Raw genomic sequence first — 56372 nt, 5'->3', positions numbered from 1 at the left:
GCACCGTGTCGTCCAGCAGCACCGCGAACTGCGGGGCGTAGTCGGGCAGCAGGACGGCGAACTGGGCGATCGCGACGACCAGCAGCGACCCGAGGCCGAGCAGCACGCCCCACACGAGCAGCAGCAGGACGCCGGCCGCCGCCCAGCGCGGCACGTGGTGGCGCAGCAGCCAGCGCTGCACCGGCATGAGCGCCACGACGACGACCAGCGCCAGGAGCACCGGCGCGACCAGCCAGGCGATCTCGCGCACCCCGGCGACGGCGATCGTCGCGGCCGCGGCGCCGACCAGCAGCACCAGCCAGCGGGGCAGCCCGCCCGGGCCGGTGAGCGGAGCGGCCGGTCCCGGCGCCGGGCCGCCGTCGAGGGGTGCGAGCGGGACGTCGGCGGCCAGGGGCAGCCCGTCGGCGAGGTCCCCCGGCAGCTCGGTGGGCTCCGGGGGGACCACCCGGGAGGCGCCGGAGCGCGCCCGCTCCGCACCCGGCTCGGGCAGGTGCGAGTGCGCGACCATGGACGTCCTCCCCCCGTGACGGCGCCGTGACGCCCCAGGGTGTCACGGCGGTGCGGCTCCCGCGGGGAGCCTCAGCCGGTGCGGCCCTCGAGCAGCGCGGCCATCTCCGGCAGGTCGAAGAACGCCGCGGTCTCGCGCGCGCTCGGCCCGCCGGCGTCGGGGTCGGCGCCGGCGGCCAGCAGCGCCCGTACGCCGGCCTCCGAGCGGCGGAACACCGCCGCGGCCAGCGCCGTCTGGCCCCGGTCGTTGGCCCGGCCCGGGTCGGCGCCGCGCTCGAGCAGCGCGGCCACCGTCCCCGGGTGGTCGTGGTAGGCGGCGAGGATCAGCAGCGTGTCGCCCTTGTCGTTGGTGAGGTCCACCGGGACGCCGGCGTCGACGTAGGCGACCAGCTCCTCGGTGTGGCCGAAGCGGGCGAGGTCGAAGACCCGCGCGGCCAGCTCGATGACCCCGGGGTCGATCGGCTCGCTCACGACCGCACCCCCGCCCCGAGGCCGTCGACGAGGGCCAGGATCCGCCGCCAGGCGTCCTGGCAGGCCTCCTCCCACTCGGGCGCGGCGCGGTCGAAGAAGGAGTGCGGGGCGCCGTCGTAGACCGCGGTCTCGACGTCGGCGCCCGCGGCGCGCATCGTCTCCGCGAGGGCGAGCTGGTCCTCGACGGGGGTGGCGGCGTCTGCACCGGCGATCACCATCAGCGTCGGGCGCGAGGCCCGCGCGGCGGCGTCGCCGACCATGGCCGGCCGGCCGTAGAAGCCCACGCAGGCGGCGACGTCGAGGTCGCCGCCGGACTGCCGCCAGGAGTGGCTGCCGCCGAAGCAGAAGCCGACGGTGACCACCGGCAGGTCGGGCCGGGTGCGCCGGCGCAGCTCGGCGACGGCCGCGGTGAGGTCGGCGTCGACGCCCTCGGGGGTGGTCTGCGGGACGTGCGTCTGCCAGTCGAAGCCCGCGTCGCGCGTGCCGCTCCCGGCCGTGCCGGCGGTGCGGCCGAAGTAGTCGAGGGCGACGGCGGGCACGCCGGCCTCGGCGAAGCGCTCGGTCAGCGCGACGTAGTACGGGTGCAGCCCGCGGATGTCCGGGAGGACCACCACGCCGGCGGGCGCGGCCGCGACGTCGGCGGGCAGCGCCCAGGCGGCGGAGACCTCCGTGCCGTCGGCCGCGGTGAGCACGGTGAGGCCGCGGTCGCCGACCTCCCCCGTGCGCGGCGGGGCGGGCGGGCGGCTGGCGGGGTCGTGGCACATGACCCTGTGCTACCAGGCGGCGCGGAGCACCGCGCGAGGGACCCGGGTCAGACGCCGCCGGTGCGCTCGGCGGCCCCCGCGCGGCCGCCGAAGACGGCGGCGGCCACCTCGCGGCGGGCGTCGGTGAGCCACGAGTACTGCCGGTGCGCCTGGTCGATGAGCCGGTCGAGCTCGGCCCGGTCCAGGCGGTCGTCGGCCTCGGCGACGATCCGCAGCGTCTCGAAGCCGCTGCGCTTGGCGCGCACCCCGGAGGCGAGGAACTCGAACTCGACGAGGTCCGACAGCGGCGAGCGGGACAGCAGCCGGCCGTTGAGCTTGGCGCGGGTGATCTTCTCCGCCAGCCAGACGCCGAGCTGCTTGTACTGCCGCACCGGGATGCCGAGCGCCCGGGCCGTGGCCAGCAGCGAGGACTTCTCCTCGCGCAGTTCGCCGAGCAGCTGGGTCAGCGGCGCCTCCCAGCGCGAGCCGCGGTGCACGCCCAGCATCCGGCAGACCAGCTCGATGCCGCCGGTGGCCGAGGCGAGGTGGTCGTTGACGTAGACGCCGAGGAGCTCGGCGTTGCGCAGCGGCTGCACGGGTTCGGACACGGGACCTCCTGCGGGGTGGGACGACCCCATCCTCCGCGACCGGTGATCACCGCGCGCGGCGGCGTCCCTCAACCGGGCGGCCGGCCGGCGGCGCGGGCGAGCAGCCGCGCGGCGGCCGGCCGCAGCTCCAGCTCCAGCTCCCAGGAGCCGGCGGTCAGGCGCTGCGCGACCGCCTGCCGGGAGACGCCCAGCTCGGCGGCCGCGGCGGCCCGCGTGGCGCCGGCCGCGACCAGGTCGACGGCGGCCCAGGCCGCGGCGCTGCGGCGGGCGAGGAGGACGGCGAGCGCGGTGAGCACCGCCTGGGCGTCGGCGGCGGCCTCGGCGTCGGACCCGCGCACGGCCAGCCGCGCCGGGCGGCGCCCGGCGGCCTCCAGGGCGCGGCGCGCGGCGAGCAGCACCGGGCCGTCACCGGGACCGGCCGGCGCGGCGCCGATGCCGATCCGCCGGCCGCCCTCCCGCACCAGCGCGACGACGGTGTCGACCGCGACCGGGGCGTCGTCGAGGACGGCCGCCCAGCCCTCCCCCACCGCCCGCGCGCCGGCCCCGAGGACCGCCGGGGGCGCGCCGGCGGCGGGGCCCGCGGTCAGCGGGGCGCAGGCGACGGCCAGGGGCACGCGCGCAGCGTCGCCGCCGGCCGGGCCGGGTGCAAGCTCCTGGGCTTGCCCGGCGCGCCGGTCAGTCCTGCGCGAGCTCGGGCGGGAAGCCGCCGGTGGCCACCGGGCCCCAGCGCTCGATCGTGACGCGCAGCAGCGACTTCCCCTGCCGGGCCATCGCGGCGCGGTACTCGTCCCAGTCGGGGTGCTCGCCGCTGATCGACCGGAAGTACTCGACCAGCGGCTCCAGCGCCTCCGGCAGGTCCAGCACCTCGGCCCGGCCGTCCACCTGCACCCACGCGCCGTCCCAGTCGTCGGACAGCACGCAGAGGGAGACGGCGGGGTCGCGGCGGGCGTTGCGCACCTTGGCGCGCTGCGGGTAGGTGCTGACGACGACCCGCCCCTCGGCGTCGACGCCGTAGGTCACCGGGGACAGCTGCACCCCGCCCTCGCGGCGCCGGGTGAGCAGCACCGCGCGGTGCCGCGGGCGGAGGAAGTCGAGCAGCTCGGCGCGCTCGACCCGGTCGGCTCTGGCGGTCCTGGGCACGTCCCCGACGCTAGCCGCGGCCTGCGCCCCTCCCGCCGTCGGGCGGTGGGCCGCGGTGATCCGTGGTGCGATGTGACCATGAGGTTCCGCCTGTCCGGACGCGCCGCCGGTGCTCCCCCGGCCCGGGACCGCGCGGCAGGCGCTGCGCCCGGCGACGTGCCCGGCGGCCGGCCGGTCGGCGACGAGCGCGCCACCCCCACGCTCACCGGCGAGGGCGGCCCGGGCGACCCGCGCGCCGACGACCACGACGCCACGGCGGCCCCCGCCCCGGCCTGGCAGCGCGGCGAGCGGGCGGTGTCGGCCACCCGCACGCTCGCCGTCGCCTCCGCGCAACTGCTGCTCATCAGCGCGGCACTGGTGGTGATCGGCTGGGTCCTCGGCAAGCTGTGGGTCATCCTGCTGCCGGTCATCCTCGGCCTGCTGTTCGCCACCGTGCTGTGGCCGCCCACCCGGTTCCTGCGCCGGCACGGCTGGCCCCCCGCCCTGGCCGCGGCGGTCGTGCTGCTGCTGTTCCTGGGCCTCATCGGAGGGCTCATCGCGGTCATCGCGCCACAGGTCGCCGACCAGGTCACCGAGCTCGCCGACCAGGCCGCCAGCGGCCTGGAGCAGGTCCAGCAGTGGCTGCAGGGGCCGCCGCTGAACATCGACGAGGAGCAGATCGGCCAGTACGTCGACCAGGCCATCGACTCGGTGCAGTCGAACGCCTCCAACATCGCGGGCTACGCCGCCACCGGCGCCTCCGCCGTCGGCAACGGCCTGCTCAACCTGCTGCTGGCGCTGGTGCTGGCGTTCTTCTTCATCAAGGACGGGCCGCGCTGGGTGCCGTGGCTGGCCGCGCAGACCGGGCCGAAGGCCGCCCCGCACGTGGCCGCGCTGTCGCAGAAGACCTGGTCGACCCTGTCGGAGTTCATCAAGCAGCAGGCCCTCGTCGGCTTCGTCGACGCCTTCTTCATCGGCATCGGGTTGTGGATCCTCGACGTGCCGCTGGTCGTGCCGCTGGCCGTGCTGACCTTCTTCGGCGCGTTCGTCCCGATCATCGGCGCGTTCGTCGCCGGCGCCTTCGCGGTGCTGATCGCCCTGGTCGACGAGGGCTTCACGGTGGCGCTGATCGTCTTCGGGATCGTGCTGCTGGTGCAGCAGATCGAGGGCAACGTGCTGCAGCCGATCATCCAGGGCCGCGGGTTCAACCTGCACGCCGCGGTGGTCATCCTCGCCGTCACCGCCGGCGGCAGCCTGGCCGGGATCGTCGGCGCCTTCCTCGGGGTGCCGGTGGCCGCGCTGATCGCCGTCGTCTACCGGTACACCCGCGACGCGCTCGACGGCCGCCATCCCGAGGTCGCCGACGACGGCACCCGCCACGAGGTGTCCGGCGACGACGACGGCGCCGTCCTGACCCGCTCCCCCGCGCCGCCGGCCTGACCGGACGGGAATGCCGGCCGGGCCGCCGTCGCTGTCGCCTGACGACGTCCGATCAGCAGGCGTCCGACCAGCAGGAGGTGCCCCCGTGGCGCAGCGACCGGAGGAGCTCGTCGAGCTCACTCCCGAGGCCGATCCGTTCGTCGCCGCCGAGGAGGCGGTCACCGGGGCCGCGCAGCGGCGGGGCCTGGTGCTCGTGCACGCCCTCGCGGGCGACTTCGACGCCGCCTCGTCCGCCCAGCTCGCCGCCTCGCACCTGCTGGCCTCGCTGCCGCACCGCACCGTCGCGCGCTTCGACGCGGACCTGCTGGTCGACTACCGCGCCCGCCGGCCGCGGATGACGTTCAACGGCGACCACTACGAGGACTTCGCCGCGCCGGAGATCGTGCTCTCGGCGCTGGAGGACGACGCCGGCGAGCCGTTCCTGCTGCTGCACGGCCCCGAGCCGGACTACCGGTGGGAGGGCTTCGCCGCCGCCGTCGTCGGGACGGTCGAGCGGCTCGGGGTGACCTCGGTGGTGGCGCTGCAGGCCATCCCGATGCCGGTGCCGCACACCCGGCCGGTGACGGTCACCGCGCACGCCACGCGCCGGCAGCTCATCGAGACCTACCCCGTCTACTGGGGCGAGCTACGCGTCCCGGGCAGCGCCTCGGCGCTGCTGGAGCTGCGCCTGGGCGAGGCCGGCGTGGACGCCCTCGGGGTGGCCGCGCACGTGCCGCACTACCTGGCGCAGGCCAGCTACCCGGCCGCCACGCTCACCCTGCTCGAGGAGCTGGGCCGGCTCACCGGGCTGCTGCTCCCCACCGAGACCCTGCGCGAGGCGGCGCAGCAGCACCGCACCGAGGTCGACGAGCAGATCGCCCGCTCGGCCGACAACACCGCCGTCGTGGCGGCGCTGGAGCAGCAGTACGACCAGTTCGCCGCCGCCCGCGAGGGCGAGGACCTGCTCGGCGGGGCCGGTGAGGTGCCCAGCGGCGACGAGATCGGCGCGGAGTTCGAGCGCTTCCTCGCCGAGCAGGACCGCCGCGGTCGAAGCGACTAGCGCGCGGGGCGCCGTGTCCGGGTGACGCTCAGGGCCAGCGCGCCCAGCGCGCCGACGACGGCGAACACGTAGAAGCCCCACGGGAAGGCGATGCCCGCCGTCACCAGCGCGCCGGTGACCACCGGCCCGACGATCGCGCCGATCCGGCCGGCGCCGGCCGACCAGCCCAGCGCGGTGGCGCGCACGGCCGGCGGGTGGTTGGCGCTGGTGAACGCGTAGACGAGCACCTGCGCCGAGAAGACGAAGCAGCCGGTGAGGAAGCACATCAGGTAGAGGCCCGCGGTGGGCAGCTCGACCGACAGCAGCGCCAGGAACAGCGCGCCGGAGGCGAACCAGATCATCCCGGCGGTGCGGGCGCCGATTCGGTCGGCGACCGTGCCGGCCACCAGCAGGCCGACGATGGCGCCGATGTTGAGCACCAGCAGGAACGCCAGCGAGTCGCCGAGGTCGTAGCCGGCCTCGCGCATGATCGTCGGCAGCCAGTTGTTCAGGCCGTAGACCAGCAGCAGCCCCATGAACGAGGTCACGCCGAGCGCCACGGTGTTGCGGGCGAACCCGCCGGTGAACAGCGAGCGGACGGTCGAGGCGGCGCCTGCGGTGGCGCCGGCCGGTGCCGGGCCGGGCGTGCTCTCCAGCTCCAGCCCGTGGCGGCGGGCCACCTCCTCGGCCTCCGCCCGCCGGCCGGCGGCCTGCAGGAAGGACGCCGACTCCGGCAGCCGGGCGAGCATGAGCGGGACGAGCACCAGGGCCGGGGCCGCGCCGATGACGAACATCCACCGCCAGCCCAGCGACGGGATGACCGGGATGGCCAGGGCCGCGGTGGCCACGGCGCCGACGTGGTAGCCGGTCATGATCGTCGTGGTGGCCCGGCCGCTGCGCCCGGCGCGGGTGAACTCGTTGACCATGGCGATGGCCGTCGGCAGGCAGCCGCCCAGGCCCAGGCCCGCGAGGAAGCGCAGCAGCCCGAACACGACCTCGTTGGGCGCGAACGCGCACAGCAGGGTGAACAGCGAGAAGGACGCCACGGCGCCGATGAGCGCCTTGCGGCGGCCGACCAGGTCGGTGAGCGTGCCGATGGTCAGCGCGCCGATCATCATGCCGACCAGGCCGACGGTGATCACCGCGGTGGCGCCGGTGCCGGTGAGGCCGAACTCCTCCGGCTCCTGCAGCGTGGGGACGACGGTCCCGACGACGACCAGGTCGAAGCCGTCGAGCAGCACCGCGATCCAGCACAGCGGCGCCACCCACCCGGCGGCGCGGGCGGCGGCGCCGGGCGTCGTCGAGCGGACGGGGGTCGAGCTCATCGGTGTCCTCCACGGCGACGGCGTCGGGGGTCGACCGACGGTAGGAGTGCCCCGCGCCGCGGCCCAATCGGCTCCCGCCCAGCGGAAGCCGGCCCGCCTGGAACGACAGCGGGCCGCGCCCGGGGATCCCGGACGCGGCCCGCTGCGGTGTGCCCTGCGGTGATCAGGCCTCGACGGTGACGTGCTCGTTGGGCACGCAGTGCGTCATCTGGTGGCCGGTGACGTCGCGCGGACCGTTCTTGCCGAGGTTGGCGGCGCGCTGCAGCTCCTCCTCGGTGAGGGTCTGCGTCTGCAGCGGCTCCAGGCCGCGGACGTCGTCGGCGGTGATGCCCAGGCCGTCGCCGACCCGCTGGCCCCACTCGTCGTCGCACATGAAGAAGTGCCAGACCATCCGCTCCTGGATCTCGCGGCGGCACTGCGAGAGGGCGTCGACCAGGTTCTTCACCAGGTCGTCCTTCTCCCACTGCTCCGAGAGCTGGTAGCGCTCGCCGGCCTGCGCGTAGTCGTTCGTGCGCGGGATCCGCTTGCGGGTGAGCCGGCCGGTGATGACCGGGCCCTGCTCGTCGTGCGTCGGGTACTGCGCCTCCCGCAGGCCGCCGAGGATCGACGGCTCGTAGTTCACGTGCGGGTTGGTGCCCTCGGCCCGGTCCACGCCGTAGGCCATCTGGCCGTCGCGCTGGTTGGTGGCCACCCGGGCCTTCGGCGCGTTCACCGGCAGCTGCAGGTAGTTCGGGCCGACCCGGTAGCGCTGGGTGTCGGAGTAGGAGAACGTCCGGCCGACGAGCATCTTGTCGTCGGAGAAGTCCAGGCCGTCGACCAGCACACCGGTGCCGAACGCGATCTGCTCGTTCTCGGTGAAGTTGTCCACCGGCATCCGGTTGAGCGTCATCGTCCCGACCTTGCGGACCGGGAACAGCTCCTCGGGCCAGACCTTGGTGTCGTCGAGCGGGTCGAAGTCCAGCTCCGGGTGCTCGTCGTCGCTCATGATCTGGACGTAGAGGTCCCACGACGGGTGGTCGCCGGCGGCGATGGCGTCGTGCAGGTCCTTGGTGTGCGTGCCCAGGCTCTTGGCCTGCGCGGCCGAGGCGTCCGCGGCGGTCCAGGACTTCACGCCCTGCTTCGGGTACCAGTGGTACTTGACCAGGACGGTCTCACCCTGGGCGTTGACCCACTTGTAGGTGTTCACGCCGAAGCCCTGCATGTGCCGGTAGCTGGCCGGCGTGCCCCGCGGGCTGAAGACCAGCGAGATCATGTGCATGGCCTCGGGGGTCTGGCTGAAGAAGTCGAACGCCCGCTCGGCGACGCTCGCCTCGAAGGTGACCGGGTCCGGCTTCTGGGAGTGGATGAAGTCGGGGAACTTGATGGCGTCGCGGATGAAGAAGACGCCGAGGTTGTTGCCGACGAGGTCCCAGTTGCCCTCCTCGGTGTAGAACTTCACGGCGAACCCGCGCGGGTCACGCGCGGACTCCGAGGAGTCGCGGCCACCGGCCACGGTGGAGAACCGCAGCGCGACGTCGGTGCGCTTGCCCTTCTCCTGGAACAGCTTGGCGCGCGTGTACCGGCTGATCGGCTCGTCGCCGACGGTGCCGTCGGCCTCGAAGTAGCCGAACGCGGTGATGCCGCGCGCGTGCACGACGCGCTCGGGGATCCGCTCCCGGTCGAAGTGGCTGATCTTCTCGAGGAACTGGTAGTTCTCCAGCGTCGCCGGGCCGCGCGCGCCCACCGTCCGCTGGTTCTGGTTGTCGTAGACCGGGTGGCCCTGACGGTTGGTCAGGACCGGGCGGTCCGCCTCGCTCGGGGCCGGGCCCTGCGATGCGACGTCGGTCATGCTCCTGCCTCTCCTCGGGTGTGGTGCTGTCCGGCCGTGGAACGGACGCGGACGGACGGGCCGGGGACGCCGGCCGGGTGGCCGGCGCCCCGGCAGTCGGGGCACAGGCCCCAGAACACGACCTCGGCCTCGTCGACGACGAAGCCGGCCGTGTCCGACGGGACCAGGCACGGTGCCGCGCCCACGGTGCAGTCGACGTCGGCGACCGCACCGCACGAGCGGCAGACCAGGTGGTGGTGGTTGTCCCCCACGCGGACCTCGTACAGCGCCGGCGCGCCCGCGGGCTCGACCCGGCGGGCCAGCCCGACGGCGACCAGCGCCTTGAGGACGCCGTACACCGCCTGCGGCGAGAGCGTGGGGTGCGCCCGGCGGGCCACCGTGACCAGCGTGTCCGCATCGGCGTGCGGATGGGCGGCGAGGGCGTCGAGGACCGCGAGCCGGGGCCGGGTGACCCGCAGCCCGGCGTCGCGCAGCCGCGGCGCCCACGTCGTCTCCATCGGGTCCCACCCAACCCGCTTTTCTTTAGTCAGTCAAATCAAGGGCACGTGTCGGGTGGGGCTCCCCGCCGGTCCACCGGTACCCGGGTGGGGAGGAACACACGCCTCAGGCGAAGACGATGGTGCGGTCGCCCAGGACGACGACGCGCTCCTCCACGTGCCAGGTCACCGCCTGGGCGAGCACCTGGCGCTCCACGTACCGGCCGATGCGGCGCATGTCCTCGACGGTGGCGCGGTGGTCGACCCGGGCCACCTCCTGCTCGATGATCGGGCCGGCGTCGAGCTCCGGGGTGACGTAGTGCGCCGTCGCGCCGATCAGCTTCACGCCGCGGTCGTGCGCCGCCTGGTACGGGTTCGCCCCGACGAAGGCCGGCAGGAAGCTGTGGTGGATGTTGATCAGCCGCTCGGGGAAGCGGCTGCAGAAGTCCGCCGAGACGATCTGCATGTAGCGGGCGAGCACCACCAGGTCGACGTCGCCGACCAGCTCCAGCGCCCGCGCCTCGGCCTCGGCCTTGGTCGCCGGCGTGACCGGCACGTGGTGGAAGGGCACCCCGGCTGCCGCGGCCACCGGCTCGAGGTCGGGGTGGTTGGAGACGACGGCGGTGATGTCGGCGCGCAGGTCCCCGGCGCGGACCCGGTAGAGCAGCTCCTGCAGCACGTGGTCGGTCCTCGACACGAACACCGCCAGCCGCGGCCGGCGCGCGGCCTCGGACAGCCGCCAGGTCAGCTGCCACTGCGCGGCGAGCAGCTCCAGCGCGCCCTCCAGCTGCCGGCGGCGGGTGGCCAGCCCGGGCAGCACGAACTCCAGCCGCAGGGTGAACACCCCGCCGGTCGGGTCCGAGGAGTGCTGCTGCGACTCGGTGATGTTCGCGCCGACGTCGGCCAACAGCCGGGACAGCACCGCGACGATCCCCGGCCGGTCCGGGCAGCGGACGACCAGCCGCCCGACGTCGGCGGTGGCGGGGTCGTGCGCGATCGGGGCAGCGGACACGGTCGGCATGGTGGCAGGGACGCCCGCCTCCGCCGCCCGGCGGGGGTCAGACGGCGGGCAGGCGGGCGCGGGTGCGGGCGGCGACGTCGAACAGGTCGCCGTACTCCTCCACCCGGGCGAGCACCTCCTCGGTGCGGAAGCGCAGCTCGGCGGGGTCGGCGCCGTCGCGGACGGCGTCCACCTCGTCCCACCCGATCGGCGTGGACACCGGGGCGTCGGGGCGGGCGCGCATCGAGTACGGGGCGACCGTCGTCTTGGCGGGGTTGTTCTGGCTCCAGTCGACGAGCACCTTGCCCGGCCGCAGCACCTTCTCCATCCGCCAGACGACGCGGTCGGGCGTCTCGGCCGACAGCTCCTGGGCCAGCGCCTTGGCGTAGCGGGACGGGTGCTCGCGGTCGGTCACCCGGATCGGCGCGTAGACCTGCACCCCCTTCGACCCCGACGTCTTGACCACCGGGTCCAGCCCGTCGTCGACCAGCCGCACCCGCAGCCGCTCGGCGACGTCGCAGCACTCGCGGATCCCGGCGTCCGGGCCGGGGTCGAGGTCCAGGACGAGCAGGTCCGGCAGCGTCGGCTGCAGCTTGCTGCCCACCTGCCACTGCGGCACGTGCAGCTCCAGCGCGGCCAGGTTCGCCGCCCAGGCGAGGTCGGCGACGGTCTCCAGGACCACCATCTCCAGCACCTCGCGGTCCCGCGAGCTGCCGGGGCTCGGCACGGTCACCTTCCGCACCCAGTCCGGCGCGTGCCGGGCGCTGTTCTTCTCGTAGAACGCCTGCCCCTCGACGCCGTCGGGCCAGCGGGTGAACGTGACCGGCCGGCCGGACAGGTGCGGCAACAGCACCGGCGCGATCCGCACGTAGTAGTCGATCACCGCGGCCTTGGTGAACGAGACCTCGGGGAAGAGCACCTTGTCGAGGTTGGACACCGACAGCTGCCGGCCCTCCACCCGCACCCGCTGGCGGTCCATCAGGCTCCCCTCAGGGGGACCACTCCACGACGACGTCGTCGACGTCGAGGTCCTCGCGCAGCCCCCGCCACGCAGGGTGGCGCATCCGGCCGTCCGCGGTCCACGCGGCGAAGGCCACCTCGCCGACCAGCTCGGGCTCCGCCCACCGCGCGTCGCGGGCCACGTCGCGCGGGACGGCGCCGGCGAAGGGCGGGGTGCGGCGCGGGGTGAGCAGCCCGCCGAGCTCGCGCAGCACCGCGTCGGTGAACCCGGTGCCGACGTGCCCGGCGTAGACCAGCCGGCCGTCGTCGTCGTGGACGCCGACCAGCAGCGACCCCACTCCCCCGGCCCGCCGCCCCCTGCCCGGCCGCCACCCGCCGACGACGACGCTCTGCGTGCGGACGTGCTTGACCTTGCGCCACTCCGGCGAGCGCGCGCCCGGCCGGTACGGCGAGTCCAGCCGCTTGGCGACCACGCCCTCCAGCCCGTTGTCCCGGCTGGCCGCGTGCACGTCGGCGCCGCCGCCGCGGAACCACGGGGTCGCCGCCCAGCGGTGCCCCTGCGGGGCGAGCGCGTCCAGGCGCTCCCGCCGCCGCGCGTAGGGCAGCCCGAGCAGGCTGCGGCCGCGCTCGGCCAGCAGGTCGAAGACCAGGTAGGTGACCGGTGCCGCGGCCGCGAGCCGGGCGACCTCCGGGCCGCCGGTGCGGTGCATGCGGTTCTGCAGCAGCCCGAAGTCCGGGCGGCCCAGCCGGTCGAGGGCCACCACCTCGCCGTCCAGGACGGCGTCGACACCGGCGAGGGTGTCCGGCAGTCGGCCGAGTTCGGGATAACGGTCGGCCAGCTGGGTGCCGCTGCGCGCCCACAGGTCCACCCGGCCGTCGCGGACCGCCGCGAGCGCCCGGACGCCGTCCCACTTGAACTCGTAGCCCCACGCGGCGTCGTCGGCCGGCAGCTCGCCGGCGACGGCGAGCATCGGCGCCGGCACCGGCGGCTCGGGCAGGGCGGGACGGACCATCCGCGCGGCTCAGGCGCTGCGGCGGGACGTGCGCTTGGCCGGCTCCTTCTTGGCGGCCGTGACCTTGCGCGCGCGGGTCGTGCGGGCCGGCGCCTCCTCGGCCGCCTCCTCCGCCGGTGCCTTCCTCGCCGACACCTTCTTCGCCGCCACCTTCTTCGCCGCGGCCTTCCTGGCGGGCTCGCGGGCCGGTGCCGCCTCCGCGGGCGCCGCGTCGTCGGCGGCGCCGCCGCGGGCGCGTTCGACGCTGCGCCGCAGCGCGCTCATCAGGTCGACGACGGCCGCGCCGGGGTCGGCGGTCTCGGGCACCGGCTGCACGTCGCCGCCGGTCTGCTTGGCCTCGAGCAGGGCGGTCATCGCCTCGCGGTAGTCGTCGGTGAACTCGGCGGGGTCGAAGTCGCCGGTCATCGAGGTGATCAGCGCCTCGGCCATCTGCAGCTCCTGCGGCCGCACCGGGACGTCCTCGTCGAGGAAGCCGAAGTCGGGACGGCGGATCTCGTCGGGCCAGCGCATGGTGTGCAGCACCAGGACGCCGTCGCGGACCCGCATGGCGGCCAGCGACTCCCGCTGCCGCAGCGCGATCTTGGTGATCGCGACCCGGCCGGTGTTCTCCAGCGCGTCGCGCAGCAGCACGTAGGGGCGGGTGGCCGGGCCGTCGGGCTCGAGGTAGTAGGTCTTCTCGAACTGGATCGGGTCGATCTCCGCCTGCTCGACGAACTGCAGGACCTCGATCTCCCGCCGGGTGGCCAGCGGCAGCTCGGCGAGGTCGTCGTCGGTCAGGACCACCAGCTGGCCGTCGGGCAGCTCGTAGCCCTTGGCGATGTCGCCGTACTCGACCTCCTCGCCGTCGATCGAGCAGATCCGCTTGTACTTGACCCGCCCGCCGTCGACGGCGTGCACCTGGTGGAAGCGGACGTCCCTGTCCTCGGTCGCGGTGTAGAGCTTCACCCCGATGCTGACCAGGCCGAACGAGACCGCGCCGCGCCAGATCGAGCGCATGTCACTCCCCTTCCCCGGGCTCCGCGACCGCGGGGCGGCGCGGCCCGCAGGATAGGTGCGGGCCGGCGCCCCCAGCAGCGCGATCGCTGGTGATCTCCTCCGCCCGGGGGAAGCGGGCGTCCTCCTCGGCTCTACTCGGCGTGCCGGCCCGTGGGGTCGGCGTCGGTGTCAGCATCCACGCCCGCCGCCTCCCGTGGCGACGGCTCGAGCGCGCCGTTCTGGATGGCGTCGTAGACGAACTGCAGGACGTCGCTGCCCGCCACCAGCGTCATGGTGAACGCGGCCAGCCGGGTCGCCCGCGGCGCTGCCGCGTAGCCGAACACCAGCCCCGTGGCCACCCACTGGGCCAGGCAGAACGGGCAGGTCAGCAGCTCGCCGACGGCGTGCTTGACCCCACCGTGCTCACGGACCTCCTCCGCCACCTCCGCGTGCCCGGACGGTCCCTGGAACGCCGTGAAGGGTGCGCGCAGCGGGGCGGTGACGGGGTCCTTGGCGATCCGGCGGGCCAGCCGGAAGGTCGCCACCGCGAGGAGCACGGCGTCCCCCGGCGGGATTCGGTCGGGCAGTTCCCTCCCGGACGCCCGCACCGCCGCCGCGCCGGCCGAGACCAGCCCCAGGTACACCCCCATCGCCCCGAGGTCGCCGGCGAGCGGGCGGGGCTCGCCCTGCGTGTACTCGCGCCCCTGGGTCCGCGCCCAGCGGCGGATCGGCGCTCCGATCCGCTGCACCTCGTCTGCGATCGCCATGCCGCCCCGCTACCCGTGCGGCCGGTGCGCCATGCCGCGGTGCGCCTCCCGTCACGGTCCGCGCCCGCCCGCATGGCTTCCGGGGAGGCGGGTAGGCGGCAGGGCAGTCCGCCGCCGGGAGCACCGTCCGGCGGCCCGAGAGAGAGGAACCCTCCATGACCGAGCCGGACGACCGCGGGGCGGTCCACTCCGCGCAGAACGACGCCGAGTTCCCCGACGACGAGCGGGGTCTGACCGGTGTGCGCGAGGGCGGCGCGCCGGGCTCCCAGGGGCAGACCGCCCGCGACGTCTTCCCCGAGGACAACGGCGTGCCGGACGTCTCGCAGGACGACTTCCCCACCGTGCAGCTCTCCGAGGACCCGCAGTTCGCCCCCGAGCCGGGCGACCGGGAGGACGAGCCGGTCGGTTTCGGGACGACGGCGCGCGAGCAGCAGGAGGGCGAGTCGCTGACCGCCCGCCTGGAGGAGGAGATCCCCGACGACGACCCCGGCGTGCGCCCCGCCGAGGACCCGGGCCGTGGCATCGGGCAGCTCGAGCAGGACTACGACACCACCCCGGACAGCGACTCCGGGACCAACCGCACCGCCGACGACGTCGAGGCCGCGCTCGATCCGGTGGTCGGCGGCGAGGGGCCCGAGGAGGCGGCGGTCCACGTCGTCGAGAACACCTGACGCCACTCTCCAGCACCGTTGCGTCACCGGCCCGGGTGAGCGCCACCACGCGCTCGCCCGGGCTGGTTGGCGGACGGCCACCGGGTTGTCTACGTTGTAAATGCGGTTGAGCAGGCAGCCGCGCGCGCCGGCGGCGGACCGCCTCCGGCGTGTCCACTGCAACGCCGGCCTGCCCGGGGGTGACGACACCCCTGAGGCGCCCGGCGGTAGATTGACCGGTGGCCGCACCGCTCGGCGTGGCCACTGAGAGGAGCTGCGTCCGTGACCGCATCCGACCTGCCCGCCGGGGGGCAGCACGACGTGTCGACCGAGGGCACGGAGGCACCCTTCGACGACGTGATCACGCTCTCGACCTCCACCAGCGAGGACGGCGCGGTCACGGTGACGGTCGTCGGCGAGGTCGACACCTTCACCGCCCCGGTGCTGCGCTCCTCGCTGGACACCCAGCTCGAGCAGCAGCCCCGCGAACTGGTCATCGACCTGTCGGGGGTCCAGTTCCTGGGCTCCGCCGGCCTGGCCGTGCTCGTCGAGACCCAGAAGTCGGCGAAGTCCCGGGACGTCGAGCTGCGCCTGGTCGCCACCACCCGGGCGGTCACCCGCCCGCTGGAGGTCACCGGCCTGATCGACCTGTTCACCATCGTGGACAGCAGCGCCCGCTGACCCCTCCGCACGACCTGCGACGAGGCCCCGCTCCGGCGGGGCCTCGTCGGCTTTCCCGGGCCGACTACGCCGACAGCAGGCGGCACACCGCCTGCTCGAGCACCTTCTGCGCCTCGCGGTCGTCGTCGGCGCCGGCCAGGTCGGCCAGCGCGTCGGCCACCGTCTCCCCGTTCTCGTACCGGTCCACCACCCGCGGGTCCACGTAGCTGGCCTTGCACACCGCCGGGGTGTTGCCGAGGTGCTCGGAGACCCGCACGTAGGCCTCGCGGATCGTCCGGTTCCGCGCCGTCCTGTTCTTCGGCGGCGGCTGCTCGGCCAGCGCGGCGGCCATCATCACCGTGGCGTTCCACGTCCGGAAGTCCTTGGCGGTGATCTCCGCGCCGCTGACCTCCTTGAGGTAGGCGTTGATGTCGGCGCTGGTCACGTCGTGCCAGGTGCCGTCGTCGAGCCGGTAGGCCAGCAGCTCCTCGCCGGCGTCGTCGGGCCGCTCGAGCAGCGACCGGACGACGGTCGCCGTCGGCCGGTCGGTGATCTCCACCTCCCGCTCGATGCCCCCCTTCGCGGTGTACCGGAAGAACGTCCGCTCCCCGCGCACGGTCACGTGCTCGCGGCGCAGCGTGGCCAGGCCGTAGGTGCCGTTCTCCTCGGCGTACTCCTCGCTGCCGATGCGGAAGGTCCCGAGGTCCAGCAGCCGCAGCGCGCAGGCGAGCACCCGCTCCCGGTTGGGCCCGCGGGTGCGCAGCGCGTCGGCCACCCGGTCACGGACCTCGGGCAGCTCCGAGGCGATGGCCAGCACCCGCTCGTGCTTCTCCGCGTCCCGCCGCGCCCGCCAGGCGTCGTGGTAGCGGTACTGGCGGCGGCCGGCCGCGTCGAGCCCGGTGGCCTGGATGTGCCCGTTGGGCCACGGGCAGATCCACACGTCCTTCCAGGCCGGCGGGATCGCGATCGACCGGATCCGGTCCAGCCGCTCCGCGTCCTTGATCAGCTGCCCGTTCTCGTCGCGGTAGGAGAAGCCGCGACCGGCCCGGCGGCGGGTCCAGCCGCGCCCGTGCACGTCGCTGCGCCGGAGTCTCACGCGCAGTGGATGCGCACCAGGCCGGTCCCGTAAACGGACCGTGCCCCGGCCGGGGTCAGCGCAGCTCGACCAGCCGCTGCAGTCCGCTCACCTCGAGGATGTGCCGGGTGACGCCGCCGTCGGGCGCGTGCACCACCAGCCGCCACCCCTCGGCCTCGGCGATCGCCGCGACGGCGAGCACCACCCGCACCGCCGCGCTGCTGAACAGCGTGACCGCGGTGAGGTCCAGCTCCACCCGGACGGTGCCGCCGTGGCTGGCCTCGAGCAGCCGGATGCGCAGCTGCTCGGAGCTGACCAGGTCGACGTCGCCGGCGGCGCGCACGACCGGGTCGGCGCCCTCCCGGTCGACGACGACGGTCGCGCCGCTGCCGCCCACCGGGTGCTCGGGCTCCTGGTCGGGCGTCTGTCGCAGCCGCGTGCGCAGCGTGACCGTCGTGCCGTGCTCGCCGCGCACGACCATCCCGTCGACCAGCTGGCGCATGATCAGCAGCCCGCGGCCGCGGTCGCCGGGGTCGCGGTCCGGCGGGCGCCAGGTGCCCTCGTCGTGCACGGTCACGGTGAGCACGCCGTCGACGTCGACCGCGGCGGTGACCTGCATCGGCCCGGGCTCGGCGTCGCGGTAGGCGTGCTCGGCCGCGTTGGCGCAGGCCTCCCCCACCGCGACCACGACACCCACCCGGTCCTGCTCACCCATGCCGAGCGCGGTCAGCCACGCGCTCAGCCGCCGCCGCACGGCGGGCAGCGCCGCGGGCACCGCCAGCAGGTCCAGCCGCAGCGCCTCGACCGACCGCGCGCGGCGGTGCGCCACGAGCACGGCCACGTCGTCGGGGCGGCCGCCTCCGGTGAGCATCCCGGCGGCGATGGTGGCGGCCAGCCCGGCCGCCGCCTCGCCGCCGAGGGTCTCGGGATCGGCCAGCGCCGCCCGGGCGACCGCGGTGAGCCGGTCCAGCCCCGCGGCGGGCGGCAGGCCGGCGGCGGCGACCGCGCCGTCGGAGTAGAGGACCAGGGTGGCGCCCCGCTCGAGCCGGGCCGCGGCGACCGGCGTCGCCGCGCCGCGCACCGTGCCCAGCGGCGGCCGCGCCTCGACCGGCAGCCGGGTCGCGCGCCCGTCGGCCTCCACCAGCAGCGGCGGCGGGTGCCCGGCGGCGGCGTAGGCCAGCGCGCCGGTGGCCGCGTCGAGGACGGCGTAGAACACCGAGGCGCCCTGGACGTCGTCCATCTGGGCGGCGAAGTCGTCGAGGGCGGCGAGCACCGCGGCCGGGGCGGGGTCGCGCAGCGCGCTGGAGCGCATCGCCCCGCGCAGCCGGCTCATCGCGGACGCGGCCGGCACCCCCGAGCCGACGGCGTCGCCGATGACCAGCGCCAGCCGGCCGTGGCCCAGCGACACGGCGTCGTACCAGTCACCGCCGGCGACGCGCCCGGAGCTGGCCGGGTGGTAGCTGCCCGACAGCCGCACGTCGGGCAGCAGCGGCAGGGACGGCGGCAGCAGCGAGTGCTGCACCTCCTCCACGACGTCCCCGGACGCCCCGCCCCGGGGGCCGCCGGGCTCCTCGTCCTCGGCGGTGCTCTCGAGGACCAGGACCGCGGCCGGGTCGGCGCCGGCGGCCAGCGGGCGCACGGCCACGGTGACCTCCGGTCCGTCACCGGCCAGGACACCGGAGAGGGTGACCGGCCGGCCGGTGCGCAGGACGTCGGCGACGACGTCCGCCACCGGGCGGTCCCCCACCACGGGCAGGTCGTGCGGGGTGGGCCCGAGCGTGCGGGCGCGGGCGTTGGCCCAGAGGGTCCGCGGGCCGGGGCCGGCGACGAACCACAGCGCCGAGGGCGCGTCCTCCAGCGCGGCCACCAGCGCGGCCGGGCCCACGTCCTCGGCGGGACGGGGCCCCGGCGGGAGACTGCCCTGGCTGGTGCTCATCCGGGGACCAACAGACCACAGGGCCGGTGCACCGGCAACCGCGCGCGACGCCGTGGGCACACGGTGTTTGCCGACGCGCCGGGGACGGGTACACCGTCCTGCTGGGACACGGCCCGGTCGCCTCCCGCCCCCGCCCCGCGCGCACCGCGGACCCGCGGCGAGGGAGGATGGGACCGGGCGCCGCGGCCCCGGGCACCTGCGGAGCAGACCGGCCGCGGCCGGACGTACTGGATGAGGAGCGGACGACGGATGGTGGACTCGAGGGGTGCCCTCGCCCAGGACAGGCGGCGCGCGGAACGGCTGGAGCTGCGCGTGCCGACCACGCCGAGCCAGCTGCCCGCGGTGCGGGCGATGGCCGGCGACCTGGCCATCCGCATGGACTACGACCTGGACTCGGTCGAGGACCTGCGGCTGGCGGTGGACGAGGCGTGCGCGACGCTCGCGGCGATCGCGCTCGGCGACGCGCCCCTGACGGTCGTCTTCGAGACCACCCGGGCCGGGCTGCACATCGACGCGTGGGTGCCCACCGCCGAGGGGACCGACGTCCCCCGCGACGGCTTCGGCTGGGCGGTGCTGCAGACGCTGGCCGACAACGTCGAGGGCCGGCCCGCCTCCCAGCGGGAGGTGCCGGCCGGCGACGGCGGTGAGGGCCCGGTGGCGGTCATCTCCATGGACAAGTACCTCCCCGGGCAGCGGCCGGCGCAGCTGGTCGGCTCCGCGGGCAGCGACGACTCGGTGGCCCCGTGACGCCGGCGACCGCCGGTCCCCGGGCCCCCGTCGAGGAGGACGCCCTGCACGACGATCCGTCGGTGACCGCCCCGGACCCGGCCGACGGGGCCGAGGACGCCGAGGCCGAGGACACCGGCACCGACACCGACACCGACACCGACACGGAGAACGACGGCGAGGACGCCGACGGCGAGGAGACCGACGGCGAGGACACCGAGGACGAAGCCGGGCCCGTCACCGGCCGGACCGCCGGCGCCCGCGAGGGCGACAGCGCGCCCGTCTCGGACAACCGGCGCCGCGCCGAGCGCACCGCGCCGCTGTTCGCCGAGCTGGCCACCCTGGAGAAGGACGACCCGCGGCGGGAACGGCTGCGCGAGGTCCTGGTCGAGGAGCACCTGCCCCTCGTCCGGCACTTCGCCCGCCGGTTCAGCAACCGCGGCGAGCCGTTCGACGACCTGCTGCAGGTCGGCACGCTGGGCCTCATCGCGGCGATCGACCGGTTCGACCCGACCCGCGGGGTGGAGTTCCTGTCCTTCGCCGTCCCCACCATCACCGGGGAGATCAAGCGGCACTTCCGCGACCAGGGCTGGTCGGTGCGGGTGCCGCGGCGGCTGCAGGAGCTCCACCTGTCGCTGAACTCCGCCGTCGGCGAGCTGGCGCAGAAGAACGGCCGCGCGCCGACGCCGTCGGAGCTGGCCGAGCACCTGGGCATCCCGCGCGAGGAGGTCCTCGAGGGCCTGGCGGTGGCCAACGCCTACCGCAGCAGCTCGCTCGACGAGCGGCTCTCCGGCGAGGACGACTCCCCCACGCTCGCGGCCACCCTCGGCGAGGAGGACGCGGCGCTGGAGGGCGTGGAGTACCGCGAGTCGCTGCAGCCGCTGCTGGCCACCATCCCGGCCCGCGAGCGCCGCATCCTCATCCTGCGGTTCTTCGGGAACATGACCCAGTCGCAGATCGCCGCCGACATCGGCATCTCCCAGATGCACGTGTCCCGGCTGCTGAGCCAGACCCTGGCCAAGCTCCGCGAGGGCCTGCTCAAGGACTAGGGACGGCCTCCCCGCAGGGAGGCCGTCCCCGTCGCCGGGTCAGCCCTGCGGCCGCCCGCCGTCGGGGGTGCCGCCGTGGGCGACGTCCTCCTCGGCCGCCCGCGCGAGCGACGTCGTGGGCGGCAGCTCCGGGGCCGGCAGGGCCGGTCCGGCGTCGGCGATGCTGTGGAGCTCGATCCTCGCCTCGGGCTGCTCGGCGGCCGGCGGCAGCTTCGACTCGAACCAGCCGGTGGTGTCGATGCCGCCCCCGTCGCCGGTGCCGCCGCCGGCGGGAGCTCCGTCGGCGGGCGGCGGGACGTCCAGGAACGACCGGCCGTCGCCGTCGGCGCCGCCGAGCTTCGCCAGGCCCTCCAGCGCGCGGCTGAACTCGCTGGGGACGATCCACATCTTGTTCGCGTCGCCCTGCGCGATCCGCGGCAGCGTCTGCAGGTACTGGTAGGCCAGCACCCCCTGGTCGGGCCGGCCCTCGTGGATCGCCCGGAACACCGTCTCGATCGACTTGGCCTGCCCCTGCGCCTGCAGGTACAGCGCCGCCCGGTCGCCCTCGGCCCGCAGGATGCGGCTCTGCCGCTCCGCCTCCGCCTCGAGGATCGCGGCCTGCTTCTTCCCCTCGGCCGACAGGATCGCGGCGGCCTTCTGCCCCTCGGCGGTGGTGATCGCCGACTGCCGGGCGCCCTCGGCCTGCAGGATGATCGCCCGCTTGTCGCGGTCGGCGCGCAGCTGCTTCTCCATGGAGTCGCGGATCGACGGCGGCGGGTCGATCGCCTTGATCTCCACCCGCGCCACCCGCAGCCCCCACGGGCCGGTGGTGCCGTCGAGCACCTCGCGCAGCTGGCTGTTGATGCCGTCGCGGCCGGTCAGGGACTGCTCGAGGTTCAGCCCGCCGACGACGTTGCGCAGCGTCGTCGTGGTGAGCTGCTCCATGCCGGTGATGTAGTTGGCGATGCCGTACACCGCCAGCCGCGGGTCGGTGACCTGGAAGTAGACGACGGTGTCGATGCCGACCTGCAGGTTGTCGGCGGTGATCACCGGCTGCGGCGGGAACGAGACGACCTGCTCGCGCAGGTCGACCGTCGCGCGCACCCGGTCGACGAAGGGCACGAGCAGCGACAGGCCCGGGGAGAGCGTGCGGCTGTAACGACCGAGCCGCTCGACCACCTTGGCCTGGGCCTGCGGGACGATCGTCACGCTCCTCGCGACGACGAACACCACCAGCAGGGCGACGACGAGCAGTGCGATCAGGGCAGGGGTCACGGCGGCGCTCCTCGGGTCGGGTCCCGCTGTGATCATCCTCCCGGGTGGCACCCGGGGTCACTGCCCCGGCGCGCGGGCTCAGAGCTCGAGCGCCTCGCCGACCACGGCGGTCGCGCCGTCGACCTGGAGGATCCGCACGGTGGCGCCGACGGGGAAGCTCTCCTCGCCGTAGTCGGTGCGGGCGGTCCACTCGTCGGCGCCCACCCGGATGCGGCCACTGGAACGACCGACCTCCCGGGTCACCGTGGCGGTGCGGCCGACGAGGGCCTGCACGCCGTCGACGTGCCTCGGCGTCCGGTTCTCCAGGTGCGCCTTCGCCGCGGGCCGCACGCTCGCCAGCAGGAACACCGAGACGGCGATGAACGCCACGATCTGGAAGGCGAGCGACCCGCCCGCCAGCGCCACCACGGCCCCGCCCAGCGCGCCGCCGGCGAACATCAGCAGGACCAGGTCGAGGCTGGCCACCTCGCCCGCGACGAACAGGCCCGAGGCGACCAGCCAGAGCACCCACGCAGCCACGTCCCCAGTCTCCCAGACCACCCGCCGTCCCCGGGCCCCCGGGACGCGGCCGACGTAGCCTCGCTGGGTGCTCCACGACCTCCCCGCCGGGCGGTTCGCCGTCTGGGCGACCGCGTGGCTGTCCGGCCGAGCCTCCTACGACGACGCGCTGGACGCGCTGACCGACGACCGCGCGCACCGCGTCACCGGCCTGCCCGGCACCGCCGGCGCCGTCCCCCTCGGCTGGGCGCTGACCGCGCTGCGCGGCCTGGGCGAGCGGGGGCTGCGGCTGGTGCTGCCGGTGCCCGGCGACGTCCGCGGCGTGCCGTCCGCACCGGGCCTGGCCGCGCTGGCGCTGGAGGCGGGGCAGGTGGCGGTCGGCGACGCCGTCGCGCTGGTGCCGGAGGACCTCGGCCCGGAGGTCACCGCGTGGACGGCGGTCGACCTGACCGGCGTCCCGCCCGCGCCGCCGCCGGTCGAGGACTCGCTGCGCGCGGTCTCGGGGGCGCTGGACCTCGCCGTCGGCGACGCCGCCCGCACCCTCGCCGCACTCGACCTCGCCCGCTGGAACCCCGAGGTGCCGGCGCTCCTGGCCGGCCTGGGCAGCGCCCGCGCCCCGGAGCTGCCGCCGGACACCGACCCGCTGGCCTCCTCGGTGCTCGCCCGGGCGCAGCGGCTGGCGCGGGTGCTGGACCTCGCGCTCACCGACGCCCCCGGCGGCGCGGTCACCCACGGCCAGGCCGCCGCCCGCGACGAGGCGCTGCGCCCGCTGGCCACCGCCGTCCGCGAGGCGACCGTCGCCGCGTACAACGCGGTCCCGCGCCCGTAGCCGTGCTCCCGGCGGGCCGCCGCCACGGCCGGGGGGCGGGCCCCGTCCGGCGCTAGGGCCGGCGGGCCGTCACCAACCAGGCGGCAGAGCCGAGCTCGACGCCGCCGGGACCGGCGTGGGCCTCGAGCCGGCGCCGCAGGTCGGCCACCGCGCGGTCCCGGGTGGCCGGGCCGAGCCCGTCGAGCATCCAGCCGGCGAGGCCGAGCACGAAGGTCAGCGCCTCGTCGGCGTCGGCACCCCACCACTCCGGCTCGGCCAGACCCTCGACCTCCACCTGACGGTGACCCGCGGCGGTGAGCACCTCGTGGATCCGCGCGGGGTCGGCGAGGGAGAACGGGCCCGGCGCACCCGGGGGCGGTGCCGGCAGCGGGCGGCCGGCGGCCAGGGCCCCGGTGATCTCGGTGATCCACTCGTTGGCCTCGGCCGCCTGCCACACGAGCAGGACCAGCCGGCCGCCGGGGACGAGCGCGCGGCCGACGTTGGCCAGCGCGGCCACCGGGTCGGCGAAGAACATCGCGCCGGTGCGACTGATCGCCACGTCGAAGGCGGCCGGCGGGAAGGCGGCCACCTGGGCGTCGGCCTGCTCGAACCGGGCGCCGGTCAGCCCCTCGTCGGCGGCGCGGCGCCGGGCGACCTCGAGCATCGCCGAGGACAGGTCGACGCCGAGCGCGGACCCGGTGCGGCGTGCGGCCTCCCGCGTCGTCCGGCCGGTGCCGCAGCCGACGTCGAGGACCCGGTCCCCCGGCCGCAGGTCGGCCGCGGCGAGGAACGCGGCGTCGTAGCGGGCGACCGACCGGTCGAAGCGGTCGGCCTGCGCGGCCCAGTACGCGCCCTGCGCGCCGTCCCACGCGTGCAGCTGCGCGGCGTTGGCGGGAGCGACCTCGACCACGGCACACCGTCCTCGTCCGGCCCCCGGTGGACCGACGGTCTACTCGCGGACGGGCGCCCCGTCAACGGCCGGGCGGTGCACCGGTCGCGGGGGCCGGAGGCTCCCCGACCGGGGCTCGACTCACGCCGGGGACGGCTCCTGGTCGCGGGGCCGCCCGGCAGGGCGACGGACGAAGCAGCACGCCGCGGGGCAGTTCGTGCCCAGCCGCGGCTCGCCGCCCGCGCGCCGCTCCTGCAGCAGCTCGCGGACCATCGCGACGAACGCCGGGTGGGTGCCCGCCGTCGCGGCCCGGACGAACGCCAGTCCGAGCTCCCCGGCGGTCTCCTCGGCCTCGTTGTCGAGGTCCCAGATCACCTCGAGGTGGTCGCTGACGAACCCGATCGGGAACAGCACGACCGCCGTCTCGCCGTTCTCGTGCAGCGCGCGCAGGTGGTCGTTGACGTCGGGCTCCAGCCACGGCACCGACGGCGGGCCGCTGCGGGACTGCCAGACCAGGTCGAGGTCGCGGCCCGGCTCGACGGCGTCGACGACGGCGCGCGCGGCGGCCAGCAGCTCGGCCTCGTAGGCGTGCCCGTCGGGGCCGGCGACGTCGGCCATCGCGTCGGGGATGGAGTGCGCCGTCGCCACCAGGCGGGCGGTGGCGCGGTGCTCCTCGGGCAGCTGCGCGAGCGCGGCGGCGAGGGCGTCGGCGTTGGCGCGCACGAAGCCGGGGGTGTCGAAGTAGTGCGGCAGCTTCTCCGCCGTCGGGCCGCCGCCGGTGGCGATCCGGGCCCGGGCGACGTCCTCGTGGTACTGCCGGCACCCCGAGTAGGAGGCGTAGGCCGACGTCGCCAGCACGTAGACGTGCTCGATCCCGTCGTCGGTCATCTGCTGCCAGACGTCCTCGACGTAGGGGTCCCAGTTGCGGTTGCCCCAGTACACGGGCATGTCGACGCCGTTGGCGGCGAGGTCCTCGCGGATCGCGGCGACCAGCGCCTCGTTCTGCTCGTTGATCGGGCTCACGCCGCCGAAGTGGTGGTAGTGCTCGGCGACGTCGAGCAGCCGCTCGCGCGGGACGCCGCGGCCGCGGGTGACGTTCTCCAGGAACGGCATGACGTCGTCGTGGCCGCGGGGGCCGCCGAAGGACAGGACCAGCAGCGCCTCGCGGCGGCCGGCCGGGGCGGGCGCCGCCGCGGGCGGCGTCCCCCCGTTGTTGCGGACGGCCAGCGAGGGGTCCTCGTCGGGACGCTGGCCGGGGTTGATGTCGACGGTGGCGCGGGGCACGGACGTCCTTCGGTGCTACGGGGCGGATCGGATGCGGTCAGACGCCCACGGCGTGGCTCTGTGACCGTTCACACGCCCACGGCGTGGAACCCGCCGTCGACGTGCACGATCTCGCCGGTGGTGGCGGGGAACCAGTCCGACAGCAGGGCGACGACGGCCTTGCCGGCGGGCTCGGTGTCAGTGACCGACCAGCCCAGCGGGGCGCGGCCCTCCCAGGCCTCCTCGAACTGGGCGCTGCCGGGGATGGACTTCATGGCCATGCTGCGCAGCGGGCCGGCGGCGACGATGTTGGACCGCACGCCCTCGGGCCCGAGCTCGCGGGCGAGATAGCGGCTGACCGACTCCAGCGCCGCCTTGGCCGCGCCCATCCAGCCGTAGACCGGCCAGGCGACGGAGGCGTCGAAGGTGAGCCCGACGACCGAGGACGGGTCGGCCAGCAGCGGCCGGCAGGCCTGGGTCAGCGAGGCGTAGGACCACGACGACACCTGGAACGCCGTCGCGGCATGCTCCCAGGCGACCTCGGGGAAGCCCTCCCCCATGGCCTCCTGCGGCGCGAAGCCGATGGAGTGCACCACGCCGTCGAGGGTGTCGAAGCCGGCCTCGCGCAGCCGGTCGGCGAGCGAGGCCAGGTGCTCGGTGTCCGTCACGTCGAGCTCGACGACCGGAGCCTCCTGCGGCAGCCGCTTGGCGATCCGCTGGCACAGCGACAGCGCGCGCCCGAAGTTGGACAGCACGACCGTGGCGCCCTGCTCCTGCGCGATCCGCGCGGTGGCGAAGGCGATCGACGCCTCGGTCAGCACGCCGGTGACGAGGACCTTCTTGCCCTCGAGAATGCCGCTCATCAGTGCCCCATCCCCAGTCCGCCGTCGACCGGGACGACCGCCCCGGTGACGTATCCGGCCGCGTCGCTCGCCAGGAAGCGGACGACGGCGGCGATCTCGTCTGCCTCGGCGTACCGGCCCAGCGGCACCTGCGCGAGGATCTCCTGCTGCCGCTTCTCCGGCAGCTCCGCGGTCATGTCGGTGCGCACGAACCCGGGCGCGACGACGTTCGCGGTCACGTTGCGGCTGCCGAGCTCGCGGGCGATCGAGCGGGCCAGGCCCACCAGGCCCGCCTTGCTCGCCGCGTAGTTGGTCTGGCCGGCCGAGCCGAGCAGCCCGACGACGGAGCTGACGAACACCATGCGGCCGAACCGGGCGCGCACCATCTTCGCCGAGGCGCGCTTGGCCACCCGGTAGGCGGCGGTGAGGTTGGCGTCGAGGACGTCGGCGAAGTCGTCCTCCTTCATCCGCATGAGCAGCCCGTCGCGGGTGATGCCGGCGTTGCTCACCAGCACCTCGACCGGCCCCTGCTGCTCCTCGACCTCGGTAAACGCCCGGTCGACGGCCGCGGCGTCGGTGACGTCGCACTGCACGCCGAACAGCCCGTCGGGGGCGCCGCTGCCGCGGTGGGTGACCGCCACCGAGTCGCCCTGCTCGGCGAAGGAGCGGGCGATCGCCAGCCCGATCCCCCGGTTGCCGCCGGTCACCAGCACCGACCTGCCCACGCTCGACCCCCTGGCCACCGGCGACGTTGTCAGGTGCCGAACCTAGTCGCTGGGCGCAGGTCACACCGGGTCGCGGTCGGACGCCTCCCGCAGCACCGCGGCCACCCCGGGCGTCGCGGCGTGCACGCCGGCCTGGAAGAACGACTGCTGGAGCACCTCGTGGACGCGCTCGCCGGACATGAGGTCCGCGCCCATGACCTCCTGCTCGGCCGCGCCGGGGGTGAACACGACGGTCCGGATCCCGGCCGCGCGCAGGGCCCGCACCTCCCGGTCCAGCTGCCGCTGGGAGTACCGGCGCATGGCGGCGGTGAAGTCCTGGCGCCAGCCCGGCGAGCCGCTCATCGGCGCCAGCACGACGACGACGTCCACCCCGGCGCGGCGCAGCACGGCGGCGTTGGTCGCGGAGTGCACCCCGCCGTCGACGTAGGCGTGCCGGCCGATCTGCACGGGGGCGAAGTAGCCGGGCACCGCGCAGGACGCGGCGACCGCCAGGTGCACCGGCGCCGGCGGCGCCCCGGGCCGGCCGAAGACGACGCGGCGCCCGTCCCGCCGGCGCACGGCGGTGATCCACAGGTCGCGATCGGGCCACGTCGGGCCCTCGACCTCGCGCAGCGCCCCCAGCTGGGACACGATGTCGTGCCGGCCCGGGGCGAGCAGCGTCATGCCGGCGGTCAGCGGGCGGAACCGCCACGGGCGGGCCAGCGCCCGCGCGACCAGGTGCGGGCCGGGCACGCGCATCGGCCGGCGGAGCACGTCGAGCGGGCGGAACGGCGCGAGCTCGGGGACGGCGGTCTCGGCCATGGTGCGCAGCACGTCGTCGTCGCCGGACAGCGGCGCCCTGACCGTCCACGCGGCGAGGTCCTCCGGCGAGACGCCGGCCCGCAGCAGGGTGCCGGTGATCGACCCGGCGGAGGTGCCGACGACGACGTCGGCGGTGCGGGCGTCGAAGCCGACGTCGTGCTGCAGCACCGCCAGCACGCCCGCGTGGTAGGCCTGCCCCACCACGCCGCCGCCACCCAGCACCAGACCGACCCGGACCATCCGTCCACGGTCCCACGGCCGGGTCGGCGCGGCTCCCCGGCCCCGGGCCCCACCTACGCTGGACGGGTGTTCCTCCTCTTCGGGTTCGGCACGCGGCAGCAGGACCTCGGCCCGGGGGAGGTGCGCACCTGCCCGCGGTGCGGCAACACCACCCGGTGGGCGCGGGTGCGGCAGTTCCGCCAGCTGAGCGTGTTCTTCGTGCCGGTCGCCCGCTGGCGGCGCCGGCGGCTCGAGGTCTGCGGCGTCTGCGGCACCGCCGTCGAGGTCTGAGCCGCGACGGCGGCGCCGCGGGCCGGGGCGGGTCCTCAGCCGACGCGCAGCGGCAGCGAGCGGCGGCCGCGGATCTGGCCGGTGGACCAGCGCACCGCCGCCGGGTCGGCCAGCGAGGACTCGGGCACCCGGTCGAGCCAGACGTCGAGCGCCACCCGCATCTCCGTCCGCGCCAGGTGCGAGCCGACGCAGCGGTGGATGCCCAGGCCGAAGGCGGCGTGCCGGTTGGCCTGCCGGTCGACGACCACCTCGTCGGCCCGCTCGAACCGCGCGGGGTCGCGGTCGGCCGCCGGGAAGGACGGCAGCACCCGGTCCTCGGCCCGCATCTCCACGCCGCGCCAGGTCACGTCCTCCTCGACCAGGCGCGCCACGGTGACCGGGGCGTAGGCGCGGAGGAACTCCTCGACGGCGGTGGGCCGCAGCCCGGCTCGGCGACCAGCCGGCGCCGGTCGTCGGGGTGGCCGGCGAGGTGCCACAGCGAGGCGCCGATCGCGCTCCAGGTGGTGTCGATGCCGGCGATGAGCAGCAGCGCCATCGTCCCGGCGACGTGCGCGGGCTCGAGCCGGCGGCCGTACAGCTCGGCCTCGAGCAGGTGGGCGGTGAGGTCCTCGCGCGGGTGCTCGAGGTGGTCCTGGATCTGCGCGAGCAGGTACTCGAACAGGGAGCTGCTGCGCGTGAGGCGCTCCTCGGGCGGCAGGTCGATGCCCTCGAGCGCGTTCTCGACGAACTGCCGGAACCGCGGGCCGTCCTCCGGCGGGAAGCCGAGCAGGTCGGCGATGACCCGCACCGGGATGTGCTGCGCGTGGTCGGCGGCGGCGTCGACGACGTCCCGGCCCTCCAGGGCGTCGACCAGCGAGTGGCAGAACGCCCCCGTGCTCTCCTCCTGCCGGCCGACCGCGCTCTCGGTGAGTAGCCCTCGTCGTCGGCGCCGAACAGGTCCGGCGCGAGGTCGTAGCAGCGGCCGTGCCCCTGGCACAGCGACGGGTCGATCGAGATCCTCACGGGCGGCTCTCCGTTGCTCGGGCGGGCGGTTCCTGCGGTGCGCGTCCGGCGGCGAGGCGGGCGGGGACGTCGGCGGCCGCGCGCGGCAGCGCCTCGCGCGGCCGCCGCGGTGGCGCCCGGACTGCGGTCCACGTTCCGGATCGGACAGCGGTCCGTCCCGCGCCGTCGAGGTCCGCGGGTCGCGCGAGAGGGGGCGCGTCGCCCGCCCGGCCCCGCCGACCGGCGCGCGGTGTGACCTTGACAACACCCCGGGCCTGCCCGAGGGTCCTCCTCGCGTTCCGGCACGGAGCACTCCCGGGGCGTCCCGCCGCGGCCCGCGGCGGGCACCGACCGGCCTGAGGCGCGCCGGCGACGTCGCGCCGGAGGAGGCGCCGTGCCCCGCTCCCCCATTCGCCGGCCCGACACGTCCCCCACCGGGCGGAGCCCCGCGACGCCGTCCCCGGCCGGCCCGGTCCGCCCGCCCGGGACCGCGCCCGTGACCGGTCCCGGGCGCTGAGGGTCGGCGTCGTGCCGTCCTGGTGGGAGCGGGCGTGGGCGCGCTGGCTGGTGCACCGGCTGGAGGTGGCGAACCGGCGGTCCGCGTGCCCGCACGACGGGCTCTCCCTGCTCTGCCCGACCTGCCTGGCCGTCGCCGCGGCGGGCTTCCTGCTGCCGGCCGCTCCTCCCGTGCCGCGCGACCGCGGCTGACCGGTCAGTCCCCGTCGTCGGCGAGGACCCGCTCGGCCACGTGCTCGCCGATCGCCAGCGAGGAGGTGGCCGCCGGCGAGGGCGCGTTGCGGACGGTGACGACCGGGCCGAGCCGGTGGACGCGGAAGTCGTCGACCAGGCTGCCGTCCCGGTCGACGGCCTGGGCGCGGACGCCGGCGGGGGCGCGCACCACGTCGTCGTCGGTCAGCGCGGGCACGAACTCCCGGGCCGCGGCGAGGAACACCCGGCGGGACAGCGACCCGCGGAACTCGGCCACGCCCGTGCGCCAGTGCTGCCGGGCCAGCGGGCGCATGCCGGGCCAGGTGAGCGTCCGCAGCAGCTCGGCCGGCCGGACGTCGCGGCGCCGGTAGCCCTCGCGGGCGAACGCGAGGACGGCGTTGGGCCCGACGTCGACCCCGCCGCCGACCCGGCGGGTGAAGTGCACGCCGAGGAAGGGGTACCGGGGGTCGGGCACCGGGTAGATCAGCCCGCGGACCAGGTGCTCGCGCTCGGGCACCAGCCGGAAGTACTCGCCGCGGAACGGCACGATCGCCGGGCCCGCGTCGTCCCCGGCCAGCCGGGACACCGTGTCGCTCTGCAGCCCGGCGCAGACCACCAGCCGGTCGACCGCGAAGGCCTCGCGGCCGGAGGACACCACCACTCCCCCGCCGACCTGCGGCAGCACCGCGGTGACCTCGAAGCCGAGCCGGACGTCGTGGCCCTTGTCCCGCAGGTCGCCGGCCATGGCCCGGGCGACGGCGCGGAAGTCGACGATCGCGGTGTGCGGCGAGTGCAGCGCCGCGACGCCGGCCGCCTCCGGCTCGACCTCGCGCAGCCCCTCGGCGGACAGCCGGCGCAGGCCGGGCACCCCGTTCGCGGTGGCCCGCCGCTCGATCTCGTCCAGGGCGGGCAGCTCGTCGTCGCGGCGGGCGACGACGAGCTTGCCGCACTCGTCGTAGGCCAGGCCGTGCTCGGCGCAGAAGTCGCGCAGCAGGCCGCGGCCGCGGGTGCACAGCCGCGCCTTGAGCGAGCCGGGCGCGTAGTACAGCCCGGCGTGCACCACGCCGCTGTTGTGGCCGGTCTGGTGGACGGCGACGTCGTCCTCCTTGTCCACGACCGTGACGTGCAGGTCGGGCCGGAGCTCGGCCAGCCGGCGGGCGACCGCCAGGCCCACGATCCCGGCGCCGACGACGCCGATCCGGTCGACGGTCCCTGCGGTCACCGGCCACCTCCGTCCTCCGGGCAGGACCGCGAGCCCCGCCGTGGGCAGGGATGGTGCCCGCCCGGGGCGGGGACGGCCAGGCCCCTCGGCGCGCGCCCGGTCAGGCGGTGCCGCGGCGGGACCGGACGGCGGCGGCCAGCTCGGCCAGCAGGGCCTCCGTCGTCGCCGGGTCGACGCAGGCGTCGGTGACGCTCACGCCGTACTCGAGCCGCTCGGGGTGCTCGCGGTCGAGGTCCTGCCGGCCCTCGGCGAGGTTGGACTCGATCATCACGCCGCGGATCCCCCGCTCCCCGCCGGCGACCTGCCCGGCCAGGTCGCCCACGACCGCGGGCTGGCGGCGGTGGTCCTTCTGGCTGTTGCCGTGGGAGGCGTCGACGACGACCACCTCCGGCAGCCCGCGCGCGGCGAGCTTCCGCTTCACCTCGGCGACGTGCGCCGCCGAGTAGTTGGGGCCGTCCTTGGTGCCGCGCAGGATGACGTGGCCGGTGTCGTTGCCGGTGGTCGACAGCTGCGCCGAGACCCCGTGGTGGTCGACGCCGAGGAACTCGTGCGGGGCGCGCGCGGTGACGACGGCCTGGATGGCGGAGTCGACGCTCCCCTCGGGCGAGTTCTTGAAGCCCACCACGGACGAGAAGCCCGACACCCGCTCGCGGGCGGTCTGGTCGGTGACGTTGCGCGCGCCGACGCCGTTGTAGGTGACCAGCCCGTTGACGTACTGCGGCGTGAGCGCGTTGAGCGGCTCGGCGGCGACGGGGACGCCCATGCCGGTGATGCGGCACATGAGCATCCGGGTGGCGACCAGGCCGACGCTGATCCGGTTGGACCCGTCGAGGAACGGGTCGTAGGCGAAGCCCTTCCAGTCCACCTCGGTCCGCGGCTTCTCCGTGTAGGTCCGCATGAGGATCTCGAGGTCGTCGCCGTGCCGCGCCCGCATGCGGCCGAGGAAGGCGGCGTACTCCAGCGCGGCGGCGGGGTCGTGCACCGAGCAGGGGCCGGCGATGACGACGAGGCGGTCGTCGGCGCCGGTGAGGACGTCGGTGACCGCGGCCCGCGCGGCGCGGGTCGTCGCGGCCGACTCCGGCGACAGCGGGACGACGGTGGCCACCGCCGCGGGGGTGACGACGACGCTCAGGCCGGTGATCCGCGCGTTCACCAGGCCGGACAGGTCGGCGCCGTCCGCCGCCGAGACGCCCACCTGCCGCTGGACGCCGGGCAGCAGGTCGGCGAGCGTGGCGTCGATCTGCGCGTTCACCGTCGTCTGGACGTCGAGCAGCAGGTCGGCGATCCGCGTCGCCGCCTCCAGGATCCGGTCAGCGGGGATGGGGGCCTCCTCGGTCGTTCCCGACCGTCGAGCCAACCACAGCGGCGCAACCGCCCGGCGCCCGGTGGCGCACACCCCGCACGCGGACTCCGGCGTGACGGGTGTGGCGGCCGGGGCGGGTGGGGCGCGGCGCCGCCGCCCGCGGAGACGGCGCGCGCACCATGGGCGCGTGCCCGCCCGACCGGACGCCGTCGCCGTGCTGCCGGCCGCTCCTGGCGTGTACCGCTTCCGGGACGGCGTCGGGCGCGTCCTCTACGTCGGCCGGGCCACGCACCTGCGCTCCCGCGTCGGCTCCTACTGGGGCGACCTGCGCGACCGCCGCCACCTGCGGCGGATGGTGGGCCGGGTCGCCCGGGTCGAGGCGCTCGTCTGCGACTCCGTGCACGAGGCCGCGTGGGCCGAGCGCAACCTGCTCGAGCGCTCGCTGCCCCCGTGGAACCGGATCCCCGGGGGCCTGGAGGTCCCCGTGCGGATCCGGCTGGACCCCTCGGCGGACGCGCCGCGCCTCGACGTCGTCTCCGACGCCCGGCCCGGGCCGGGAGTGCGCCACTTCGGCCCCTACCTCGGCCGCCGCAGGGTGCGGTCGGCCGTCTCCGGGCTGTCCCGCGTGTACCCGCTCGCCCACGCCGGCCCCGGCCGGAGCGCCGGCGAGCGGGAGCTGGCGCGGCTGCGGGGCGCGCAGGACGCCTCCCTCCCGGAGCTCGCCGCCGCGCTGACGGCCGTGCTCGACCGCGAGCCGGGAGCGGTCGCCGCCGCGCTGGCGGCGCTGGGCGCCCGGCGGGACGCCGCGGCCGCGGCGCAGGCCTACGAGGCCGCGGCCCGGCTGCAGGAGGAGATCGAGGCCGTGCAGTGGGTGGTCGCGCCGCAGCGGGTCACCGCGCCCGGGGAGCAGGCCGACGGCGACGTCACCGGCTGGACGGGCGAGGTGCTCGTGCGGCTGCGCATCCGGGGTGGTCGGGTGCGCGGCTGGGACCAGGAGCCCTGCGCCCACGCCTCGTCGGGGACCCGCGCGCCGGCCGGATGGACGCCGTTCCTCCGCCGCAACGCCGAGCTGGCCGCCCGTCTGGTCGCGCTGCCCGTCACCTGAACCCGCGCACCGGTCGACCCGCCGGGCGCCGGCTCCGGCGCCGCGGGGGTTGCGCTCGTGCGGGCGGGCCCACGACCCTGTGGCGGCCGGAGGACCTGACCCCGGGGCCCGTGGCAGCGGGCGACGCCGCGGCCCCGTCGACCACCGAGTTCACCGAACCGCCCCACTGCGGCCGCTCGCCGACCACCGACTCCGGCTGGGATGAGGTCGCACCCGGGCGATCCACCTGCGGACCCGCCACCCCCGCGAGACCGACGGAGGCACGACATGGGCACGATCACGACCGACGACGGCACCGAGATCTTCTACAAGGACTGGGGCTCCGGTCAGCCGGTCGTCTTCAGCCACGGCTGGCCGCTGTCGGCCGACGACTGGGACGCGCAGATGATGTTCTTCCTGGCCCAGGGCTACCGGGTGATCGCGCACGACCGGCGCGGGCACGGCCGCTCGACCCAGACCGGCGACGGCCACGACATGGACCACTACGCCGACGACCTGGCCGCGCTGACGGCGCACCTCGACCTGCACGACGCGGTGCACGTCGGCCACTCGACCGGCGGCGGCGAGGTCGCGCGCTACCTCGGCCGGCACGGCGAGGAGCGCGTCGCCAAGGCCGTGCTGATCAGCGCGGTGCCGCCGCTCATGGTGCGGACCGACGCCAACCCCGGCGGCCTGCCGAAGAGCGTGTTCGACGACATCCAGACCCAGGTCGCCACCAACCGGTCCCGGTTCTACCGCGACCTGCCGTCGGGGCCGTTCTACGGGTTCAACCGGCCGGGCGCCGAACCGTCGGAGGCGATCATCGCCAACTGGTGGCGCCAGGGGATGATGGGCGGCGCGAAGGCCCACCACGACGGCGTCGTCGCCTTCTCCCAGACCGACTTCACCGACGACCTGCGGAAGATCACGGTGCCGGTCCTCGTGATGCACGGCGACGACGACCAGGTCGTCCCGTACGAGAACTCGGGGCCGCGGTCCGCGGAGCTCCTCCAGAACGGGACGCTGAAGACCTACGCCGGCTTCCCGCACGGCATGCCGACGACGCAGGCCGAGACGATCAACGCCGACCTGCTCGAGTTCATCTGCTCCTGACCCCGTCGCCGTTCCGGGCTGGTCTCCCCACCGGCTCCCGGCCACGGGAGCCGGTGGGAAGACCAGCCCCGGTCGCGGTGTTCAGCCTCTCGCCCGACACAGAGGGAGGCACACGTGACCACCGAGACCGCGATCCTCGCCGGCGGCTGCTTCTGGGGCGCGCAGGACCTGCTGCGCAAGCGCCCGGGGGTGCTATCGAGCCGCGTCGGGTACTCCGGCGGCGACACCCCGAACGCCACGTACCGCGACCACGGCGACCACGCCGAGGCGGTCGAGATCGTCTTCGACCCCGACGTGATCTCGTTCCGGGAGCTCCTGGAGTTCTTCTTCCAGATCCACGACCCGACGACGGTGGACCGGCAGGGCAACGACGTGGGCCGGAGCTACCGCTCGGCGATCTTCTACACGAGCGAGGAGCAGCGCCAGGTCGCCCTCGACACGATCGCCGACGTCGACGCCTCGGGCCTGTGGCCCGGGAAGGTCGTGACGGAGGTGTCGCCGGCCGGCCCGTTCTGGGAGGCCGAGGAGGAGCACCAGGACTACCTGCAGAAGTACCCGTGGGGCTACACCTGCCACTACGTGCGGCCCGACTGGGTGCTCCCGCGCCGGGAGGCGCAGACCGCTCGATGACATGAGGTCCCGGCCGGCCCGCCTGGCGCGGGCCGGCCGCCCACCAAGGTCGTCGACTCGACCGGCGAGCGGGGTGGACGTCCCATCGGGGCGTCCACCCCTCCCGGACCGGGCTGACGATCCCGCGGCCCCAGGCCGGCGGCTCGCCGGCAGCACCGCCGGCCGTCGGCGCGCTCCGGCCGGGCCACTCCGCCATGCGGACGACACGGCGCGATGGCTGCTCAGGCTCCCTGATGGGCGGTGATGACGGCCAGGTTCTCCCGTGCGGAGAACGTCACCGGGTGATCGGGACCCACTGCGTACGACAGGCCCTCGAGCACCTGCTCGAGCAACTCCCGGGCAGCACCCCACTCCCCCGTCCCGGCCCGGACCGCCGCGAGGTCGCCCTGGGCGGTCAGGGTGTCGGGGTGGGTCGGTCCCAGGGTCCGCTCGAGCCCGTCCACCACCCGCTCGAGCAACCCGCGGGCCGGGCACCACTCCCCCGACTGCGCCAGGACCAGCGCCAGGTTGGCCTCCGCCGTCCTGGTGTCCGGGTGCTCGCTGCCCAGCACCCGCTCCCTGACGGACACCACCTGCTCGAGGAGCCGGCGGGCCTCGGCCAGTTCCCCCAGGACGGTGAGGGTCCCGGCGAGACTGCCCTGCGCGGTCAGCGTCGCCGGGTGTTCCGGACCCGACACCCGCAGCCGGGCCGCCACCAGCCGCTCCAGGACGCGCCGGGCCTCGACGAGCTCGCCCGCTGCCATCAGGACGAACGCCAGGTTCCCGGAGGTCGTCAGCGTGCTCGGGTGCTCCGGTCCCAGTGTCTGCTCCAGCACCTGCTCCACGCGGACCAGCACCCGCCGCGCCTCTCCGAGTCCCCTCAGATCGGCCAGCGTCAGCGCTGTGACCGCCCCCGTCGTGAGGACCAGGGGTTCATCGGACCCCGACGCACGCAACCAGGCCGGCAGCACCCGTTCCAGGGGCAGCCTCGCCTCGGCCAGGTCGGCCAGGTCGGCCAGGTCGGCCAGGTCGGCCAGGCCGGCCAGGCCGGCCAGGTCGGCAAGGCCGGCCTGGTCGGCCCCGCCACCACCCGGCTCGGTCGGCCCGGCCGGTCCCGGCTCGGGCAGCACCTGCGCCAGTCCGCCGATCACCCGCTGCAGCACCTCCCGCGCCTCGATCCACCTGCCCAGGTACCACAGGGTGAGGGAGAGGTTGGCCTGGGCGGTGAGGGTGGCCGGGTGGGTGGGGCCCAGCACCTGTGACCGGGTCCTGGCGACCTGGTCCAGCACCCGGCGCGCCCCTTCGAGGTCCCCCAGGGCGAAGAGGGTCCGCGCCAGGTCGACCTGCGCCGCCAGGGTGTCGGGGTGCTCCGGCCCCAGCGCGCCTGCCAGGCCCGGGACCACCCGGTCCAGCACCCGTCGGGCGCTGCGGAAGTCCCCGCGGACGTGGAGGAACCGCGCGGCCCCTCGCAAGTCGTCGTCGGTGTCGGGCAGCGTCGCCAGCAGGTGCGGCAGCAGCGCCGAGAAGGCCGGCCAGCCCGCCGGGTCCTCCGGGTCGAGGGGTACGGCACGGTGGAGGAGGAAGCGCGCGGCGCGTTCCCACGCCGTCCGCTGCTCGTCCGACAGCTGGTCCCTGACCACGGCCTGGACCAGGCGGTGCACCGACACGGTCCGCCCGTCCCGCGGCACCTCGGCGTCCGCCCCCTGCACCCTCCGGGAGCCGGCGCCCGTCCGCACCAGGGAGTAGCGGTACAGCTCGGCCAGTGCGTTGTCCAGGGTCAGCTCGTCCCCGGCCAGCGCGCCGAGGACGTCGGCGGGCTCCGGCGCCAGTCCCGCTGCGACGGGGCCGCCGGACAGCAGCAGGGTGAGGGGGACGTCGTCGGGGCCGCAGCAGGCCAGCAGCCGCAGCAGCCCCACCGCCGTCGGGCTGAGCGCCTCGAGCGCGACGCTCCACGTCCGTGCGATCGGGTACTCGTAGTCGGTCGGGTCTCCACGCCCGAGCAGATCCGGCCGGTGCCGACCGTACGACCGCAGGTAGGAGACGAGCGTGGCGCCCGGTGAGGCCGCGATGTAGGCACCGGCCTGTTCCAGGCCCAGCGGCAGGTAGCCCAGTTCCTCGGCCAGCTGTCCGGCGCTGACCTCGTCGGGGTCCCCTGTCCGGCCGATGAGGAAGGCCACCGCCGCCGGCGGGTCCAGGTCCGGCACCTCCAGGCCCGGGTGTGGGTACCAGCTGGGGTTGCGGCTGGTCACCAGCACGTGCCCGGACCCGGCCGGCGGGAGGAACTCACGGACGGCGTCCGGGCTCTCCGCGTTGTCGAGGACGAGCAGCCACGGGTCCGTGCGTGCGGCCAGCACCGCATGGGTCGCCGCGACCGGGTCCCGGCCCTCGACGTCGACGTCGAGCTGGGCGGCCAGCAGCGTCCCCAACTGCGTGGCGACCGTGGCCGGTTCGGCCGTCGCCACCCACCACACCAGTCCGTAGTCCCCCGCGATCCAGCGCCGGTGGGCGTACTCGAGAGCCAGGCTGGACTTGCCCACCCCACCCAGGCCGTGCAGCGTCAGCACGACCGGGCCGGCGTCCTCGCCCGCGGTCAGGCGCAGCAGCTCCCGCCGCACCTGGTCCAGGAGCTGCTCGCGGCCCGTCACCCGGTGGCGGGGCGGCAGGAAGACCGCGCGCCGGGCCACCGTCTCCCTGCTGACCTGGAAGACGTTGGTCTGCCGGTTGAAGTTGCCGGCCTGCAGGCCCTGCGCCCGCTCGGCGTCCACCCGTGGCGCGCCGGCGGGGACCTCCGGCGTCACGTCCTCGGTCACCCGGCGCCGAAGGTGTTGATCTGCTGGTTGCGATCACCGACCTGCACGCCCTGCGCGTGGGCGGCGTCCACCCGGTACTTGCCGGCGGCGCTCCCCGCGGAGTCGGCGAGAGCCAGCACCCTCTCCGCGAGCTCCAGCACCTCGGCGTCACGGTCGGCGCCCGTCTCGGTCACGTACCTGCGCAGCAGCGGCTCGTACGCCTTCGGGTCCTTCTCGTGCTCGGCCAGCGCCTCCTCGGCCGCCGGCCTGCCGGCGAACCGCCGGCGGAGGACCTCGCGCAGCTTCGCGTATGCGTCCCTCACCGCAGAGCCAGCGACGTCCTGCACTCCCGCCCCGACCCCAGCCGCCAAGGCCGCCAACAGCAGACTCACGGGTTCCATGTCGACCCCTGTCGTCGTCGGAGTGTCACCAGTCTCCCACCGAGGGTGCTGGGATCGATAGGTCGTCAAATGGCCACGGACTGTCGTCAACGGAGTCCGCTACTTTGCGTAGCCGCCATGACACGGAGGGTCCTGGCGCGGGCACGGCTGCGGCGCTGCAGGCTTCACTCCTCGTGGAACGGAATGACCAGTTCGTCGGTACCAGCCACGTTCAGGGGACGACGAACACCGCCCGAGGCGATTCGGCCCCCGACGCAGACCGGCGTTCGGTCTCGTCTGCCGCCGTGACGGGCACTGACGCGCTACGCGAGGTCGGCGCAGGGCAGGTGGGCGCTAGCGGCAGGTGATGTTGTCGCTGGGCAAGCAGCCGGGCCTCCCTGACGGCCATCCCCTGGTCCGGCCATAGCCTCGTCCGCATGCGTGCCGTGCAGATCACCCGCTTCGGCGGCCCCGAGGTCCTCGACGTCGTCGACCTCCCCGACCCCGTCCCCGGCGACGGCCAGCAGCTCTACGAGGTGAGCGCGGCCGGCGTGAACTACGCCGACACCCACCAGACCGAGGACAGCTACCTCGCCCCGCAGACGCTGCCGCTGATCCCGGGCGCGGAGTTCGTCGGCCGGCCGGTGGGCGGCGGCGAGCGCGTCGTCGGCCTGCTCGACGGCGGCGGCTACGCGGAGAAGGTCGTCGCCAACCCGCAGCTGACCTGGCCGGTGCCCGACGCCGTCACCGACGAGCAGGCCCTCGCCCTCGTGCTGCAGGGCACCACCGCCTGGCACCTGCTGCGCACCAGCGCGCACCTGGCCGCGGGCGAGTCGGTCGTCGTCATCGCCGGCGCCGGCGGGGTCGGCTCGCTGGCCGTCCAGCTGGCCAAACGGTGGGGCGCCGGGCGGGTCGTCGCGACCGCCTCCAGCCCGGAGAAGCGCGCGCTGGCCGAGGAGCTCGGCGCCGACGCCACCGTCGACCCGGCGCTGGCCGACGACGACCCGAAGACGTTCACCGCCGCGCTGCGCGAGGCCAACGGCGGCAAGCGGGTCGACGTCGTCCTGGAGATGACCGGCGGCAACGTCTTCGACGGCTCGTTCTCCGCGCTGGCGCCGTTCGGCCGGCTCGTGGCCTACGGCATGGCCGGCCGCCGCCCGCCGAAGCCGGTGCAGGCGCCGTCGCTCATGGGCACCAGCCGCGCGGTCGTCGGCTTCTGGCTGGCGCACTGCTTCAGCCGCCCGGCCATGCTCGACGACGCCATGACCGAGCTGCTCCAGCTCACCGCCGACGGGGCGCTCAAGCCGGTCGGCGGCGGCCGCTACCCGCTGACCGCCGTCCGCGAGGCGCACCAGGACATCCTGTCCCGCCGCACCGCCGGCAAGCTCGTCCTCGACCCGACCGAGTAGGGCCCCGGGCCGGGGAGGGTGCCCTCCCCGGCCCGGTCCGTCAGAAGAGGCGCTGCAGGCGCCAGGCCGCGAGGCCCAGCCCGCAGGCCAGCAGCAGCGTGGCGACGCGGACGAACCAGTACGAGACGTCCCGCGGCTCGGTGGTGTAGCCGATCTGGCTGCCGAGGTCGTCGTAGACCGCCTCGAGCTCGGCGCGGCTGCGCGCCTCGTTGTACTGCCCGCCGGTCTCGTCGGCGATCTGCCGCAGCGCGTCGCGGTCGATCGGCACCGGCGTCACCTCGCCGCCGATCTCGATCGAGCCGTAGTCGGTGCCGAACGCGATCGTCGACACCGGCACCTCGGCCGCCTGCGCCGCCGCGATGGCCTGCGTGTTCTCCCGGCCCACGGTGTTGTAGCCGTCGGACAGCAGCAGGATCCGCGCCGGCGGCAGCTGCTCGGGGTCCTCGACGTCGAGCGTCGACTGGAACGTGGTGATCGTGGTCAGCGAGGTGAAGATCGCCTCGCCGATCGCCGTCGCCTCCGACAGCTCCAGGTTCTGGATCGCGCCGCGCACTTGCTCGCGGTCGGTGGTCGGTGCCACCAGCGTCGAGGCGGTGCCGGAGAACGACACCAGCCCCAGGTTGATCCGCTCCGGGAGGATGTCGACGAAGTCGCTGGCGGCGTCCTTCATTGCCTCGAACCGGCTGGGCTCGATGTCCTCGGCCTGCATCGACAGCGAGACGTCCAGCGCGAGGACGACGGTCGCGGTCTCCCGCGGCACCCGGACCTCGGTGCTCGGCTGCGCCAGCGACAGCACCAGCCCCAGCAGCGCGGTCAGCGTCAGGCCGAACGCGACGTGCCGCACCCAGCCGGCCCGCTTCGGCAGCAGGCTCTGCGCCAGCCCGGTCTGGGAGAACCGCGCCGCGTACACCCGGCGGCGCAGCTGGCGGACGACGTAGAGGACCGCCAGCGCGACGACGGGGACGAGCGCGATCAGCCACAGCGGTGACTGGAAACTCACGGGCGGGCCTCTCTCGTGGTGCGGTGGGAGCTCACCGGGACGCCCCGCCGCTGCCGGCGCGCCGCCGGTCGGCGACGAACCGGACGACGTCCATCACCCAGTCGCGGTCGGTGCGCAGCTGCAGGTGCCCGGCCCCGGCGCGGCGCAGCGAGGCGGCGATCGCCCGCCGCTGCTCGGCCGCGGCCTCGGCGAAGCGGGCGCGGAAGCGCGGGTCGCCGGTGGGCACCTCGAGCGTCTGCCCGGTCTCCGGGTCGACGACGGTCAGCGGGCCGACGTCGGGCAGCTCCAGCTCGCGCGGGTCGACCACCTCGATGGCCAGCAGCTCGTGCCGGGCGCCCAGACCCCGCAGCGGGCGCTCCCAGTCCAGGTCGCCGAGGAAGTCGGAGACGACGACCACCAGCCCGCGGCGGCGCGGCGGGCGGCGCAGCGTCTCCAGCGCCGCAGCCAGGTCGCCGCGGCGGCCGGTCGTGGCCCGCGGGGTGGCGACGACGGCGCGCAGCAGCCGGTCGGCGGCCAGCCGCCCCGCCTGCGCCGGGTACCGGTCGACCCGCTCGCCGGTGGTGACGACGGCGCCGAGCCGGTTGCCGCCGCGCACCGTGAGGTGGCTGACCGCGGCGAGCCCGGCGATCGCGAGGTCCCGCTTGTCGCAGTTGCCGGTGCCGAAGTCGAGGCTGGCCGAGAGGTCGACCACCGCCCAGGTCTCCAGCTCGCGGTCGGCGATCGTCTCGCGGACGTGCGGCACCTGCGTGCGGGCGGTCACCGGCCAGTCCATGCGCCGGACGTCGTCGCCGGGGTGGTAGGTCCGGGAGTCGCCGGCCTCGCTGCCGGAGCCGGGCACCAGACCGAGGTGGTCGCCCTGCAGCAGCCCGTCCAGGCGCCGGCGGACGGTGAGCTCCAGCCGCTGCAGCAGCACGTCGGCCGGGCCCTCGCCGAAGTGCGGCAGGTCGCCGTCGGGGTCGGCCGTCGCGACGGCAGGGGCGCCGGCGTCGGGCTCGTCGGCGGGCGCGGCCGGGTCCTCCCCGGTCCGCGCCCGGCCGCGCCGCAGTCTCACGCCTGCGGGGTCCCCGGGACGTGCCCGTTGCCGCCGGGAGCCTGGGGCGCCTGGCCGTTGCCGGTCCGGGCCTGCGGGGGCTGGCCGTTGGGGACCGGGCCGCCGGGCTGGGGCTGCGGGGCGGGCGGGAAGCCGGGCCCGTAGGGGCCCTGCGGACCGCCCTGCGGCGGGCCGTACTGCGGCGCCCCCGGCGGCGGCACCTGCGGCCCGCCCGGCGCGGCCGGGCCGAAGCCGCCGGCCCGCTGCCGCGGGGTGACCTGGGGCAGCGGCACCGTCTGCAGGATCCGCTTGACCACGTGGTCGGCGGGCACGCCGTCGGCCAGCGCGTCGTAGGACAGCACCAGCCGGTGGCGCAGCACGTCGGTGGTGACGTCGAGGACGTCCTGCGGCAGCACGTAGTCGCGGCCGCGGACCAGCGCCAGCGCCCGGCTGGCGGCGATCAGGCCGAGCGAGGCGCGCGGGCTCGCGCCGTAGGAGACCCACGAGGCGACGTCGTCCATGCCGTGCTCGCGCGGCTGCCGGGTGGCGACGACGAGCCGGACGACGTAGTCGACCAGCGCGTGGTGCACGAACACCTGCGAGGCGGTGCGCTGCATGCGGCGCAGGTCCTCGGGGCCGAGGACGGTCTCGGGCACCGGCGGGTTCGCGCCCATCCGGTAGATGATCTCGCGCTCCTCCTCCGGCGTCGGGTAGTCGACGAGCACCTTCATGAGGAAGCGGTCGCGCTGGGCCTCGGGCAGCGGGTAGACGCCCTCGGACTCGATCGGGTTCTGCGTGGCCAGCACGAGGAACGGGTCGGGCAGCGGGTGGGTGACGCCGCCGATGGAGACCTGCCGCTCGGCCATGACCTCCAGCAGCGCCGACTGCACCTTCGCCGGCGCGCGGTTGATCTCGTCGGTCAGGACGAAGTTGGCGAACACCGGGCCGAGCTCGGTGTCGAAGGCGTCCTGCCCGGCCTTGTAGATGCGGGTGCCGAGGATGTCGGCCGGCACCAGGTCGGGGGTGAACTGCAGGCGGGCGAACTTCCCGCCGACGACGGTGGCCAGCGTCTCGACGGCGAGGGTCTTCGCGACGCCGGGCACGCCCTCGAGCAGCACGTGGCCGCGGGCGAGCAGGGCCACCAGCATCCGCTCGACCAGCCGGTCCTGGCCGACGATGACCCGCTTGATCTCGAACAGCGCGCGCTCCAGCAGCGCGGCGTCCACCGAGGGCGGGACCGGTGCGCCGGCGGGCTTCTCGAGCGGGGTGCTGGCGGCGGTGGTCACAGGGCTCCCTGTCGTGCCGGTCCGCGGCCTCCGGACGCGTCACGGGAGCGACACGGGGGCCGGTGACGGGGCCTCTCGCCCGTCCCACGAGCCAGTGTCCTACACGCGGCCGGGAGTCCGACCGCCGTGCGCGCTGGCACGCCGGGCGCCCGTCCCGGGGTGCTCCGCGCGACGCGCCGGGCGACGCGCCGATCGGAGGACGAAGGCCGCGGCGCGCCGGGTCTTCCCCCTGCCCCGCCGGGGCCCCTGCTGCTAGCGTGGCCCCTGCGTCGGGCAGCTCCCCCCGTGGCTGCCCGACGCCCCGAACTCTCGCCCCGTCCGCTCCCCGTGGCCTCCCCGCAGGGTCCCGCCGCGGGCCTGCGAGCGGCGGGGGGCAGCGAGGTCCTCCCTCAGGCGGTCGGCCGCACGGCTCCGAAGTAGTCGCTGCCGTACCACATCGACGACACCCGGACGACGTCGCCGCTCTGCGGCGCCTGCACCACCTTGCCGTCGCCGATGTAGAGCGCCACGTGGTAGATGTCCAGGTACGAGCTGCCGTTGGCCCAGAAGACCAGGTCACCGGCGCGTAGGTCCGCCCGGGCGACGGTCTTGCCGCGGTTGAGCCACCACTGGTCGCGGCTGGTGCCGCCGATCCGGATGCCGGCCTGGGCGTAGGCGTACTCGGTCAGCCCGGAGCAGTCGAAGCCGTAGACCCGGGTGTCCGGCGGGATGCCGTAGGACGGGCCGTTGGCGCCGCCACCGCCCCAGCTGTAGGGCAGGCCGCGCTGCGACAGCGCCGCGTCGACGGCCGTCTGCACCGCCGAGCCGGAGGGCGCGCCGGCCGTCGTGGTGGCCGGCGGCGTCGGGTTGCTGCTCGACGACCCGCCCGACGACGACCCGCCCGACGACGGGCGGCTCGAGGACGAGCCCGACGACGAGCCCGACGAGGACGACGACGAGGAGGACGAGCTGCCGGCCGGGCCGGGCGACGGCGCGGCCTGGCTCGCCGAGGCGGCCGCCGCCTGGCGGGCGGCCGCGGCGGCCTGGGCGGCCGCGGCCTCGGCGGCGTCCTGCTCCGCCTGCATGCCGGCCACCTGCTGCCCGGCGGCCTCGGCCTGTGCGGCGAGGGCGTCGCGCTGCTCGGCGAGCGCGGCGCTCTGCTCGCGGGAGGCGGTCTCCTGGGCCTGCGCGCCGGCCAGCGCCTGGGCGGCCTGCTCCTGCAGCGTCTCGGCCTGCACGGACGCCGTCTGCGCCTGCTGCTGGGCCTGGGTGGCCTGCTCCTGCAGCACGGTCAGCTCGCCGACGACGTCGACGCGGTGGGTGCCGGCCGCCTCGAGCAGCGCGGCGCGCTCGACCAGCTGGGCGGGGCCGGCGGCGGAGAGCAGCGCGGTGGCGCCGGGCGCGGTGCTGCCCTGCATGTAGACCGTGCGGGCGTGGCGGGCGACCTGCGTGCGGCCCTCGGCGAGGTCGGCGTCGGCCTGCGCGGCGGCGGCCGTGGCGGCGTCGGCGGCCGTGCGGGCGGCCTCGTAGGCGGCCCGCGTCTCCTCGTAGTCCTGCAGCGCGATCTGCGCGGCCTGGTGCGCCTCCGCGGCGGCGGCCTCGGCCTGGGCCAGCTGGGCGCTGAGCACGCCGACCTGCGCGGCGGCCGCGTCGCGGGCGGCCTCGGCGGCGGCGATCTCGGCGTCGCTCGGCGCGGCCGACGCGGTGCCCGGCGCCAGCCCGAGGACGACCAGCCCGGCGACCGCCGTGCCCGCCGCCCGGACCGCCCAGCGGTGATGTCGCGTGCGCGTACCCGTACCCACGTGCCGACCCCTCCCGGTGCGCCGGCGTCGCAGGCCGGGCGCTGGTCTCCGGACGCCCGTGCGGGCGCCACCCGGACCGGTTGTCGACCGGTCCGGGTGACCTCCGGAGGGGCAGGCGGGCGGATCTCCCCCCTAGGGGGGAGCGCGCTAGTTCACCTGGCGGCCGCCGGTCCCCGACCAGAACGGCTCGCGCAGCTTGAACTTCTGGATCTTGCCGGTGGCGGTGCGGGCCAGCTCGTCCCGGAACTCGACCCGCTTGGGGGCCTTGTAGCCGGCCAGCCGGGACCGGCAGTGGGCGATGATCTCCGCCTCGGTCGCCGTCTCGCCCTCGGCGAGCACCACCAACGCGGTCACCAGCTCGCCCCACTTCTCGTCGGGGATGCCGATGACGGCGACCTCGGCGACGGCGGGGTGGCTGAAGACGGCGTCCTCGACCTCGATCGAGGAGACGTTCTCACCGCCGGTGATGATCACGTCCTTCTTGCGGTCGGAGATCGTCAGGTAGCCGCCGTCGTCGAGGCTGCCGCCGTCGCCGGTGTGGAACCAGCCGCCCTCCAGTGCCTCGGCGGAGGCGTCGGGGTTCTCCCAGTAGCCGGCGAGCACGGTGTTGCCCTGCGCCAGCACCTCCCCGGACTCGCTCACCGCGATGCGGGTGCCGATCGCCGGCACGCCGGCGCGCGACAGCCGCCTGGCGCGCTCCTCGGGGTCGAGCTCGTCGTACTCGGCGCGCGGCCGGTTGATCGTGAGCAGCGGCGCGGTCTCGGTGAGGCCGTAGATTTGGTTGAACTCCCAGCCGAGCTCGGCCTCGACCCGGGCGATCGTCCGCGACGGCGGCGGCGCCCCGGCGACGACGATGCGCACCCGGTCGCGGCCGGGGACCTCGCCGTCCCACTCGGCGGCGGCGTCGAGGACGGCGTTCCACACCGCCGGCGCGCCGGACATCATCGTGACGCCGTGCCGCTCGACCCGGCGCAGGATCTCCGCGCCGTCCACCTTGCGCAGCACCACCTGGCGGGCGCCGACGCCGGCCATCGTGTACGGCAGGCCCCAGCCGTTGCAGTGGAACATCGGCAGCGTGTGCATGTAGACGTCGCGGTCGCCGACCTGCATGTGCATGCCGAAGGTGACCGCGTTGACCCAGATGTTCCGGTGGGTCATCTGCACGCCCTTGGGCCGCGCCGTCGTCCCGCTCGTGTAGTTGATCGTGGCGGTGGCGTCCTCGTCGGGCTCGCTCCACGGCCGCGGCTCGGCGTCGAAGGCCAGCAGCTGCTCGTACTCCTCGCCGGTGGTGAACCGGTGCTCGGCCTCGACGCCCTTGAGGCTCGCCTCCAGCTCGGGGTCGACCAGCAGCACGCGCGCGCCGCAGTGCCCGACGATGTAGGAGACCTCCTCGGGGTTGAGCCGGAAGTTGACCGGCACCGCCACGCGCCCCGACGACGGGACGGCGAGCAGCACCTCGAGCAGCCGGGCGGCGTTGTGGCTGACGACAGCGATCCGCTCGCCCTCCCCCACACCGAGCGCGTCGAGGCCGGCCTGCAGCGCGCGGCCGCGGCGGGCCACCTCGCGCCAGGTCACCTCGCCCACCGACGGGGCGGGCTGGTCCGGTTCGTCCACGACGCCGACGCGGTCGCCGTAGACCAGCTCGGCGCGGTCGAGGAAGTCGCGGGTGGTGAGGGGCACGCGCATGCCGGGCTCCCGGTGGCCAGGGCTGCCGGCGCGCCGGTCAGCCGCTCGACGTGGTCGGGGTCACGCTAGCCGCTGACGAGCAGCAGCCACCCGGCCGCGACCGTGCCGAGGGTGGCGGCCACCGCCCGGACGGTGTCCGCCCGCAGCAGCCGGCCGAACGCGCCGGCGTCGAACCCCTCGCCCAGCCGCCGGTGCAGCGGCACGGCGAGCAGCGCGGTGACGCCGAGGACGACGGCCAGGCAGGCGCCGCCCGCGAGCACCGGCAGCAGCGGGACGCCGTCGGGCCGGGCGGCCAGCAGCCACAGCGTGGTGACGCCCTGCCCGGCGAACAGCGGGCCCACGACCCGGGACACGCGCCGCTGGTGCGCCCGCTCGTAGGCCGGGAACGCCGCGGCCGGGACCTGCGCGAACTGCGGGTAGACCAGTGCCCGCACGGTCCACTGGAAGCCGGCGTAGGCCGCCGTCAGCGCCAGGTGGACGACGAGCAGGGTCACCGCGTCCGCAGGACGCGCGCCCGCCGCGGCAGCTCGTCGAGCACCGGTGCCCGATGGCGCGCCTCCGGTCCGGCCCGGGTCACGCCGTCCCCAGCAGCCGCGGCAGCGCCGTCGAGATGGGCTCGCGGACGACGAGGTCGGCCAGCCCGTCGTAGGGCGTGGGCTCGGCGTTGACGATGACCACCCGCGCGCCGTGCGCGGCGGCGATCTCGACCAGCCCGGCCACCGGGTACACGACCAGCGAGGTGCCGACGGCGAGGAAGACGTCGCAGTCCGCGGCGGCGGCGGCCGCGGCGTCGAGGACCCGCTCGTCCAGGGCCTGCCCGAAGCTCACCGTCGCGGACTTGAGGATGCCGCCGCAGACGGTGCAGGCCGGGTCGGGGTCGCCGGCGTCGATGCGGGCCAGCGCCTCGTCCATCGACGTCCGGTCCCCGCACGACAGGCACTCGACCGCGTGCACCGTGCCGTGCAGCTCGAGCACCGCCCGCGGCGAGGACCCGGCGGCCTGGTGCAGCCCGTCGACGTTCTGGGTGAGCAGCGCCCGCAGCCGGCCCTGCCGCTCCAGGTCGGCCAGCGCCCGGTGCCCGGCGTTCGGGGCGATCGTGGCCGCCCGCACGTCCGCGCGCATGCGCCACGCCTTGCGCCGGATCTCCGGGTCGGCGACGTAGTAGGACAGCGTCACGAGCTTCTCGGCGTCCGGGTCACGGGTCCACACGCCGTTGGGGCCGCGGTAGTCGGGGATGCCGCTGTCGGTGGAGATCCCGGCGCCGGTCAGGACGGTCACCCGCCGGGCCTGCGCCAGCCAGGCGGGCAGCGGGTCGGGGACGGCGCCGGTCACGCGCCCCACGGTAGGTCGCCGGTGGGAGCGACGTCACCGGGGAAGGGAAGGGTCGCCTCACCAGTGCGTCTCCGCAGGCGGCTGGGATGATGGGGGGTGGCATTCAAGCCCGATGGACTCTCGAGGGTGAGGCGCAAGCAGTGGCAGCCAGCAAGGACAGCTTCGGAGCCCGGTCGACGCTCAGCGTCGACGGCACCGACTACGACATCTACCGGCTCGACGCGGTCGAGGGCGCAGACCGGCTCCCCTTCAGCCTGAAGGTCCTCCTCGAGAACCTGCTGCGCACCGAGGACGGCGCGGACATCACCGCCGACCACATCCGGGCGCTGGCGAACTGGGACCCCTCGGCCGAGCCCGACCAGGAGATCCAGTTCACCCCGGCCCGCGTGGTCATGCAGGACTTCACCGGCGTCCCCTGCATCGTCGACCTCGCCACCATGCGCGAGGCCATGGCGGAGCTCGGCGGCGACCCGAACAAGATCAACCCGCTCGCCCCGGCCGAGCTGGTCATCGACCACTCGGTCATCGCCGACGTCTTCGGCACCCCGGACTCGTTCGAGCGCAACGTCGAGATCGAGTACCAGCGCAACGGCGAGCGCTACCAGTTCCTGCGCTGGGGCCAGGGCGCCTTCGACGACTTCAAGGTCGTCCCCCCGGGCATGGGCATCGTCCACCAGGTCAACATCGAGCACCTGGCCCGCGTGGTGTTCCCGCGGCAGGAGGGCGACCGCGTCGTCGCCTACCCCGACACCTGCGTGGGCACCGACTCGCACACCACGATGGTCAACGGCCTGGGCGTGCTGGGCTGGGGCGTCGGCGGCATCGAGGCCGAGGCCGCGATGCTCGGCCAGCCGGTCTCGATGCTCATCCCGCGCGTGGTCGGCTTCAAGCTGACCGGCGAGCTGCCCGAGGGCTCCACCGCCACCGACCTGGTCCTCACGATCACCGAGATGCTGCGCCGGCACGGCGTCGTCGGGAAGTTCGTCGAGTTCTACGGCGAGGGCGTCTCCGCGGTGCCGCTGGCCAACCGCGCCACGATCGGCAACATGAGCCCGGAGTTCGGCTCGACCGCGGCGATGTTCCCCATCGACGAGGAGACCATCGCCTACCTGCGGCTCACCGGCCGCTCGGCCGAGCAGGTCGCCCTGGTCGAGGCCTACGCCAAGGAGCAGGGCCTCTGGCACGACCCGTCGCGCGAGCCGGCCTTCTCCGAGTACCTCGAGCTGGACCTGTCCACGGTCGTCCCCTCGATCGCCGGCCCGAAGCGGCCGCAGGACCGCGTCGCGCTGTCGGACGCCAAGGCCTCCTTCCGCGCCGCGCTGCCGGACTACGTCGCCGACGACCAGACCGGCGGCGACGACCGCAAGCCCGGCGTCCCGCAGAACGAGCAGCCCTACGGCGTGGTGTCCGCGGCCGACGAGGCCTCGGCCGAGTCGTTCCCGGCGTCGGACCCGGTGAGCCCCTTCGCCCACGGCAACGGCGAGGACGGCAAGCCGCACCCGTACCTGCCCGGCGAGTCGCTGCCCGACCGGCCGAACAAGCCGACCAGGGTGGTGCTCGAGGACGGCACCGAGACCTTCGTCGACCACGGCCACGTCGTGATCGCCGCGATCACCTCCTGCACCAACACCTCCAACCCGCAGGTGATGCTCGGGGCGGCGCTGCTGGCGAGGAAGGCCGTCGAGGCGGGCCTGCAGACCAAGCCGTGGGTCAAGACGACGCTGGCGCCCGGCTCGAAGGTCGTCACCGACTACTACGAGAAGTCCGGCCTCACCCCGTACCTGGAGAAGCTCGGCTTCTTCCTGGTCGGCTACGGCTGCACCACCTGCATCGGCAACTCCGGCCCGCTGCCGGAGCCGGTGTCGGCCGCGGTCAACGAGGCCGACCTCGCCGTCGTCTCGGTGCTGTCGGGCAACCGGAACTTCGAGGGCCGGATCAACCCCGACGTCAAGATGAACTACCTGGCCAGCCCGCCGCTGGTCATCGCCTACGCGCTGGCCGGCTCGATGGACGTCGACATCACGTCCGAGCCGCTGGGCAAGGGCAAGGACGGCCAGGACGTGTACCTGCGCGACATCTGGCCCTCGCCGGCCGAGGTGCAGCGGGTCATCGACGAGGCGGTCTCGGCCGAGCAGTTCGGCCGCAGCTACGAGGACGTCTTCGCCGGCACCGAGCAGTGGCAGAACCTGCCCACGCCCACCGGTGACACGTTCTCGTGGGACGCCGAGAGCACCTACGTCCGCAAGCCCCCGTACTTCGAGGGCATGCAGGACCGGCCGGCCCCGGTCCAGGACATCACCGGCGCCCGGGCGCTGGCGGTGCTCGGCGACTCGGTGACCACCGACCACATCTCGCCCGCGGGGTCGATCAAGGCCGACAGCCCGGCCGGGAAGTACCTGCGCGAGCACGGCGTGGAGCGGCGCGACTTCAACTCCTACGGCTCCCGCCGCGGGAACCACGAGGTCATGATCCGCGGCACCTTCGCCAACATCCGGCTGCGCAACCAGCTGGTGCCCGGCACCGAGGGCGGCGTCACCAAGAACCACCTGACCGGCGAGACGACGACGATCTACGACGCCTCCGTCGCCTACCAGGAGGCCGGCATCCCGCTGGTCGTGCTGGCCGGCAAGGAGTACGGCTCCGGCTCGTCGCGCGACTGGGCGGCCAAGGGGACGGCGCTGCTCGGCGTCAAGGCGGTCATCGCGGAGAGCTACGAGCGGATCCACCGCTCCAACCTCATCGGCATGGGCGTGCTGCCGCTGCAGTTCCCCGAGGGCGAGAACCGCGAGTCGCTCGGCCTGACCGGCGACGAGGAGTTCACGATCACCGGGATCACCGAGCTGAACGAGGGCCGCACGCCCCGCACGGTGAAGGTGAAGGCGGGCGACGTGGAGTTCGACGCCCGCGTCCGCATCGACACCCCCGGCGAGGCGAACTACTACCGCAACGGCGGGATCATGCAGTACGTCCTCCGCTCGCTGCGCAACGCCTGATCGGAGGCTGATCCCCCGATGGACCTGGGCCTGGGCGGTCGCGGGTACCTGCTCACCGGCGCGAGCCGGGGGCTGGGCCTGGCGACCGCCCGGGCCCTCGTCGCCGACGGGGCCCGGGTCCTCGTCAGCTCCCGCTCCCCCGAGTCGGTCTCCGCGGCCGTGGCGGAGCTGGGCGACGGCGCGTCCGGGGTGGCCGCCGACCTCGCCGACCCCGGCGCCGCCGACCTGCTCGTCGGCCGCGCGCTCGAGGTGCTCGGCCGGGTCGACGGCGTGCTGGTCTCCGTCGGCGGCCCGGCGCCGGGCACGGTGCTGACGACGGCGGAGGACGACTGGCGGGCCGCCGTCGACAGTGTGCTCCTCGGCCCCCTGCGGCTGGTCCGGGCGCTGGAGCCGCACCTGTCCGCCGGGGCGGCGATCGGGTTCGTGCTGTCGACGTCGGTGCGCCAGCCGATCGGGCACCTGGCCATCTCCAACGCGCTGCGCCCGGGCCTGGCCATGACCGCGAAGGCGCTGGCCGACGAGCTCGGCCCGCGCGGGATCCGGGTGGTCGGGCTGATGCCCGGCACGATCGCCACCGACCGGATCACCGACATCGAGGCCGCGTCCGGCGACCCGGCGGCGATGCGGGCGCGCACCGAGGCCGGCATCCCGCTGCGCCGCGTCGGCGAGCCCGACGAGTTCGGCCGGGTGGCGGCCTTCCTGCTCTCCCCCGCCGCCGGCTACGTCACCGGCACGATGGTGGCGGTCGACGGCGGCGTCCTGCGCACCCCGTGAGCGACGCTCCGGTCCTCGTCGCGTGCGCGCACGGCACGCGCAACCCGACCGGGCGCCGGCTGGTCGCCGAGCTGGCCCTGGCCGCGCGCCGGCTGCGCCCGGGGCTGGTGACGACGGCCGCCTTCGTCGACGTGCAGCCGCCCACGGTGGTCGACGTCGTCGCGGGCCTCGCCGCGGAGGGGCGGCCGGCCGTCGTCGTGCCGCTGCTGCTGTCCGGCGGGTACCACGTGCACGTCGACATCGCGGGCGCCGTGGCCGCGCACGAGTCCGCCGTCGCCGCCCGCCCGCTGGGCCCCGACCCGCGGCTGGCCGACGTCCTCTCCGACCGGCTGGTGCAGGCCGGCGCCGACCCGCGCGACCCCCTCACCGCCGTGGTCCTCGCCGCCGCGGGCTCCAGTGACCCGCGGTCGGTGGCCGACGTCGAGGACACCGCCGACCTCCTGCAGCGCTCCTGGGCCGGCCCCGTCACCACCGGCTACGGCTCGGCCGCGCAGCCCCCGGTCGCCGACGCGGTCGCCGCCGCGCGGAAGGCCGGCGCCGAGCGGGTCGTCGTCGCCGCCTACCTGCTCGCGCCCGGCCACTTCCACGGCAGGCTGGCCGAGGCCGGCGCCGACGTCGTCACCGCTCCCCTGCTGCCCGACGAGCGCATCGCCGCCGTCCTGCTCGACCGCTACGACGCCGCGATCGGGAGCCGTCAGGGCTAGGAGGGTGCCTCAGGGGCCGGTGGCGACCGGGCGGGACGGGTCGGCCGACCACTGGGACCAGGAGCCCGGCCACAGCGCCGCCTCGACGCCCGCCTCGACGAGCGCCGCCACCTCGTGCGCGGCGGTCACGCCCGAGCCGCAGTAGACGCCGACCGCCGTCCCCGGCCGGACGCCGAGCGCGGCGAACCGCTCGGCCAGGTCGGTCCGGAACCGGCCGTCCGCCCGCAGGTTCTCCCCCGTCGGCGCGCTCACCGCGCCCGGCACGTGCCCGGCCCGCGGGTCCACCGGCTCGCGCTCGCCGCGGTAGCGCTCGCCGGCCCGCGCGTCGAGCAGCACCCCGCCGCGCGCGGGGAGCGCCGCGGCCTCGTCGGCGGTGAGGGTCGGCATGCGGCCGCCGGTCAGCACGACGTCGCCGGGTTCCGGGACGACGTCGCCGGTCTCCAGCTCCCCGCCGGCCGCGACCCAGGCGTCCAGGCCGCCGTCGAGCAGCCGGACGTCGGTCAGCCCGCCCCAGCGCAGCAGCCACCACGCCCGCGCGGCGGCCTGCCCGCCGGTGGCGTCGTAGGCGACGACGGCGTCGCCGGACCGGATGCCCCACCGCCGGGCCGCGGCCTGCAGGGCCGCAGGCGACGGCAGGGGGTGCCGGCCCCCGGCGGCCGACGGCGGTGCGGCGAGCTCGGTCTCCAGGTCGACGAACACCGCGCCCGGGAGGTGGCCGGCCAGGTACCGCTCCCGGCCGTGCGGGTCACCCAGCGCCCAGCGGACGTCGAGCAGCACCGGCCGCCGCCCCGCCGGGAGGTCCGGCCCCGCCGGGAGGTCCGGGCCCGCCGGGAGGTCCGGCCCCGCCAGGAGGTCCGCGGCCGCCACCAGCACGCTCACCGGGCGGTGGCGAGCAGCCCGCGCAGCTCCTGGGTCAGCGCGTCCCGGGCGTCGCGGCGGCCCAGCCACGCGGCCGGCGTCGCCTGGAACAGCGTGGTCTTCCAGCGTCCGCCGCCCTCGTCGACGGCGACCAGCGTGTGGATGCTGTGCAGCCCCGGGTCCACGTCGTCCTCCCCCGGCGGGATCATCCCGGCGTGCGCGTGCAGTACGGCCACGCCGTCAGTGACCGCGCGCACCGAGCGGACCACGGCCACGTAGGTCGCCGTCGGGTGGCTGCCGAACACCCGCCGCAGGTCCGAGGCGATCGACAGCCGGCCGCTCACCGACGTCCCGTCGTAGCCGATCATGTCGCCGTCGTCGGCGAAGACCGCGGCCACCGCCGCGCCGCTGCGCCGGTTCCAGCCGTCGACGAAGTCGGCGTAGAGGGCGCGGATCTGGGCGTCGTACGGGTGCGCGGACGTCACGGAGCTCCTCCTGGTGCAGCTGGGGCAGGAGGAACGCTAGTTGCTACGCCGCGCCGACCGTCCGACGCTCGCCGTCGGCGAACTGGGTCCGGTAGAGGTCGGCGTAGCGGCCCCCGAGCGCCAGCAACTCCTCGTGAGTGCCCGACTCCGCGATGCGACCGTCGTCGACCACGAGGATCTGGTCGGCGCTGCGGATCGTGGACAGCCGGTGCGCGATCACCAGCGACGTCCGGCCCGTCAGCGCGGTGTCCAGCGCGTGCTGCACCGCCACCTCGGACTCGCTGTCCAGGTGCGCGGTCGCCTCGTCGAGGATGACGATCCCCGGCGCCTTGAGCAGCACCCGCGCGATGGCCAGCCGCTGCTTCTCCCCGCCCGAGAGCCGGTAGCCGCGGTCGCCGACGACGGTGTCCAGGCCGTCGGGCAGCGCCGCCACGAGCGCGGCGATCCGGGCACCGGTCAGCGCCGCCCACAGCTGCTCCTCGGTGGCGTCCGGGCGGGCGTAGAGCAGGTTGGCGCGGATGGTGTCGTGGAACAGGTGCGCGTCCTGGCTGACGACCCCGATCGCGTCGCGCAGCGACGCCAGCGTCGCCTCCCGGACGTCGAGCCCGCCGACCCGCACCGCGCCCCCGGTCACGTCGTACAGCCGCGGCACCAGGTTGACGATCGTCGACTTGCCGGCACCCGAGTGCCCGACCAGCGCCACCATCTGCCCGGGCTCGACCCGGAACGACACGTCGTGCAGCACCGCCGTCGGGCCGCCGTGCTCGGGCAGCGACACGTCCTCCAGCGAGGCCAGCGACACGTCGGTGGCGGCCGGGTAGCTGAAGGAGACGGCGTCGAACTCGATCGACCGGTCGCCGGCCGGCACCGGGACGGCGCCGGGCGCCTCGGCGATCATCGGCGCGAGGTCGAGCACCTCGAAGACCCGGTCGAAGCTGACCATCGCGCTCATGACGTCGACCCGGACGTTCGACAGCGCGGTCAGCGGACCGTACAGCCGGGACAGCAGCAGCGCCAGCGCGACGACGTCGCCCGGCGACAGCGACCCGTCGAAGGCCAGCCAGCCGCCCAGGCCGTAGACCAGCGCGGTGGCCAGCGCCGCCACCAGGGTCAGCGCGGTGAAGAAGGTGCGGCCGTACATGGCCGACAGGACGCCGATGTCGCGCACCCGCGCCGCGCGGCCGCGGAAGCTCTCGGCCTCGGTGTCGGGCCGGCCGAACAGCTTGACCAGCAGCGCCCCGGCGACGTTGAACCGCTCGGTCATCGTCGCGTTCATCGACGCGTTGAGCCCGTAGGACTCCCGGGTGATCTCCTGCAGCCGCCGGCCGATCCGCCGCGCGGGCAGCACGAACAGCGGCACCATCACCAGCGAGAGCAGGGTGATCTGCCAGGACAGCGTGAACATGACACCGGCGGTGAGCACCAGTCCGATCACGTTGGACACGACGCCGGACAGCGTCGAGGTGAACGCCTGCTGCGCGCCGACGACGTCGTTGTTGAGCCGGCTGACCAGCGCACCGGTCTGGGTGCGGGTGAAGAACGCGACCGGCATCCGCTGCACGTGCTCGAACACCCGGCTGCGCAGGTCGTAGATGACGCCCTCGCCGATCCGGGCGGAGTACCAGCGGGTGGCCACCGAGATCGCGGCGTCGACCACCGCCAGGCCGGCGATGAACAGCGCGATGCGGACGATGCCGCCGGCGGTGCCGTCGAGGCGGGCGATCCGGTTGACGATGTCGCCGGCCAGCAGCGGGGTGAGCACGCCGATGACCGAGGAGCCGACCACCAGCAGCAGGAAGAACGTGAGCTCGCGCCGGTAGGGCCGGGCGACGCCGAGGATGCGGCGCACGGTGCCCTTCGGCAGCGGCCGCGAGGTGACCGACGGGTCCCGGCGGAACGAGCGCATCGCCGCCATGGAGGTCATGGGACTGCTCACGACGCGACCTCCTCACGGCCGGACGGGGACCGGCCGCCGGTCCAACAGCGGCCGGTCCCCTCCTGTTCCGGATCCCTCAGCGGCGCGCCAGCCCCGCCAGCTCGGCCAGCCGCCGGGACTGCGCGGCCCGCTCGGCCGCGTCCTGCGCCTCCGGGGGGTTGCGGACGGCCGAGCGCACCAGCGCCGCGGTCTCCCGGACCGCTCCCGCCGGTGGCGCGGTGAGCGCGGCGACCAGCGTCGCCACCGCCCCGTCGAGCTCCGCGGCCGGGACGACGGCGTTCGCGATGCCCCACGCCAGCGCCTCCGCCGCCGGCACCGGCCGGCCGGTCACGCAGACCTCCATCGCCCGCGCGTAGCCCACCAGCTCCGCCAGCGTGCTCGTGCCGGTGAGGTCGGGGACGAGGCCGAGCGTCGCCTCGGGGAGCCGCAGCGACGCGTCGTCGGTCATCACCCGCAGGTCGCAGGCGAGCGCCAGCTGCGCGCCGGCGCCGATCGCGTGCCCCTGCACCGCGGCCACCGAGACGATCCCCGGCGAGCGCAGCCACCGGAAGCCGCCCTGGTACCCGCGGATCCGCTCCTGGGCGAGCTCGGCCGGCATCGTGCCCAGCTCGCCGAGCCCGCCGGGGGTCGACGGGTCGGCGCCGAACAGGCTGCGGTCCAGGCCGGCGGAGAAGGAGCGGCCGCTGCCCCGCACGACGACCACGCGCACGTCGTCGTCGAGCGAGGCGCCCACGGCCGCCAGCGCCGCCCAGGTGGCCGGCGTCTGGGCGTTGAGCTGGTCGGGTCGGTCGAGCGTGACGGTGAGGACGGCGCCGTCCCGGCTGGTGCGGACCCAGCCGTCGGCGTCGGCCGCCGTCACGCGGTCTTCTTGCTGTTCCGGTTCGCCCCGCCACGGCTGCGCAGCGTGGCACCGGACTCCGACAGGAGCCGGTGCACGAACCCGTAGGACCGGTTCGTCGAGGTGGCCAGGGAG

Annotated in this window: 57 protein-coding genes and 1 pseudogene (2 of these 58 cut by a window edge); 16 read left to right on the top strand and 42 right to left on the bottom strand. The window is 75.6% G+C overall.

Translation table 11 applies throughout. The features are described 5' to 3' along the window. The 6 genes from ACI79Z_RS14260 to ACI79Z_RS14235 form a co-directional block, all read right to left on the bottom strand. A protein-coding gene (locus ACI79Z_RS14260) for an AI-2E family transporter (protein ID WP_456902988.1) crosses the window boundary here: on the bottom strand, positions 1-508 show its start. The gene continues 818 nt to the left of window position 1, outside the view; the window shows 508 of its 1326 coding nt (coding positions 1-508); it begins with the start codon at positions 506-508; its stop codon lies beyond the left edge, outside the window. Positions 509-579: 71 nt separating this feature from the next. Further along, the gene (locus ACI79Z_RS14255; RefSeq protein WP_387989832.1) at positions 580-978 is read right to left on the bottom strand and encodes an ankyrin repeat domain-containing protein; all 399 of its coding nucleotides are present in this window, start codon (positions 976-978) and stop codon (positions 580-582) included. Further along, entirely contained in the window at positions 975-1742 is a 768-nt protein-coding gene (locus tag ACI79Z_RS14250; RefSeq protein ID WP_456902987.1) for a dienelactone hydrolase family protein, read from the bottom strand. Before ACI79Z_RS14250 ends, ACI79Z_RS14255 begins: the two co-directional genes overlap by 4 nt. 47 nt (positions 1743-1789) lie before the next feature. Beyond that, positions 1790-2329, bottom strand: coding sequence for a hypothetical protein (locus ACI79Z_RS14245; protein WP_387989826.1), 540 nt, complete (start codon positions 2327-2329; stop codon positions 1790-1792). Between the two features lie 68 nt (positions 2330-2397). Next, complete coding sequence (locus ACI79Z_RS14240) at positions 2398-2943, bottom strand: hypothetical protein (RefSeq protein ID WP_456902986.1); 546 nt, start codon at positions 2941-2943, stop codon at positions 2398-2400. 61 nt (positions 2944-3004) lie between these two features. Next, a complete protein-coding gene (locus tag ACI79Z_RS14235) occupies positions 3005-3469 on the bottom strand; it encodes a PPOX class F420-dependent oxidoreductase (protein ID WP_387989820.1) in 465 nt (154 codons plus the stop codon). Between the two features lie 78 nt (positions 3470-3547). On the opposite strand from ACI79Z_RS14235, the gene ACI79Z_RS14230 reads away from it, so the two are divergent. Both ACI79Z_RS14230 and ACI79Z_RS14225 read left to right on the top strand, forming a co-directional pair. Further along, complete coding sequence (locus ACI79Z_RS14230; RefSeq protein WP_456902985.1) at positions 3548-4888, top strand: AI-2E family transporter; 1341 nt, start codon at positions 3548-3550, stop codon at positions 4886-4888. 85 nt (positions 4889-4973) lie between these two features. Next, the gene (locus ACI79Z_RS14225; protein ID WP_387989814.1) at positions 4974-5927 is read left to right on the top strand and encodes a proteasome assembly chaperone family protein; all 954 of its coding nucleotides are present in this window, start codon (positions 4974-4976) and stop codon (positions 5925-5927) included. Here the strand turns inward: ACI79Z_RS14225 and ACI79Z_RS14220 are convergent. The 8 genes from ACI79Z_RS14220 to ACI79Z_RS14185 all read right to left on the bottom strand — a co-directional run bounded on the left by ACI79Z_RS14220 (position 5924) and on the right by ACI79Z_RS14185 (position 14250). Then, positions 5924-7231: an MFS transporter gene (locus ACI79Z_RS14220; protein WP_387989812.1), complete on the bottom strand. Its 1308-nt coding sequence runs from the start codon at positions 7229-7231 to the stop codon at positions 5924-5926. The genes ACI79Z_RS14225 and ACI79Z_RS14220 overlap by 4 nt on opposite strands. 163 nt (positions 7232-7394) lie before the next feature. Then, entirely contained in the window at positions 7395-9059 is a 1665-nt protein-coding gene (locus tag ACI79Z_RS14215; protein WP_387989809.1) for a catalase, read from the bottom strand. Continuing rightward, positions 9056-9556, bottom strand: a complete 501-nt coding sequence (locus ACI79Z_RS14210) for a Fur family transcriptional regulator (RefSeq protein ID WP_387989806.1) — start codon at positions 9554-9556, stop codon at positions 9056-9058. The genes ACI79Z_RS14215 and ACI79Z_RS14210 overlap by 4 nt, the downstream gene beginning before the upstream one ends. 106 nt (positions 9557-9662) lie before the next feature. Continuing rightward, positions 9663-10547 carry a formyltetrahydrofolate deformylase gene (purU, locus tag ACI79Z_RS14205; protein ID WP_387989803.1) on the bottom strand — a complete coding sequence of 295 codons (885 nt, stop codon included), beginning with the start codon at positions 10545-10547 and terminating at the stop codon, positions 9663-9665. 46 nt (positions 10548-10593) lie between these two features. Then, the gene (gene ligD, locus ACI79Z_RS14200; protein ID WP_387989800.1) at positions 10594-11514 is read right to left on the bottom strand and encodes a non-homologous end-joining DNA ligase; all 921 of its coding nucleotides are present in this window, start codon (positions 11512-11514) and stop codon (positions 10594-10596) included. Between the two features lie 10 nt (positions 11515-11524). Beyond that, entirely contained in the window at positions 11525-12508 is a 984-nt protein-coding gene (gene ligD / locus ACI79Z_RS14195) for a non-homologous end-joining DNA ligase (RefSeq protein WP_387989797.1), read from the bottom strand. A gap of 9 nt (positions 12509-12517) precedes the next feature. Next, positions 12518-13504, bottom strand: coding sequence for a non-homologous end joining protein Ku (gene ku, locus ACI79Z_RS14190; RefSeq protein ID WP_387989794.1), 987 nt, complete (start codon positions 13502-13504; stop codon positions 12518-12520). A 131-nt stretch (positions 13505-13635) separates the two neighbouring features. Continuing rightward, complete coding sequence (locus ACI79Z_RS14185; protein ID WP_387989791.1) at positions 13636-14250, bottom strand: DUF1360 domain-containing protein; 615 nt, start codon at positions 14248-14250, stop codon at positions 13636-13638. 155 nt (positions 14251-14405) lie between these two features. Here ACI79Z_RS14185 and ACI79Z_RS14180 point away from each other — a divergent pair, with 155 nt between their 5' ends. Both ACI79Z_RS14180 and ACI79Z_RS14175 read left to right on the top strand, forming a co-directional pair. Next, positions 14406-14921 (top strand): hypothetical protein, encoded by a 516-nt coding sequence (locus ACI79Z_RS14180; RefSeq protein WP_387989788.1) that lies wholly within the window; start codon positions 14406-14408, stop codon positions 14919-14921. Between the two features lie 261 nt (positions 14922-15182). Beyond that, complete coding sequence (locus tag ACI79Z_RS14175; RefSeq protein WP_387989785.1) at positions 15183-15581, top strand: STAS domain-containing protein; 399 nt, start codon at positions 15183-15185, stop codon at positions 15579-15581. 64 nt (positions 15582-15645) lie between these two features. On the opposite strand, the gene ACI79Z_RS14170 is transcribed toward ACI79Z_RS14175, so the two are convergent. Beyond that, positions 15646-16656: a DNA topoisomerase IB gene (locus tag ACI79Z_RS14170; RefSeq protein ID WP_387989782.1), complete on the bottom strand. Its 1011-nt coding sequence runs from the start codon at positions 16654-16656 to the stop codon at positions 15646-15648. A 55-nt stretch (positions 16657-16711) separates the two neighbouring features. Continuing rightward, the gene (locus tag ACI79Z_RS14165) at positions 16712-18571 is read right to left on the bottom strand and encodes a SpoIIE family protein phosphatase (protein ID WP_456902984.1); all 1860 of its coding nucleotides are present in this window, start codon (positions 18569-18571) and stop codon (positions 16712-16714) included. Between the two features lie 249 nt (positions 18572-18820). On the opposite strand from ACI79Z_RS14165, the gene ACI79Z_RS14160 reads away from it, so the two are divergent. Beyond that, a complete protein-coding gene (locus ACI79Z_RS14160) occupies positions 18821-19318 on the top strand; it encodes an ATP-binding protein (protein WP_456902983.1) in 498 nt (165 codons plus the stop codon). Between the two features lie 62 nt (positions 19319-19380). Next, positions 19381-20346 carry an RNA polymerase sigma factor SigF gene (locus ACI79Z_RS14155; protein ID WP_456902982.1) on the top strand — a complete coding sequence of 322 codons (966 nt, stop codon included), beginning with the start codon at positions 19381-19383 and terminating at the stop codon, positions 20344-20346. Between the two features lie 39 nt (positions 20347-20385). Here the strand turns inward: ACI79Z_RS14155 and ACI79Z_RS14150 are convergent, their stop codons facing one another. Together ACI79Z_RS14150 and ACI79Z_RS14145 are read right to left on the bottom strand one after the other, a co-directional pair. Further along, a complete protein-coding gene (locus ACI79Z_RS14150) occupies positions 20386-21600 on the bottom strand; it encodes an SPFH domain-containing protein (RefSeq protein ID WP_387989770.1) in 1215 nt (404 codons plus the stop codon). Between the two features lie 78 nt (positions 21601-21678). Next, complete coding sequence (locus ACI79Z_RS14145; RefSeq protein WP_387989767.1) at positions 21679-22119, bottom strand: NfeD family protein; 441 nt, start codon at positions 22117-22119, stop codon at positions 21679-21681. Positions 22120-22186: 67 nt separating this feature from the next. On the opposite strand from ACI79Z_RS14145, the gene ACI79Z_RS14140 reads away from it, so the two are divergent. Continuing rightward, positions 22187-22927 (top strand): hypothetical protein, encoded by a 741-nt coding sequence (locus tag ACI79Z_RS14140; RefSeq protein ID WP_456902981.1) that lies wholly within the window; start codon positions 22187-22189, stop codon positions 22925-22927. Positions 22928-22979: 52 nt separating this feature from the next. Here the strand turns inward: ACI79Z_RS14140 and ACI79Z_RS14135 are convergent, their stop codons facing one another. The 5 genes from ACI79Z_RS14135 to ACI79Z_RS14115 all read right to left on the bottom strand — a co-directional run bounded on the left by ACI79Z_RS14135 (position 22980) and on the right by ACI79Z_RS14115 (position 27666). Further along, positions 22980-23816 carry a class I SAM-dependent methyltransferase gene (locus ACI79Z_RS14135; RefSeq protein WP_456902980.1) on the bottom strand — a complete coding sequence of 279 codons (837 nt, stop codon included), beginning with the start codon at positions 23814-23816 and terminating at the stop codon, positions 22980-22982. 120 nt (positions 23817-23936) lie between these two features. Further along, positions 23937-25079 (bottom strand): ferrochelatase, encoded by a 1143-nt coding sequence (locus ACI79Z_RS14130; RefSeq protein WP_387989758.1) that lies wholly within the window; start codon positions 25077-25079, stop codon positions 23937-23939. Positions 25080-25147: 68 nt separating this feature from the next. After that, positions 25148-25921, bottom strand: a complete 774-nt coding sequence (gene fabI / locus ACI79Z_RS14125) for an enoyl-ACP reductase FabI (protein ID WP_387989756.1) — start codon at positions 25919-25921, stop codon at positions 25148-25150. Continuing rightward, on the bottom strand, positions 25921-26625 hold the full coding sequence (gene fabG, locus ACI79Z_RS14120; protein WP_387989753.1) for a 3-oxoacyl-ACP reductase FabG: 705 nt from the start codon (positions 26623-26625) through the stop codon (positions 25921-25923). The genes fabI and fabG overlap by 1 nt, the downstream gene beginning before the upstream one ends. A gap of 60 nt (positions 26626-26685) precedes the next feature. Beyond that, the gene (locus tag ACI79Z_RS14115) at positions 26686-27666 is read right to left on the bottom strand and encodes a patatin-like phospholipase family protein (protein ID WP_387989750.1); all 981 of its coding nucleotides are present in this window, start codon (positions 27664-27666) and stop codon (positions 26686-26688) included. A gap of 66 nt (positions 27667-27732) precedes the next feature. Between ACI79Z_RS14115 and ACI79Z_RS14110 the strand changes: the two genes are divergently transcribed. Then, positions 27733-27936: a zinc-ribbon domain-containing protein gene (locus ACI79Z_RS14110; RefSeq protein WP_387989747.1), complete on the top strand. Its 204-nt coding sequence runs from the start codon at positions 27733-27735 to the stop codon at positions 27934-27936. A 35-nt stretch (positions 27937-27971) separates the two neighbouring features. On the opposite strand, the gene ACI79Z_RS14105 is transcribed toward ACI79Z_RS14110, so the two are convergent. The 3 genes and pseudogenes from ACI79Z_RS14105 to ACI79Z_RS14095 form a co-directional block, all read right to left on the bottom strand. Further along, on the bottom strand, positions 27972-28307 hold the full coding sequence (locus tag ACI79Z_RS14105) for a cytochrome P450 (RefSeq protein WP_456902979.1): 336 nt from the start codon (positions 28305-28307) through the stop codon (positions 27972-27974). Beyond that, on the bottom strand, positions 28280-28723 hold the full coding sequence (locus ACI79Z_RS14100; RefSeq protein WP_456902990.1) for a cytochrome P450: 444 nt from the start codon (positions 28721-28723) through the stop codon (positions 28280-28282). The genes ACI79Z_RS14105 and ACI79Z_RS14100 overlap by 28 nt, the downstream gene beginning before the upstream one ends. A 161-nt stretch (positions 28724-28884) precedes the next feature. Further along, positions 28885-29328, bottom strand: a pseudogene (locus tag ACI79Z_RS14095) (hypothetical protein); the annotation flags it as partial. A gap of 117 nt (positions 29329-29445) precedes the next feature. Between ACI79Z_RS14095 and ACI79Z_RS14090 the strand changes: the two are divergent. Beyond that, positions 29446-29625, top strand: coding sequence for a hypothetical protein (locus ACI79Z_RS14090; RefSeq protein ID WP_387989744.1), 180 nt, complete (start codon positions 29446-29448; stop codon positions 29623-29625). A 4-nt stretch (positions 29626-29629) separates the two neighbouring features. Here the strand turns inward: ACI79Z_RS14090 and lhgO are convergent, their stop codons facing one another. Together lhgO and ACI79Z_RS14080 are read right to left on the bottom strand one after the other, a co-directional pair. Then, positions 29630-30847 (bottom strand): L-2-hydroxyglutarate oxidase, encoded by a 1218-nt coding sequence (lhgO, locus tag ACI79Z_RS14085; protein ID WP_387989741.1) that lies wholly within the window; start codon positions 30845-30847, stop codon positions 29630-29632. Positions 30848-30947: 100 nt separating this feature from the next. Beyond that, positions 30948-32243, bottom strand: a complete 1296-nt coding sequence (locus ACI79Z_RS14080) for a 3-deoxy-7-phosphoheptulonate synthase (protein WP_456902978.1) — start codon at positions 32241-32243, stop codon at positions 30948-30950. Positions 32244-32337: 94 nt separating this feature from the next. Between ACI79Z_RS14080 and ACI79Z_RS14075 the strand changes: the two genes are divergently transcribed. The 3 genes from ACI79Z_RS14075 to msrA all read left to right on the top strand — a co-directional run bounded on the left by ACI79Z_RS14075 (position 32338) and on the right by msrA (position 34977). Beyond that, positions 32338-33255, top strand: coding sequence for a hypothetical protein (locus ACI79Z_RS14075; RefSeq protein WP_456902977.1), 918 nt, complete (start codon positions 32338-32340; stop codon positions 33253-33255). Between the two features lie 267 nt (positions 33256-33522). Further along, positions 33523-34347 (top strand): alpha/beta fold hydrolase, encoded by an 825-nt coding sequence (locus tag ACI79Z_RS14070; protein WP_456902975.1) that lies wholly within the window; start codon positions 33523-33525, stop codon positions 34345-34347. 114 nt (positions 34348-34461) lie between these two features. Then, entirely contained in the window at positions 34462-34977 is a 516-nt protein-coding gene (gene msrA / locus ACI79Z_RS14065; RefSeq protein ID WP_456902974.1) for a peptide-methionine (S)-S-oxide reductase MsrA, read from the top strand. A gap of 221 nt (positions 34978-35198) precedes the next feature. Here msrA and fxsT read toward each other — a convergent pair whose 3' ends face one another. Beyond that, positions 35199-37766, bottom strand: coding sequence for an FxSxx-COOH system tetratricopeptide repeat protein (gene fxsT, locus ACI79Z_RS14060; RefSeq protein WP_456902973.1), 2568 nt, complete (start codon positions 37764-37766; stop codon positions 35199-35201). Beyond that, on the bottom strand, positions 37763-38068 hold the full coding sequence (locus tag ACI79Z_RS14055) for a hypothetical protein (RefSeq protein WP_456902972.1): 306 nt from the start codon (positions 38066-38068) through the stop codon (positions 37763-37765). The genes fxsT and ACI79Z_RS14055 overlap by 4 nt, the downstream gene beginning before the upstream one ends. A 494-nt stretch (positions 38069-38562) precedes the next feature. On the opposite strand from ACI79Z_RS14055, the gene ACI79Z_RS14050 reads away from it, so the two are divergent. Beyond that, a complete protein-coding gene (locus ACI79Z_RS14050; protein ID WP_456902971.1) occupies positions 38563-39534 on the top strand; it encodes a quinone oxidoreductase family protein in 972 nt (323 codons plus the stop codon). Between the two features lie 40 nt (positions 39535-39574). On the opposite strand, the gene ACI79Z_RS14045 is transcribed toward ACI79Z_RS14050, so the two are convergent. The 7 genes from ACI79Z_RS14045 to ACI79Z_RS14015 all read right to left on the bottom strand — a co-directional run bounded on the left by ACI79Z_RS14045 (position 39575) and on the right by ACI79Z_RS14015 (position 47649). After that, entirely contained in the window at positions 39575-40534 is a 960-nt protein-coding gene (locus tag ACI79Z_RS14045; protein ID WP_456902970.1) for a VWA domain-containing protein, read from the bottom strand. A gap of 31 nt (positions 40535-40565) precedes the next feature. Further along, positions 40566-41585 (bottom strand): DUF58 domain-containing protein, encoded by a 1020-nt coding sequence (locus ACI79Z_RS14040; RefSeq protein ID WP_387989718.1) that lies wholly within the window; start codon positions 41583-41585, stop codon positions 40566-40568. Then, positions 41582-42850, bottom strand: a complete 1269-nt coding sequence (locus ACI79Z_RS14035; protein ID WP_456902969.1) for an AAA family ATPase — start codon at positions 42848-42850, stop codon at positions 41582-41584. The genes ACI79Z_RS14040 and ACI79Z_RS14035 overlap by 4 nt, the downstream gene beginning before the upstream one ends. Before the next feature lie 389 nt (positions 42851-43239). Continuing rightward, on the bottom strand, positions 43240-44631 hold the full coding sequence (locus ACI79Z_RS14030) for a C40 family peptidase (protein ID WP_456902968.1): 1392 nt from the start codon (positions 44629-44631) through the stop codon (positions 43240-43242). 147 nt (positions 44632-44778) lie between these two features. Then, positions 44779-46317 (bottom strand): AMP-binding protein, encoded by a 1539-nt coding sequence (locus ACI79Z_RS14025; protein WP_456902967.1) that lies wholly within the window; start codon positions 46315-46317, stop codon positions 44779-44781. 65 nt (positions 46318-46382) lie between these two features. Then, the gene (locus ACI79Z_RS14020; protein ID WP_456902966.1) at positions 46383-46811 is read right to left on the bottom strand and encodes a DUF1772 domain-containing protein; all 429 of its coding nucleotides are present in this window, start codon (positions 46809-46811) and stop codon (positions 46383-46385) included. A gap of 79 nt (positions 46812-46890) precedes the next feature. Further along, a complete protein-coding gene (locus tag ACI79Z_RS14015) occupies positions 46891-47649 on the bottom strand; it encodes an SIR2 family NAD-dependent protein deacylase (protein WP_387992880.1) in 759 nt (252 codons plus the stop codon). A gap of 140 nt (positions 47650-47789) precedes the next feature. On the opposite strand from ACI79Z_RS14015, the gene ACI79Z_RS14010 reads away from it, so the two are divergent. From ACI79Z_RS14010 to ACI79Z_RS14000, 3 genes are read left to right on the top strand one after another with little or no spacing between them, the layout of a single operon-like run. Further along, positions 47790-50642 carry an aconitate hydratase gene (locus ACI79Z_RS14010; RefSeq protein WP_456902965.1) on the top strand — a complete coding sequence of 951 codons (2853 nt, stop codon included), beginning with the start codon at positions 47790-47792 and terminating at the stop codon, positions 50640-50642. Positions 50643-50660: 18 nt separating this feature from the next. Then, a complete protein-coding gene (locus tag ACI79Z_RS14005) occupies positions 50661-51416 on the top strand; it encodes an SDR family oxidoreductase (RefSeq protein WP_387992886.1) in 756 nt (251 codons plus the stop codon). Beyond that, positions 51413-52120, top strand: a complete 708-nt coding sequence (locus ACI79Z_RS14000; protein WP_456902964.1) for a sirohydrochlorin chelatase — start codon at positions 51413-51415, stop codon at positions 52118-52120. Before ACI79Z_RS14005 ends, ACI79Z_RS14000 begins: the two co-directional genes overlap by 4 nt. A gap of 9 nt (positions 52121-52129) precedes the next feature. On the opposite strand, the gene ACI79Z_RS13995 is transcribed toward ACI79Z_RS14000, so the two are convergent. The 5 genes from ACI79Z_RS13995 to ACI79Z_RS13975 all read right to left on the bottom strand — a co-directional run. Then, positions 52130-52999: a sulfurtransferase gene (locus tag ACI79Z_RS13995; protein WP_456902963.1), complete on the bottom strand. Its 870-nt coding sequence runs from the start codon at positions 52997-52999 to the stop codon at positions 52130-52132. Beyond that, positions 52996-53463: an SgcJ/EcaC family oxidoreductase gene (locus ACI79Z_RS13990; RefSeq protein WP_387992895.1), complete on the bottom strand. Its 468-nt coding sequence runs from the start codon at positions 53461-53463 to the stop codon at positions 52996-52998. The genes ACI79Z_RS13995 and ACI79Z_RS13990 overlap by 4 nt, the downstream gene beginning before the upstream one ends. A 43-nt stretch (positions 53464-53506) precedes the next feature. Then, a complete protein-coding gene (locus tag ACI79Z_RS13985) occupies positions 53507-55399 on the bottom strand; it encodes an ABC transporter ATP-binding protein (protein WP_387992898.1) in 1893 nt (630 codons plus the stop codon). A gap of 76 nt (positions 55400-55475) precedes the next feature. Then, entirely contained in the window at positions 55476-56258 is a 783-nt protein-coding gene (locus ACI79Z_RS13980) for an enoyl-CoA hydratase/isomerase family protein (RefSeq protein WP_456902962.1), read from the bottom strand. Next, on the bottom strand, positions 56255-56372 hold the 3' portion of the coding sequence (locus ACI79Z_RS13975) for a helix-turn-helix domain-containing protein (protein WP_387992902.1). 110 nt of this gene lie beyond the right edge of the window; only the last 118 of its 228 coding nucleotides appear in the window; its start codon lies beyond the right edge, outside the window; it ends in the stop codon at positions 56255-56257. Before ACI79Z_RS13975 ends, ACI79Z_RS13980 begins: the two co-directional genes overlap by 4 nt.

It is taken from the genome of Geodermatophilus sp. SYSU D00663 (assembly GCF_054050655.1).
Note: the sequence above shows the minus strand (reverse complement) of the source record. Positions and strands in the feature narration are given on the sequence as shown.

Bases quoted from the DNA above. Each gene is read 5' to 3' on its own strand.
- ACI79Z_RS14115 (WP_387989750.1), bottom strand. From the start codon at position 27,666: ATGGTCCGGGTCGGTCTGGTGCTGGGTGGCGGCGGCGTGGTGGGGCAG.
- ACI79Z_RS14230 (WP_456902985.1), top strand. From the start codon at position 3,548: ATGAGGTTCCGCCTGTCCGGACGCGCCGCCGGTGCTCCCCCGGCCCGG.
- ACI79Z_RS14160 (WP_456902983.1), top strand. From the start codon at position 18,821: ATGGTGGACTCGAGGGGTGCCCTCGCCCAGGACAGGCGGCGCGCGGAA.
- ACI79Z_RS14025 (WP_456902967.1), bottom strand. From the start codon at position 46,317: ATGCGCGTGCCCCTCACCACCCGCGACTTCCTCGACCGCGCCGAGCTG.
- ACI79Z_RS14185 (WP_387989791.1), bottom strand. From the start codon at position 14,250: ATGGCGATCGCAGACGAGGTGCAGCGGATCGGAGCGCCGATCCGCCGC.
- ACI79Z_RS14215 (WP_387989809.1), bottom strand. From the start codon at position 9,059: ATGACCGACGTCGCATCGCAGGGCCCGGCCCCGAGCGAGGCGGACCGC.
- ku (WP_387989794.1), bottom strand. From the start codon at position 13,504: ATGCGCTCGATCTGGCGCGGCGCGGTCTCGTTCGGCCTGGTCAGCATC.
- ACI79Z_RS14220 (WP_387989812.1), bottom strand. From the start codon at position 7,231: ATGAGCTCGACCCCCGTCCGCTCGACGACGCCCGGCGCCGCCGCCCGC.
- ACI79Z_RS14180 (WP_387989788.1), top strand. From the start codon at position 14,406: ATGACCGAGCCGGACGACCGCGGGGCGGTCCACTCCGCGCAGAACGAC.
- ACI79Z_RS14005 (WP_387992886.1), top strand. From the start codon at position 50,661: ATGGACCTGGGCCTGGGCGGTCGCGGGTACCTGCTCACCGGCGCGAGC.
- ACI79Z_RS14165 (WP_456902984.1), bottom strand. From the start codon at position 18,571: ATGAGCACCAGCCAGGGCAGTCTCCCGCCGGGGCCCCGTCCCGCCGAG.
- ACI79Z_RS14050 (WP_456902971.1), top strand. From the start codon at position 38,563: ATGCGTGCCGTGCAGATCACCCGCTTCGGCGGCCCCGAGGTCCTCGAC.
- ACI79Z_RS14250 (WP_456902987.1), bottom strand. From the start codon at position 1,742: ATGTGCCACGACCCCGCCAGCCGCCCGCCCGCCCCGCCGCGCACGGGG.
- fabI (WP_387989756.1), bottom strand. From the start codon at position 25,921: ATGAGCGGCATTCTCGAGGGCAAGAAGGTCCTCGTCACCGGCGTGCTG.
- ligD (WP_387989797.1), bottom strand. From the start codon at position 12,508: ATGGTCCGTCCCGCCCTGCCCGAGCCGCCGGTGCCGGCGCCGATGCTC.
- ACI79Z_RS14210 (WP_387989806.1), bottom strand. From the start codon at position 9,556: ATGGAGACGACGTGGGCGCCGCGGCTGCGCGACGCCGGGCTGCGGGTC.
- ACI79Z_RS14070 (WP_456902975.1), top strand. From the start codon at position 33,523: ATGGGCACGATCACGACCGACGACGGCACCGAGATCTTCTACAAGGAC.
- ligD (WP_387989800.1), bottom strand. From the start codon at position 11,514: ATGGACCGCCAGCGGGTGCGGGTGGAGGGCCGGCAGCTGTCGGTGTCC.